The 57130-nt window shown below is 74.7% G+C and carries 52 protein-coding genes and 2 pseudogenes (1 of these 54 only partly in view); 14 read left to right on the top strand and 40 right to left on the bottom strand.

What is annotated here, in order from left to right:
- Window positions 1-19: 19 nt before the first annotated feature.
- The 9 genes from FKM96_RS14755 to FKM96_RS14715 all read right to left on the bottom strand — a co-directional run bounded on the left by FKM96_RS14755 (window position 20) and on the right by FKM96_RS14715 (window position 11045).
- Window positions 20-1012, bottom strand: coding sequence for a hypothetical protein (locus FKM96_RS14755; protein WP_147795878.1), 993 nt, complete (start codon window positions 1010-1012; stop codon window positions 20-22).
- A 181-nt stretch (window positions 1013-1193) separates the two neighbouring features.
- Window positions 1194-2486 carry a thymidine phosphorylase gene (locus FKM96_RS14750; protein ID WP_147795877.1) on the bottom strand — a complete coding sequence of 431 codons (1293 nt, stop codon included), beginning with the start codon at window positions 2484-2486 and terminating at the stop codon, window positions 1194-1196.
- The gene (locus FKM96_RS14745) at window positions 2483-2839 is read right to left on the bottom strand and encodes a cytidine deaminase (protein WP_233571700.1); all 357 of its coding nucleotides are present in this window, start codon (window positions 2837-2839) and stop codon (window positions 2483-2485) included. The genes FKM96_RS14750 and FKM96_RS14745 overlap by 4 nt, the downstream gene beginning before the upstream one ends.
- Before the next feature lie 171 nt (window positions 2840-3010).
- On the bottom strand, window positions 3011-4291 hold the full coding sequence (locus FKM96_RS14740) for an ABC transporter permease (RefSeq protein ID WP_147795875.1): 1281 nt from the start codon (window positions 4289-4291) through the stop codon (window positions 3011-3013).
- Window positions 4288-5571, bottom strand: a complete 1284-nt coding sequence (locus FKM96_RS14735) for an ABC transporter permease (protein ID WP_371300428.1) — start codon at window positions 5569-5571, stop codon at window positions 4288-4290. Before FKM96_RS14735 ends, FKM96_RS14740 begins: the two co-directional genes overlap by 4 nt.
- A complete protein-coding gene (locus FKM96_RS14730; RefSeq protein WP_147795874.1) occupies window positions 5568-7148 on the bottom strand; it encodes an ABC transporter ATP-binding protein in 1581 nt (526 codons plus the stop codon). Before FKM96_RS14730 ends, FKM96_RS14735 begins: the two co-directional genes overlap by 4 nt.
- 145 nt (window positions 7149-7293) lie before the next feature.
- Entirely contained in the window at window positions 7294-8388 is a 1095-nt protein-coding gene (locus FKM96_RS14725; RefSeq protein ID WP_147795873.1) for a BMP family protein, read from the bottom strand.
- 230 nt (window positions 8389-8618) lie between these two features.
- Window positions 8619-9821, bottom strand: coding sequence for an amidohydrolase (locus FKM96_RS14720; protein ID WP_246854995.1), 1203 nt, complete (start codon window positions 9819-9821; stop codon window positions 8619-8621).
- A 69-nt stretch (window positions 9822-9890) separates the two neighbouring features.
- Complete coding sequence (locus tag FKM96_RS14715; protein ID WP_147795871.1) at window positions 9891-11045, bottom strand: mannose-1-phosphate guanylyltransferase; 1155 nt, start codon at window positions 11043-11045, stop codon at window positions 9891-9893.
- 318 nt (window positions 11046-11363) lie between these two features.
- Between FKM96_RS14715 and sdhC the strand changes: the two genes are divergently transcribed.
- The 4 genes and pseudogenes from sdhC to FKM96_RS14695 all read left to right on the top strand — a co-directional run bounded on the left by sdhC (window position 11364) and on the right by FKM96_RS14695 (window position 14802).
- Window positions 11364-11699 (top strand): succinate dehydrogenase, cytochrome b556 subunit, encoded by a 336-nt coding sequence (gene sdhC / locus FKM96_RS14710; protein ID WP_246855392.1) that lies wholly within the window; start codon window positions 11364-11366, stop codon window positions 11697-11699.
- A complete protein-coding gene (locus FKM96_RS14705; protein WP_147795869.1) occupies window positions 11699-12148 on the top strand; it encodes a succinate dehydrogenase hydrophobic membrane anchor subunit in 450 nt (149 codons plus the stop codon). Before sdhC ends, FKM96_RS14705 begins: the two co-directional genes overlap by 1 nt.
- A gap of 46 nt (window positions 12149-12194) precedes the next feature.
- Window positions 12195-14033, top strand: coding sequence for a succinate dehydrogenase flavoprotein subunit (gene sdhA, locus FKM96_RS14700; RefSeq protein WP_147795868.1), 1839 nt, complete (start codon window positions 12195-12197; stop codon window positions 14031-14033).
- A pseudogene (locus tag FKM96_RS14695) lies at window positions 14033-14802 on the top strand (succinate dehydrogenase iron-sulfur subunit). The gene sdhA and the pseudogene FKM96_RS14695 overlap by 1 nt, the downstream one beginning before the upstream one ends.
- Before the next feature lie 167 nt (window positions 14803-14969).
- Here the strand turns inward: FKM96_RS14695 and FKM96_RS14690 are convergent.
- The 8 genes and pseudogenes from FKM96_RS14690 to sigE form a co-directional block, all read right to left on the bottom strand.
- Window positions 14970-15149 (bottom strand): hypothetical protein, encoded by a 180-nt coding sequence (locus tag FKM96_RS14690; protein ID WP_147795867.1) that lies wholly within the window; start codon window positions 15147-15149, stop codon window positions 14970-14972.
- 122 nt (window positions 15150-15271) lie between these two features.
- Window positions 15272-16345 (bottom strand): hypothetical protein, encoded by a 1074-nt coding sequence (locus FKM96_RS14685; protein ID WP_147795866.1) that lies wholly within the window; start codon window positions 16343-16345, stop codon window positions 15272-15274.
- A gap of 201 nt (window positions 16346-16546) precedes the next feature.
- Window positions 16547-17584 (bottom strand): YihY/virulence factor BrkB family protein, encoded by a 1038-nt coding sequence (locus tag FKM96_RS14680; protein ID WP_147795865.1) that lies wholly within the window; start codon window positions 17582-17584, stop codon window positions 16547-16549.
- A 94-nt stretch (window positions 17585-17678) separates the two neighbouring features.
- Window positions 17679-18218 (bottom strand): 2'-5' RNA ligase family protein, encoded by a 540-nt coding sequence (locus tag FKM96_RS14675; RefSeq protein ID WP_147795864.1) that lies wholly within the window; start codon window positions 18216-18218, stop codon window positions 17679-17681.
- On the bottom strand, window positions 18215-19237 hold the full coding sequence (gene trpS, locus FKM96_RS14670) for a tryptophan--tRNA ligase (protein ID WP_147795863.1): 1023 nt from the start codon (window positions 19235-19237) through the stop codon (window positions 18215-18217). Before trpS ends, FKM96_RS14675 begins: the two co-directional genes overlap by 4 nt.
- Window positions 19238-19753: 516 nt before the next feature.
- Window positions 19754-21397 (bottom strand): S1C family serine protease, encoded by a 1644-nt coding sequence (locus FKM96_RS14660; RefSeq protein WP_147795862.1) that lies wholly within the window; start codon window positions 21395-21397, stop codon window positions 19754-19756.
- Complete coding sequence (locus FKM96_RS14655; protein WP_147795861.1) at window positions 21394-22509, bottom strand: zf-HC2 domain-containing protein; 1116 nt, start codon at window positions 22507-22509, stop codon at window positions 21394-21396. Before FKM96_RS14655 ends, FKM96_RS14660 begins: the two co-directional genes overlap by 4 nt.
- Window positions 22506-23115 (bottom strand): annotated as a pseudogene (sigE, locus tag FKM96_RS14650) (RNA polymerase sigma factor SigE). Before sigE ends, FKM96_RS14655 begins: the two are co-directional and overlap by 4 nt.
- Window positions 23116-23426: 311 nt before the next feature.
- Between sigE and FKM96_RS14645 the strand changes: the two are divergent.
- Window positions 23427-24059, top strand: a complete 633-nt coding sequence (locus FKM96_RS14645) for an O-methyltransferase (protein WP_147795860.1) — start codon at window positions 23427-23429, stop codon at window positions 24057-24059.
- A gap of 71 nt (window positions 24060-24130) precedes the next feature.
- On the opposite strand, the gene FKM96_RS14640 is transcribed toward FKM96_RS14645, so the two are convergent.
- The 6 genes from FKM96_RS14640 to dapE form a co-directional block, all read right to left on the bottom strand.
- Entirely contained in the window at window positions 24131-25744 is a 1614-nt protein-coding gene (locus tag FKM96_RS14640) for a M17 family metallopeptidase (RefSeq protein WP_246854994.1), read from the bottom strand.
- 22 nt (window positions 25745-25766) lie between these two features.
- Entirely contained in the window at window positions 25767-25934 is a 168-nt protein-coding gene (locus tag FKM96_RS14635; RefSeq protein ID WP_082812748.1) for a DUF3117 domain-containing protein, read from the bottom strand.
- A 218-nt stretch (window positions 25935-26152) separates the two neighbouring features.
- A complete protein-coding gene (locus FKM96_RS14630; protein ID WP_147795859.1) occupies window positions 26153-27409 on the bottom strand; it encodes a hypothetical protein in 1257 nt (418 codons plus the stop codon).
- Window positions 27406-28350: a dihydropteroate synthase gene (gene folP / locus FKM96_RS14625; RefSeq protein ID WP_147795858.1), complete on the bottom strand. Its 945-nt coding sequence runs from the start codon at window positions 28348-28350 to the stop codon at window positions 27406-27408. The genes FKM96_RS14630 and folP overlap by 4 nt, the downstream gene beginning before the upstream one ends.
- Window positions 28340-29191: a TIGR00730 family Rossman fold protein gene (locus FKM96_RS14620; RefSeq protein WP_147795857.1), complete on the bottom strand. Its 852-nt coding sequence runs from the start codon at window positions 29189-29191 to the stop codon at window positions 28340-28342. The genes folP and FKM96_RS14620 overlap by 11 nt, the downstream gene beginning before the upstream one ends.
- Before the next feature lie 81 nt (window positions 29192-29272).
- Entirely contained in the window at window positions 29273-30376 is a 1104-nt protein-coding gene (gene dapE / locus FKM96_RS14615; RefSeq protein ID WP_147795856.1) for a succinyl-diaminopimelate desuccinylase, read from the bottom strand.
- A 59-nt stretch (window positions 30377-30435) separates the two neighbouring features.
- On the opposite strand from dapE, the gene dapD reads away from it, so the two are divergent.
- Together dapD and FKM96_RS14605 are read left to right on the top strand one after the other, a co-directional pair.
- Window positions 30436-31389, top strand: coding sequence for a 2,3,4,5-tetrahydropyridine-2,6-dicarboxylate N-succinyltransferase (gene dapD / locus FKM96_RS14610; protein ID WP_147795855.1), 954 nt, complete (start codon window positions 30436-30438; stop codon window positions 31387-31389).
- Window positions 31390-31393: 4 nt separating this feature from the next.
- Window positions 31394-32317: a hypothetical protein gene (locus FKM96_RS14605; protein WP_147795854.1), complete on the top strand. Its 924-nt coding sequence runs from the start codon at window positions 31394-31396 to the stop codon at window positions 32315-32317.
- Between the two features lie 114 nt (window positions 32318-32431).
- Here the strand turns inward: FKM96_RS14605 and FKM96_RS21975 are convergent, their stop codons facing one another.
- The 5 genes from FKM96_RS21975 to fdxA form a co-directional block, all read right to left on the bottom strand.
- Entirely contained in the window at window positions 32432-33412 is a 981-nt protein-coding gene (locus FKM96_RS21975) for a methyl-accepting chemotaxis protein (RefSeq protein WP_305764240.1), read from the bottom strand.
- Entirely contained in the window at window positions 33409-33951 is a 543-nt protein-coding gene (locus FKM96_RS14595; protein WP_246854993.1) for a PAS domain-containing protein, read from the bottom strand. The genes FKM96_RS21975 and FKM96_RS14595 overlap by 4 nt, the downstream gene beginning before the upstream one ends.
- A gap of 162 nt (window positions 33952-34113) precedes the next feature.
- Window positions 34114-35412, bottom strand: coding sequence for a citrate synthase (locus FKM96_RS14590; protein ID WP_147795852.1), 1299 nt, complete (start codon window positions 35410-35412; stop codon window positions 34114-34116).
- 238 nt (window positions 35413-35650) lie between these two features.
- Window positions 35651-36808 carry a succinyldiaminopimelate transaminase gene (dapC, locus tag FKM96_RS14585; RefSeq protein WP_147795851.1) on the bottom strand — a complete coding sequence of 386 codons (1158 nt, stop codon included), beginning with the start codon at window positions 36806-36808 and terminating at the stop codon, window positions 35651-35653.
- Between the two features lie 4 nt (window positions 36809-36812).
- The gene (gene fdxA, locus FKM96_RS14580; RefSeq protein ID WP_147795850.1) at window positions 36813-37139 is read right to left on the bottom strand and encodes a ferredoxin; all 327 of its coding nucleotides are present in this window, start codon (window positions 37137-37139) and stop codon (window positions 36813-36815) included.
- A 125-nt stretch (window positions 37140-37264) separates the two neighbouring features.
- Here fdxA and FKM96_RS14575 point away from each other — a divergent pair, with 125 nt between their 5' ends.
- Window positions 37265-37534, top strand: coding sequence for a hypothetical protein (locus FKM96_RS14575; protein ID WP_246854992.1), 270 nt, complete (start codon window positions 37265-37267; stop codon window positions 37532-37534).
- A 32-nt stretch (window positions 37535-37566) separates the two neighbouring features.
- Here the strand turns inward: FKM96_RS14575 and FKM96_RS14570 are convergent, their stop codons facing one another.
- The 6 genes from FKM96_RS14570 to FKM96_RS14545 form a co-directional block, all read right to left on the bottom strand.
- Window positions 37567-39354, bottom strand: a complete 1788-nt coding sequence (locus FKM96_RS14570) for a VanW family protein (RefSeq protein WP_147795849.1) — start codon at window positions 39352-39354, stop codon at window positions 37567-37569.
- Window positions 39355-39542: 188 nt separating this feature from the next.
- A complete protein-coding gene (locus FKM96_RS14565; RefSeq protein ID WP_246854991.1) occupies window positions 39543-40085 on the bottom strand; it encodes a flavin reductase family protein in 543 nt (180 codons plus the stop codon).
- A complete protein-coding gene (locus FKM96_RS14560) occupies window positions 40082-40468 on the bottom strand; it encodes a hypothetical protein (protein WP_147795848.1) in 387 nt (128 codons plus the stop codon). Before FKM96_RS14560 ends, FKM96_RS14565 begins: the two co-directional genes overlap by 4 nt.
- Before the next feature lie 24 nt (window positions 40469-40492).
- Window positions 40493-41569 (bottom strand): PIG-L family deacetylase, encoded by a 1077-nt coding sequence (locus tag FKM96_RS14555; RefSeq protein WP_147795847.1) that lies wholly within the window; start codon window positions 41567-41569, stop codon window positions 40493-40495.
- Window positions 41570-41580: 11 nt separating this feature from the next.
- Window positions 41581-43518, bottom strand: coding sequence for a translational GTPase TypA (typA, locus tag FKM96_RS14550; protein WP_147795846.1), 1938 nt, complete (start codon window positions 43516-43518; stop codon window positions 41581-41583).
- Between the two features lie 135 nt (window positions 43519-43653).
- Window positions 43654-45576 (bottom strand): ABC transporter ATP-binding protein, encoded by a 1923-nt coding sequence (locus FKM96_RS14545; protein ID WP_147795845.1) that lies wholly within the window; start codon window positions 45574-45576, stop codon window positions 43654-43656.
- Between the two features lie 93 nt (window positions 45577-45669).
- Here FKM96_RS14545 and FKM96_RS14540 point away from each other — a divergent pair, with 93 nt between their 5' ends.
- Window positions 45670-46284: a PH domain-containing protein gene (locus FKM96_RS14540; protein ID WP_147795844.1), complete on the top strand. Its 615-nt coding sequence runs from the start codon at window positions 45670-45672 to the stop codon at window positions 46282-46284.
- A 4-nt stretch (window positions 46285-46288) separates the two neighbouring features.
- On the opposite strand, the gene FKM96_RS14535 is transcribed toward FKM96_RS14540, so the two are convergent.
- From FKM96_RS14535 to FKM96_RS14515, 5 genes are all read right to left on the bottom strand, one after another.
- Window positions 46289-47359 (bottom strand): ABC transporter permease, encoded by a 1071-nt coding sequence (locus FKM96_RS14535; RefSeq protein ID WP_147795843.1) that lies wholly within the window; start codon window positions 47357-47359, stop codon window positions 46289-46291.
- Window positions 47356-48972: an ABC transporter permease gene (locus FKM96_RS14530; RefSeq protein WP_147795842.1), complete on the bottom strand. Its 1617-nt coding sequence runs from the start codon at window positions 48970-48972 to the stop codon at window positions 47356-47358. The genes FKM96_RS14535 and FKM96_RS14530 overlap by 4 nt, the downstream gene beginning before the upstream one ends.
- Before the next feature lie 206 nt (window positions 48973-49178).
- The gene (locus tag FKM96_RS14525; protein ID WP_147795841.1) at window positions 49179-51029 is read right to left on the bottom strand and encodes an ABC transporter family substrate-binding protein; all 1851 of its coding nucleotides are present in this window, start codon (window positions 51027-51029) and stop codon (window positions 49179-49181) included.
- Between the two features lie 486 nt (window positions 51030-51515).
- A complete protein-coding gene (locus FKM96_RS14520) occupies window positions 51516-51932 on the bottom strand; it encodes a VOC family protein (RefSeq protein ID WP_147795840.1) in 417 nt (138 codons plus the stop codon).
- Window positions 51933-52024: 92 nt separating this feature from the next.
- Window positions 52025-52546 (bottom strand): CGNR zinc finger domain-containing protein, encoded by a 522-nt coding sequence (locus FKM96_RS14515; RefSeq protein WP_147795839.1) that lies wholly within the window; start codon window positions 52544-52546, stop codon window positions 52025-52027.
- A gap of 118 nt (window positions 52547-52664) precedes the next feature.
- Between FKM96_RS14515 and FKM96_RS14510 the strand changes: the two genes are divergently transcribed.
- The 4 genes from FKM96_RS14510 to FKM96_RS14495 all read left to right on the top strand — a co-directional run bounded on the left by FKM96_RS14510 (window position 52665) and on the right by FKM96_RS14495 (window position 56012).
- On the top strand, window positions 52665-53333 hold the full coding sequence (locus tag FKM96_RS14510) for a hemerythrin domain-containing protein (RefSeq protein ID WP_147795838.1): 669 nt from the start codon (window positions 52665-52667) through the stop codon (window positions 53331-53333).
- Window positions 53334-53431: 98 nt separating this feature from the next.
- Window positions 53432-55027, top strand: coding sequence for an APC family permease (locus FKM96_RS14505; RefSeq protein WP_246854990.1), 1596 nt, complete (start codon window positions 53432-53434; stop codon window positions 55025-55027).
- A complete protein-coding gene (locus tag FKM96_RS14500; RefSeq protein WP_147795837.1) occupies window positions 55024-55467 on the top strand; it encodes a hypothetical protein in 444 nt (147 codons plus the stop codon). Before FKM96_RS14505 ends, FKM96_RS14500 begins: the two co-directional genes overlap by 4 nt.
- Before the next feature lie 101 nt (window positions 55468-55568).
- Window positions 55569-56012: an iron chaperone gene (locus FKM96_RS14495; protein WP_147795836.1), complete on the top strand. Its 444-nt coding sequence runs from the start codon at window positions 55569-55571 to the stop codon at window positions 56010-56012.
- A gap of 215 nt (window positions 56013-56227) precedes the next feature.
- Here FKM96_RS14495 and FKM96_RS14490 read toward each other — a convergent pair whose 3' ends face one another.
- Window positions 56228-56731, bottom strand: coding sequence for a MarR family winged helix-turn-helix transcriptional regulator (locus tag FKM96_RS14490; RefSeq protein ID WP_147795835.1), 504 nt, complete (start codon window positions 56729-56731; stop codon window positions 56228-56230).
- A 108-nt stretch (window positions 56732-56839) separates the two neighbouring features.
- On the opposite strand from FKM96_RS14490, the gene FKM96_RS14485 reads away from it, so the two are divergent.
- Window positions 56840-57130, top strand: the 5' end (the start) of a protein-coding gene (locus tag FKM96_RS14485; RefSeq protein WP_147795834.1) for an SDR family NAD(P)-dependent oxidoreductase. The gene runs 501 nt beyond the window's last position; 291 of the gene's 792 nt are visible here — the first part of the coding sequence; the start codon lies at window positions 56840-56842; its stop codon lies beyond the right edge, outside the window.

The following is a 57130-nucleotide window of genomic DNA, read 5'->3' as shown; positions in this document are numbered from 1 at the left end:
CGGACGAGCGGCCGCGGCGTCAGCGGGCCGGGGTCGGGAGGAGCGCCCAGGCCAGGTGGGTCCAGTGTCCGAGCGCCGGCACCGGGCCGGACGGGGAGCGCAGCGCCGCGCGTGGCAGCGGCAGCACCGCCCCGGCCCCCGGCTCGTAGACCCGGTAGCCGTCGCCCGAGCGCCCGACGGCCAGGACCACGTGCCGCGGGACCGCGGCCCCGAGGCCGCCCGACAGGTCGCCGCCCGAGTACAGCGGCACGGGGATCCCGCGGTCCAGCGCGTGGTCGACCCGCGCGAGCAGGTCGTCGACCTCCGCGGTCCGGGTGTCGTCGACCAGCACCGACCGATACCGCACACCCGGGAACCGGGCCAGGCGCGCGGCGCCCCACGGCGGTGTGCCGAGCGAGCGCGGCCACGGCAGGACGCCGAGGAGCCCCCGGGCCGTGCTGCGCCGGTGCAGCGCCGCCTGGAGCAGCCCCCAGCGCGCCGCCGCGGCCTCCTCCCCGGTGGCCGAGGCGTGCACGACCCGGCCGTCCGGGGTGCGGAACCAGGTCGGGGCGTCGGGGTGGTGCGGGTCGGCGGGCTCGGGCAGGTCCAGGCCGGCGAGCTCGGGCGGGCGCGACCCCTCGGGCAGCCGCCCGGTCACGAGCCAGAGCGCGAGCCGCGGGTCGCCGGCGGCCGCGAGCAGGGCGAGCACGGCCGCGCCGCACGTGGTGCCGTCGACCTGGCGGGCGGCGGCGGTGCCCCAGCGCACCGTGCGGCCGGCGGGCACGTCGAGCGGGGCGAGCACCTGCGCGCGCCGCCGGGCGTCCAGGCCGTCGAGGGCGTCCGCGGGCAGCGCGCCGCGGGCCGCGGCCGCGGCGAGCGCGACGCCGTCGACGCGGGACGCCGCCGGGCCGCCCGTCCGGTCGGCCGCGGCGCGGGCGTCCCCGCCGCCCGGAGCCGGCGGCACCAGCCGCCCACGCAGCCCCCGCAGCACCGTCGTCAGCTGCCCGCTGCGCCACCCCGATCGCGCGCCCACGCCCGCTCCCCTCTCCGGCCAAACGTCCATTCTCACCCGACCGACCCGTCCGCCCCTCGTCGAGTGGGCACTCGATGTCCCCACCGCGGGCCCGGAAGGGACATATGCTGCCCGCTCGGCGACCTGGACGGTACGGAGAGGCCCCGCAGCGCGCGTGCGCTGCGGGGCCTCGCCGCGCCGCTCAGGACGCCGCGATGCGGTCCAGGACCAGCGGGGTCGGCGCCACGGCCTCGGCCGCGACGTCGAAGCCGCCCTCCAGGGCCTCCTTCGCGCGCTCGAACCGCTCCGGGGTGTCCGTGTGCAGGGTCAGCAGCGGCTGCCCCGCGCGGACCGCGTCACCCGGCTTGGCGTGCAGCTCGACGCCCGCGCCGGCCTGCACCGGGTCCTCCTTGCGCGCACGGCCGGCGCCGAGGCGCCACGCGGCGATGCCCACCGCGTACGCGTCGAGCCGGGTCAGCACGCCGTCGGCGGGCGCCAGCACCTGCTCGGTGTGCCGCGCGACCGGGAGCGTCGCGTCGGCGTCGCCGCCCTGCGCCTCGATCATCCGGCGCCAGACGTCCATCGCGCGGCCGTCGGCCAGTGCAGCCCGCACGTCCTCGCCGGGGCGACCCGCGGCGGCCAGCATCTCCTCGGCCAGCGCCACCGTGAGCTCGACGACGTCGGACGGGCCGCCGCCCGCGAGCACCTCGAGCGACTCCCGGACCTCGAGCGCGTTGCCCGCGGTGAGGCCGAGCGGCGTCGACATGTCGGTGAGCAGCGCGACGGTGTTCACGCCGGCGTCGGTGCCCAGGTCGACCATGGTGCGCGCGAGCTCGCGGGCGCGGTCCAGGTCCTTCATGAAGGCCCCGGAGCCGACCTTGACGTCCAGCACCAGCGCGCCGGTGCCCTCGGCGATCTTCTTGCTCATGATCGACGACGCGATGAGCGGGATCGCCTCGACGGTGCCGGTGACGTCGCGCAGGGCGTAGAGCTTGCGGTCGGCGGGCGCGAGACCCGAGCCGGCCTGGCAGATCACGGCGCCGGGGCCGTCGAGCTGCGCCATCATCTCGTCGTTCGACAGCGCCGCACGCCAGCCCGGGATGGACTCGAGCTTGTCGAGGGTGCCGCCGGTGTGGCCGAGGCCGCGGCCGGACAGCTGCGGGACCGCGACGTCGAACACGGCCACCAGCGGGGCGAGCGGCAGGGTGATCTTGTCGCCGACGCCGCCGGTCGAGTGCTTGTCGGCGGTGGGTCGGCGCAGGCCGGAGAAGTCCATCCGCTCGCCGGAGGCGATCATCGCGGCGGTCCACCGCGAGATCTCCGCGCGGTCCATGCCGTTGAGCAGGATCGCCATGTTGAGGGCGGACATCTGCTCCTCGGCCACGACGCCGCGGGTGTACGCGTCGATGACCCAGTCGATCTGGGCGTCGGTCAGGCGGTGCCCGTCGCGCTTGGCGACGATGACGTCGACGGCGTCGAACTTCTCGGTGCTCACTGCGACTTCCTCTCGACCAGGTCGGACGGCCCGAACGCGTCGGGCAGCACCTCGGTCATCGGCTTGATCCCGCTCACCGTGTCGACGAGCAGGTCGGGACCCCCGTGCTCCCAGAGGAGCTGGCGGCAGCGGCCGCACGGCATGAGGGCGTTCCCGTGGGCGTCCACGCAGGCGAACGCCACGAGGCGCCCGCCGCCGGACACGTGCAGCCCGGACACGAGCGCGCACTCGGCGCACAGGGTCAGGCCGTAGGAGGCGTTCTCGACGTTGCAGCCGACGACCACGCGGCCGTCGTCCACCAGCGCCGCGACGCCGACGGGGAACTTCGAGTACGGGACGTACGCGCGGTGCATCACCTCGGTGGCGGCGGCACGCAGGGCGTCCCAGTCGATCTCCGGCACAGCCGGTCTCCTGTTCTCCCCGGGTGACCGGGGCGTCTCACGGCACCTGCTCGGACGCTCCCGAGTGTGCCCGTGAAGCACGACCGCCGCCGCCCTGCGCGGGCGACGGCGGTCGTGACGTGCTCACTTCACGTAGGCGATGCCCTCCGCGGCGGGCGCGCGCACCCGGCCGACCAGGCCGGCGACCGCGAAGATCGTCACCACGTACGGGGTCATCAGCATGATCTGGCTCGGGATCGGCGTGCCGATGATGCCGAGCACCACCTGCAGGTTGTCCGCGAAGCCGAACAGCAGGGCCGCGGCCAGCGCGCCCTTCGGGCTCCACCGGCCGAGGATCATCGCGGCGAGGGCGATGAAGCCCTTCCCGCCGGTCATCTCCTTGCCGAACGCCAGGCCGTTCGCGACCGTGAAGAACGCGCCGCCGAGGCCGGCGATGGCGCCGCCGAGCAGCGTGTTCCACACGCGGGTGCGGTTGACCTTGATGCCGACGGTGTCGGCGGCCTTCGGGTGCTCGCCGACGGCCCGCATGCGCAGGCCCCAGCGGCTGCGGAACACCAGGACCTGCAGCACGATCACCACGACGTACATGAGGTACACGAGGATCGTCTGCCGGAACAGCACCGGGCCGATGATCGGGATGTCCGACAGCCCCGGGATCGCGAGCGTCGGCAGGCGCGGCGGCGCGTTCAGCGTGTCGGCGTTCTCCTTGAGCACGGTGGAGAACAGGTAGCTCGTGATGCCCACGACCAGCACGTTGAGCACGACGCCGACGATGATCTGGTCGACCACGTACTTGATCGCGAACGCGACGAGCAGGGCGGAGACGAGGGCACCGGCGATGGGCGCGGCGATCAGGCCGACGTAGGCGCTGGACGTGATGGTCGCGACCACGGCGGCGAGGAACGCGCCGGCCAGCAGCTGCCCCTCGATCGCGATGTTGATGATGCCGGACCGCTCGCTGACCAGGCCGGCGAGGGCGCCGAACACCAGCGGAACCGCGAGGAACAGCGACCCCTGCAGCAGGCTCGTGAGGGGCAGCGGCTGCGCCTTGCCCGCCACGGCCCACGTGAGCAGGGCGAACACCAGCGCGACCGCGTAGACGGCGGGCAGCCAGACGCCGACCTTGCGGCGGGTCCGCGCGGCCTGGAACGACCAGGCCGCGAGCCCGAGGGCGATCAGGCAGAGCACGATCGCGGTGAGCTTGGACGGGACGGAGAACGCGATGTTCTCCCCCGGCGCGAACATGGTGAACGAGGTCTCCCGGCCCGAGGCGGGCAGGATGCCGAACAGGAGCAGCGCGACCGCGGCGACGGCGCCGTAGGCGATCGGCACCTTGTACGAGATCGGCGGCAGCGGCTTGCCCGCCGCGGCGCGCGCGGGGGCGGGGGCGGCGACGGCGCTCACGCGGCGGCCTCCTTGACGACGGGCGCGGCGAGCTCGGCCGGCTGGGCGCCGGGACCGCGGGGGGACGGGAGGCGGAACACCGCGCGCACCAGCGGGGGCGCCGCGATGAACAGCACGACGAGCGACTGGACGACGAGCACGATGTCGATCGGCGTGCCGGTGCGGGACTGCATCGCGAACCCGCCGGCGCGCAGGGCGCCGAACAGCAGGCCGGCGAAGAAGGTGCCGAGCGGCTTGGACCGGCCGAGCAGCGCGACCGTGATCGCGTCGAACCCGAAGCTGGCCGCGATGCCGGCGGTGAGGACCTTCTCGGTCCCGAGCACCTGCGCGGTGCCCGCCATGCCGGCGAGGCCGCCGGCCACGAGCATGACCAGCAGGTACATGCGGTTGACGTTGATGCCCGCGGTGCGGGCGGCGCTCGGGTTGGACCCGACCGCGCGGAACGCGAACCCGATCGTCGACCGGTTCATCAGCCACCAGACGAACACGGCGGCGAGGATCGCGACGACGAAGCCGAGGTGCAGCCGGAACTGCGGGCCGAGCAGCTGCGGGTACAGCGCGTTCTCGGCGATCGGGGGCGACACCGGGTTGTTGCTGTCGCCGCGCTTGAACGCCGACGTGGTCAGCAGGTAGCCCACCAGGTAGATCGCGATGTTGTTGAGCATGATCGTGACGATCACCTCGTTGGCCCCGGTCCGGGCCTTGAGGTAGCCGGCGATGCCGGCCCACAGGCCGCCGCCGATGACGCCGCCGATCACCGCGAGCAGCAGGTGCAGCACGGGGGGCAGGTCCCAGGCGAAGCCGATGTAGCCGGCGAAGATCGCGCCGAGGATGATCTGGCCCTGCGCACCGATGTTGAACATGCCGGCCCGGAAGCCGATGCCCAGGCCGAGGCCCGCGAGGATCAGCGGGACGGACCAGGTCATCGTCTCGGTGATCGGGCGGATCCCGCGGGCGAACGTCGCGGCGCCCGGGTCGAAGACGGCGCCCTGGAACAGCGCCACGTAGGCGCCCCAGACGGCGTCCCAGGCCGCCGAGAAGAAGTCCGCCGGCCGCGCGAAGAAGTACCCCGCGGCGTCCTGCACGGCGCTGTCGGCGGCCGCGATCAGCACGCCGGAGATGACGAGCGCGAGCACCAGGGCGGCGACCGTCACCAGCCAGCTGCTCTCCAGCATCTCCCGCAGCGCGCCCTGGGCGCGGGACTCGAGGCCGTCGTCGCGGCGCGCCGGCGCGGTGGACCCGGCCGGCGGCTGCTCGGGGGCGGGGGTCGCCTGGCTCACTTGCTCTCCTCCTCGGAGGCCTCGATGTCGGCCTCGCCGAGCACGGTGTGGTGGGTCGCGGCCTGCTGCACGGCCTCGGCCTGCGGGACGCCGGCCATCATCAGGCCGAGCACGTCGCGGTCGGTGCCGCCGGGCACGATGCCGACGATCCGGCCGCGGTACATGACCACGATCCGGTCCGCCAGGGCGAGCACCTCGTCGAGCTCCGTCGAGACGATGAGCACCGGGGTGCCGGTGTCCCGCTCCTGCACGATCCGCTTGTGCACGAACTCGATGGACCCGACGTCGAGGCCCCGGGTGGGCTGGGACGCGATGAACAGCCGCAGCGGGCGGGACATCTCGCGGGCCAGGACGACCTTCTGCTGGTTGCCGCCGGACAGCGTGCCGGCGTGCGCCTCGGTGGACGGCGTGCGGACGTCGAACTCGACGGTCCGGCGCTCGGCGTTCTCCTGGACCCGCTTGGGGTCCAGGGAGATGCCGCGGGCGAACGGCGCGCGGTCGTACAGGTCGAGGATGAGGTTCTCGGCGACCGAGAAGTCGGCGACGACGCCGTCCTCGGTCCGGTCCTCGGGGACGAACCCGACCCCGGCGTCGAGCACCTGCTTGACCGTGCGGCCGACCAGCTCGGTGCCGTCGAGGACGACGGACCCGGCGACCGGCTGCTCCAGGCCGAGGATGACCTCGGTGAGCTCGGTCTGGCCGTTGCCCTGCACGCCGGCGACCGCCACGATCTCGCCCCGGGCCACGTCGAACGACACGTCGTCGACCTGGCGCACGCCGGCCTCGTCGAGCACGGAGAGGTTCCGCACCTGCAGGGCGACCTCGCCTGCCTGCGCGGGCGCGCGGTCGACGCCGAGCGAGACGGACCGGCCGACCATGAGCGAGGCGAGCTCGGTCTCCGCGGCGTCGGGCCGTGCGCTGCCGACGACCTTGCCGCGGCGGATGACCGTGATCCGGTCCGCGACGGCGCGGACCTCACGGAGCTTGTGCGTGATGAAGACGATGGACGTGCCCGCCGCCTTGAGCTGCCGCATGATCGCGATGAGCTCGTCGGTCTCCTGCGGCGTCAGCACCGCGGTGGGCTCGTCGAGGATCAGGACCTTCGCGTCCCGGGACAGCGCCTTGATGATCTCGACGCGCTGCTGCGCGCCGACCGGGAGGTCCTCGACCAGGGCGTCGGGGTCGACGTCGAACCCGAACCGGTCGGAGATCTCCTTGACGCGGCGGCGCGCCGCGGTCAGGTCGAGCATGCCGCCGCCCTTGACGGGCTCGTACCCGAGGACGACGTTCTCCGCGACGGTGAACACCGGGACCAGCATGAAGTGCTGGTGCACCATGCCGATGCCCGCGGCCATCGCGTCGCCCGGGCCGGCGAACTCCACGGCCCGCCCGTCCACGAGGATCTGGCCCTCGTCCGGGTCGTAGAACCCGTACAGCACGTTCATCAGGGTGCTCTTGCCGGCACCGTTCTCGCCCAGCAGCGCGTGGATCTCGCCGGGCTCGACCACCAGGTCGATGTGGTCGTTCGCCACCAGGGCGCCGAAACGCTTGGTGATCCCCCGCAGCTCGAGCTTCACGTGGGACTGCTCCTTCGGTCGATCGTGTCGCTGCGCACACTAGGCCAAACCGGACGGCCGGAGACAGCCGCAAGGTCCCGGGTGCGCGGGTGAACGCAGCGGTGGCCCGGGCAGGCGTCCTGCCCGGGCCACCACGGCGCTGGTGTCAGTTCTGGCTCGGGGACTCCACGACCAGGTCACCGGAGATGATCTGGGCCTTCAGGTCCTCGACGGCCGTCTTGACCTCGGCCGGCACCTTCGCGTCGAAGTCGTGGAACGGCGCGATGCCGATGCCCTCGTTCTCCAGGGTGCCCACGTACGGGTCGGAGGAGAAGCTGCCCTCGGAGGCCTCCTTGACCGTGTCGAACACGGCCTGGCCGATCTCCTTCATGACCGAGGTCAGGATGATCGAGGAGTAGTCGGGCGAGGTCTCGAACCAGTCGGCGTCGACGCCGACGATCGCGACGTCCCCGGCCTCCTGCGCGGCGGCGGCGGCACCGAGGCCGACCGGGCCGGCGACGGGCATGATGACGTCCGCGCCCTGGTCGATGAAGCCCTTGGCCAGGTTCTGGCCGTTGGTCTGGTTCTCGAAGTCACCGGTGAAGGACCCGGTCTGGGCCTCCTTGTCCCAGCCGAGGACCTTGACGTCGGCGCCGTTGTCCTCGTTGTACTTCGCGACGCCGTCGGCGAAGCCGTCCATGAAGATCGAGACCGACGGGAGCTGGATGCCGCCGAAGGTGGCGACGGTGCCGGTGGTGGAGGTGCCCGCGGCGACGTAGCCGGCGAGGTACGCGGCCTCCTGCGTGTTGAACAGCAGCGGCTTGGCGTTGTCCAGCGTCACCGGGTTGAAGTCGGCGTCGGTGAACGCGGAGTCGATGAGCGCGAACTCGATGTCCGGGTTGGCCTCGGCGGCCTCCTGGATCGGGTCCTCGAGCAGGAAGCCGACGCCGATGATCAGGTTGCAGTCCTGCTGCACCAGCGAGTCGATGTTCGGCGTGAAGTCGGTCTCGGCGGTCGACTCGACCTTGACCTCCTCGATGCCCAGCTCGGACTTCGCGCGGTCGAGGCCCTCGGCGCCCGACTGGTTGAAGGACTTGTCCTCGAAGCCGCCCGAGTCGGAGACCATGCAGGCCTTGAAGTCGGAGCCGCCGGTGTCGCCGCCGCCGGCGGTGCTGTCGGACTCCTCCGGCGCGCTGCCGCAGGCGGCGAGGGCGAGCGCGACAGCCCCGGTGAGGGCGGCCGCACGGATGATCTTCTTCACGCGATGCTCCTGCTTCTCGTCGTCGACCGGTCCGCTGAGGCCCGCCCTGTCACCGCGAGCGACGCTGCGCGCGGGACGGTCGGGGTCGTCCGGTGTTCGTCGTGAACACTAGCCACGCGCAGGTGACGACTGTGTTACGGAGCACTCTCCCGGGCCCTTCGTTACTGACTTGGAACATTCGTCCGCGCCCCGGATCACCCGACCGGCCCAGCGGGCCCCGCCGAGCGGCGTCAGCCCCCGGGCGTCGCGCCGACGCGCAGCGCCGCCCGGGCGAGCAGCGCGGCGCCCGCGGCGATCGCGCGCTCGTCGACGACCAGGTCGCCCTGGTGGATGTCGTAGGTCCGGCCGCCCGGCGTCCGGGTGCCCAGCCGGGCCATCGCGCCGGGTACGCGGGTGAGGTACCAGGCGAAGTCCTCGCCGCCGAGCGACTGCTCGGTCAGCTGCACGGACTCCTCGCCGAGGACGTCGCGCGCCGCGGCCTCGAGCACCGCGACCGCGCGCTCGTCGTTCTCCACCGGCGGGACGCCGCGCTGGTGCCGTACCTCGACCTCGACGCCGTACGGCGCGACGACCTGCTCGACCGCGTCGTGCAGGACCTGGGACGCCTTCTCCCACGCGCGGACGTCGAGGCAGCGCAGCGTGCCGCGCACCGACCCCGAGGCCGGGATCGCGTTGTGCGCCGACCCCGCCTGGACGGCGCCCCAGGTGAGGTTGACCCCCGAGCGCGGGTCGAGCCGCCGCCCGAGGACCGCGGGCACCTGGGTGATGACCTGGCCGAGCGCGTACACGAGGTCGGCGGTGAGGTGCGGGCGCGAGGTGTGCCCGCCCGGCCCGGTGAGCACGACGGTGATCTCGTCGGACGCCGAGGTGATCGGGCCGATCCGGCTGCCGATCCGGCCGACGTCGACCTTGGGGTCGCAGTGCAGCGCGAAGATCCGCCCGATGCCGTCCATCGCGCCCGCCTGCAGCACGTCGAGCGCGCCGCCGGGCTGCACCTCCTCGGCGGGCTGGAACACCAGCCGCACGCCGGTCGGCAGCTCGCCCGCCTCGTGCAGCTCGGCGAGCACGAGCCCGGCGCCGAGCAGCGCCGTGGTGTGCACGTCGTGGCCGCAGGCGTGCGCGACGCCGTGCACCGTGGACGCGTACGGCAGCCCCGTGGTCTCCTGCACCGGCAGCGCGTCGATGTCCGCGCGGAGCGCGATCCGGCGGCGGCCGGTCTCCACGGGGCTCGGGCCGATGTCGCACGTGAGGCCGGTCCCGGGGAGCAGCCGCGGCGACAGGCCGGCGAGCCGCAGCCGCTCCGCGATCACGCGGGTGGTGCGCTGCTCGGTGCGGCCGAGCTCCGGGTGGGCGTGGATGTCGCGCCGGATCTCCACCAGCTCGGGCTGCAGGGTGGCGACGAGCTGGCTGACCCGGGTGGCGTCGACGATCACCCTGCCGACCCTAGCCGTCCGCGCAGGTGGCGGCAGGTCCGCGTCCGCGCCCGGCGACCCCGCGAGCCGTCAGAGCAGGTCGTCGCGACCCCGGCCGCGCCAGCCATCGACGGCCTGCTTCACGGCCTGCGCGTGCGCCCGCGTGGTGACCAGCACCGCGTCGGCGGTGTCGACCACGACGGCGTCCGGGACGCCCAGCACCGTGACGGCCCGGCCGGCCCCCGGCACGACGACGGCGCCTGCGGCGTCCAGCCGCTGCACGAGCGCGTCGTCGCCCAGCGTGCGCCCGCCGTCGACGCCGACGGCCGGCAGCAGCGCCGCCAGCGAGTCGAAGTCGCCCACGTCGTCCCACGTGAAGGAGCCCGGCACCACGGCGACGCCGCCCGCGGCCGCGACCGGCTCGGCGATGGCGTGGTCGATGGCGATCTTGGTCAGCCCGGGCCAGGTCTCGGCGAGCACGGTCTCCCGGCGCTCCGGGTCCGCCCAGGCGGCGGCGATCTCCCGCAGGCCCGCCGCCAGCGGGGGCAGCTGCCGGGCGAGGTGGTCGAGCAGCACGCCCGCCTGCACGAGGAACATGCCGGCGTTCCACCAGTAGTCCCCGGTCGCGAGGTACTCGGCCGCGGTCTCGGCGTCGGGCTTCTCGGTGAACCCGGCGACGTGCCGCGCGCTGGGGGCGCCCTCGGCCCCGAGCGCGTCGGCGGCGCGGATGTAGCCGAACGCGGTCGACGGCTCGGTGGCCTCGATCCCGATGGTGACGACGTAGCCCGCGCGGGCGGCGGCGACCCCCTCGGTCACGGCGGACCAGAAGCCGTCGAGGTCGTCGATCACGTGGTCGGCGGCGAACGAGCCGAGCACGACGTCGGGGCCGTGCCGCTCGGCGAGGATCGCGGCGGCGAGGCCGATGGCCGCCATCGAGTCGCGCGGCGAGGGCTCGGCGACGACCTGGCCCGGGCCCAGCTCCGGCAGCTGCGCCGCCACGGCCTCCGCGTGCCGCACGCCGGTCACGACCAGGACGCCGTCGCGGCCGGTGAGCGGCAGCAGACGGTCGACGGTGCCCTGCAGCAGGGTGCGGCCCGTGCCGGTCAGGTCGTGCAGGAACTTCGGGGAGCCCTGGCGGGACAGCGGCCACAGCCGGGTGCCGGCTCCCCCGGCGGGGACGACGGCGTGGAAGCCGTCGATCGGGCGGGGCGGCACGGGCGACGCGGGCGTGGCGGGGCTCGACATGCCGCGCAGCGTATCGGGAGGAACCGGACCGCGGTCGTCCCGGCGTCACCCGTGCGGGTGGCCCGGTCGCGACGCGGGCCGGACCAGGGACCCAGGTCCCGAGCACCGTGTGCGCTTGGTCACATCGGGCCCGATCCGGGCCCCCACGGCAGGGTGACCCAGCGCACGATCACTACAGTGATCGGACCGGACACAGCAGTCCCGCCCGAACTCGCCAGGAGGCCACCCGTGCCCACTGCGCCTGCCGAAGCCCGCGACGACGCCGCCCCCACGGCCAAGCGGATCCCCGGCGGCACCCTCTACCGCGGCCGCGAAGGCATGTGGTCCTGGGTCGCCCACCGGATCACCGGCGTGCTCATCTTCTTCTTCCTGCTCGTGCACGTGCTCGACACGTCGCTCGTGCGGGTCTCCCCCGAGGCGTACAACGCCGTCATCGGGACCTACAAGAACCCGATCATGGGGCTCGGCGAGGCCGGCCTCGTCGCCGCCATCGTGTTCCACGCCTTCAACGGCATCCGGATCATCCTGGTCGACTTCTGGTCGAAGGGCGCGAAGTACCAGCGCGTGATGCTCTGGGTCGTGCTCGGCCTGTTCGTCGTGACGATGGCGGGCTTCCTGCCGCGGCACCTGATGCACGTCTTCGGAGGCGAGTGATGACCACGATCGCCGCCCCCCGCACCCGGGGCGCCGGGCCCGGCCGCCGGACCTCGCGCGGCAACTGGGAGCTGTACGGCTGGGTGTTCATGCGCGCGTCCGGCGTCGTGCTGCTCGTGCTGATCTTCGGCCACCTGTTCGTGAACCTGGTCGCCGGCGAGGGCATCTCCGCCATCGACTTCGGGTTCGTCGCCGGCAAGTGGGCGTCCCCGTTCTGGCAGATCTGGGACCTGCTGATGCTCTGGCTCGCGATGATCCACGGCACCAACGGCGTCCGGACGATCATCAACGACTACGCCGAGCGCGACGGCACCCGCCTGGTGCTCAAGCTCGCGCTCTACACGGCGTTCACCGTGGTGGTCGTGCTCGGCACGCTGGTGATCTTCACCTTCGACCCGTGCCCCGCGAACAGCCCGGCGGACCTGCTGCCGTCGTTCTGCACCGCCTGACGCCCTCATCTCGCACCCCCGCATTCGCTTGGAGGCATCGACCCCGATGCAGACCCACCAGTTCGACGTCGTGATCGTCGGCGCCGGCGGCGCCGGGATGCGCGCCGCCCTCGAGTCGTCCGCCCGCACCCGCACGGCGGTCATCTCGAAGCTGTACCCGACCCGCTCGCACACCGGCGCGGCCCAGGGCGGCATGTGCGCCGCGCTCGGCAACGTCGAGGACGACAACCCCGAGTGGCACACCTTCGACACCGTGAAGGGCGGCGACTACCTGGTCGACCAGGACGCCGCGACGATCATGGCCAACGAGGCCATCGACGCGGTGCTCGACCTGGAGCGCATGGGCCTGCCGTTCAACCGCACGCCCGAGGGCCGGATCGACCAGCGCCGGTTCGGCGGCCACACCCGCAACCACGGCGAGGCCGCCGTGCGCCGGGCCTGCTACGCCGCGGACCGCACCGGGCACATGATCCTGCAGACGCTGTACCAGCAGTGCGTGAAGAACGAGGTCGCGTTCTTCAACGAGTTCTACGTGCTGGACCTGATCCTCACGCACGACCTCACCGGCCGGGAGGTGCCCGACGGCGAGGACGTCGCGGTCTCGGGCGTCGTCGCCTACGAGCTGTCGACCGGCGAGATCCACGTGTTCCGCGCCAAGTCCGTGGTCCTCGCGACCGGCGGCGCCGGCAAGATCTACAAGACGACGTCGAACGCGCACACCCTCACCGGCGACGGCATGGCCCTGGCCTACCGCCGCGGGCTGCCGCTGGAGGACATGGAGTTCTTCCAGTTCCACCCGACCGGCCTGGCCGGCCTCGGCATCCTGCTCTCCGAGGCCGCGCGCGGCGAGGGCGGCATCCTCCGCAACGCCGACGGCGAGCGCTTCATGGAGCGGTACGCCCCCACCATCAAGGACCTCGCGCCGCGCGACATCGTCGCCCGGTCGATGGCCAACGAGGTGCGCGAGGGCCGCGGCGCCGGGCCGAACAAGGACTACGTCCTGCTCGACCTGACGCACCTGGACCCCGCGCACATCGACGCGAAGCTCCCGGACATCACCGAGTTCGCCCGGACCTACCTCGGCATCGAGCCCTACACGGAGCCCGTCCCGGTGTACCCGACGGCGCACTACGCGATGGGCGGCGTGCCGACGAACGTCGAGGGCGAGGTCCTGCGGGACACCACCCACGTGGTCCGCGGGCTGTACGCCGCCGGCGAGGTCGCGTGCGTCTCGGTGCACGGGTCGAACCGGCTCGGCACCAACTCGCTGCTCGACATCAACGTGTTCGGCAAGCGCGCCGGCATCTCGGCCGCCGAGTACGCCGCCGGGGCGTCGTGGGTGGACCTGCCCGCCGACCCGGCCGCGGCCGTCGTCGAGGAGCTCGAGGACATGCGGAACCGCCCCCAGGGCGAGCGCGTCTCCGACGTCCGCCGCGAGCTGCAGCAGACGATGGACACCAACGCGCAGGTCTTCCGCACCGCCGAGTCGCTGCGCCAGGCGTTCCAGGACATCCAGGTGCTCCAGGAGCGCTACACGCGGGTGTCCGTCCAGGACAAGGGCCGGATGTTCAACACCGACCTCATCGAGGCGATCGAGCTGGGCTTCCTGCTCGACATCGCCGAGACCGTCGTCGTCGGGGCGCTCAACCGGCGCGAGTCCCGCGGCGGGCACTTCCGCGAGGACTACCCGAAGCGCGACGACGCCGGGTTCATGGAGCACACCATGGCCTACCGCCGGCAGCCCGGCGTGCCGGTCGACTCCCCCGCGCTCTCCGCGCCGAAGGGCGAGGAGGTCCCGCCGCCGGGGCCCGGCCGCCCGGTCGTGCTCCTGGGCACCAAGCCCGTCGTGACCACCGTGTACCAGCCGATGGAGCGGAAGTACTGATGACTGCTGTCGCAGAGCGCTCGGCCGCCGCCGAGCCCAAGGCCGGCGAGATCCCGTCGTTCGAGGTCACCCTCAAGATCCGCCGCTACACCCCCAGAGACGCACGGCGACGAGGCGTACTGGGAGGAGCACACGGTCACCGCCCACGGCACCGACCGCCTGCTCGACGCGCTGCACAAGATCAAGTGGGAGTCCGACGGCTCGCTCACGTTCCGGCGGTCCTGCGCCCACGGCGTGTGCGGCTCGGACGCCATGCGGATCAACGGCCGCAACCGGCTGGCGTGCAAGGCCCTGCTCAAGGACCTCAACCCGGACAAGCCGATCACCGTCGAGCCGATCAAGGGCCTGCCGGTGATCAAGGACCTCGTGGTCGACATGGAGCCGTTCTTCGCCTCCTACCGCGAGATCATGCCGTTCCTCATCACCACCGGCACCGAACCGTCCCGCGAGCGGCTCCAGTCCCCCGAGCAGCGCGCCCGGTTCGACGACACCACCAAGTGCATCCTGTGCGCCGCGTGCACGAGCTCGTGCCCGGTGTTCTGGACCGACGGCCAGTACTTCGGCCCCGCGGCGATCGTCAACGCGCACCGGTTCATCTTCGACAGCCGCGACGAGGGCGGGCGCGCAGCGCCTCGAGATCCTCAACGACAAGGAGGGCGTCTGGCGCTGCCGGACCACCTTCAACTGCACCGAGGCCTGCCCCCGCGGCATCGAGGTCACCAAGGCGATCCAGGAGGTCAAGCGCGCGATGATCACCCGCGCGTTCTGACCCTCCGGCACGGCGACGGCCCGGTCCCCCGCGCGGGGGGCCGGGCCGTCCCCGTCCCCGGGGCCGCGACCGCGCCGGTGTGTCCGCGTGCTCGTCCCCCGCGCCCGGGCGTGGCCCCGGGGGTGGGACGGTGGAAGGTTGTGACGGACACGCCCACGGCGTGTCCGTCACAACCTTCCACCGTCGCGGCGGGCGCCGAGCCGTGCGGCGAGCGAGACCCCCGACAGCAGCAGGACGACGTAGCCGATGACCAGGGCCACGACGCCGACGGCGCCCCCGAGCACCGCACCCCGGCCACCGCCGACGACGTAGCCGACGCCGGCGCCGCCACCGACGACCACCAGCACGGCCGCGGCGGTGACGGCGATCTCGACGAGCCCGTCGAGCAGGCCGCGCGCGCGAGGGCTCGCCCGACCCCGTCCGGTCGTCTCCCGGCGCGGGCGTCACCCGTGTCTGTCACGTGCCGAGGCTATGCGCGAGCGGGCCGGCGCACGACCTCCTCGTCCTGCGCGGCGGGAGCTGTGCGCCAGAGCGCGGACCGTCGCCGTGCCAGGGCACGCTCCCGCGCGGCCCGGGCACGCCCCTGCCAGCGTGCGCGTGCGGTCGGGGTGGCGAGGTCGACCGAGGTCGCGCGCAGAACCTCGAGGCCCAGCGCCTGCAGCCGCTCCTGCCGCCGGGCGTCCGCGCTGCGGCGCTCGGCCGCGCTGTGCACCGCGCCGTCGTACTCAGCGACGACGCCGCTGGACTCGTCGAGGAGGTCGACCCGGGCGACGAACCGGCCGTCCGCGTCGAGGACGACCGGGTTGCAGCGCGGCACCGGCAGGTCCGCCGCGAGCCAGATGAGCCGCATCCGGGACTCCTGCGGCGACTCGACGCCGTCGGCCGACGCGGCGAGCGCACGCCGTGCCTCCGCGCTCCCCCGCCACCGCGACCGCTCGCGGATCAGCTCGGCCAGATCGACGGGCCGCACCAGCCCCAGCGCGCGCAGCCGGTCCAGCCCCACGACGGCGTCGGAGTACCGGCCGAACCGGGCCAGGTCGAACGCCGACCGCAGCGGGCTCGTGACCCAGAGCCCCGACATCCGCACGCGCTCCTCGGGCAGCACGCGGCTGCGGACCAGTCGACGCCCCGGTCCCGCGCGGAGCCGGACCTCCGGGGGCGCCAGGAGCAGCACCGGAAGCAGCTCGCCGGCCCGCCCGTGGACACGCCGGCCGTCCAGGACCGGGGGCTCCTGGCGGTCGCGTCGCGGGGCGGCTCCGCGACGGACCGCCGGCATCGGTCGCGCGCCGCCGGCGGCGAGGCAGGCGCGCTCGTGCAGCCGCGCCGCCGCCCAGCCGCCCAGGGTCACGTCCGGATGCACTGCCGCCATCGCGACCGCCGTGCGCACGTCGGGGTCGAGCGGGTCGGCGCCGCGCACCACCCGGACCCCGCGGGCCGCGGGCACGTAGCCGGCCCGCAGCGCGGGCAGCACCTCCGCCTGCCGGGCCTCGCGCCAGGAGAGCACCGCGGGGAGGCCGCTGTCGGGCGCGATGTCGGGCTGCACGGCCCCACCATCCCGCGCATGGGTACGTGCGCGCTCGACTCGCCCTGCCCCATGGGGACCGACCCCGGCGTGTCGGGGTCGAACCCGGCACGCGCGCGAGGCCGCCAGGCCGCCAGGCCGCCAGCTGGACAGTGGATGGTTGTGACGGACACGCCGACGGCGTGTCCGTCACAACCATCCACCGTCGACGGGAGGTGAGGGTCAGGGCGCCGCGGGCTCCGGGGCCTCGGGGGGCTGCTCGGGCGCCGGGGGGTCCGCCGTCCACGCCGCGGCCAGGAGGACGATGCGGGCGATCAGGTTGATCCAGATCAGCAGGGTCACGATCACCGCGAACGACGCCAGGATCGCGTTCCGGTCGGCGGAGCCCGCGACGACCGAGGTGCCCAGCACCCGCACGACCCCGAGCCCGACCGCGGCCACGAGCATCCCCTGCCGGAGGTCCGGCCACGCGGGGTGCTGCGCCGCCAGGACCCGCACGATCAGCACGAACGTCCCGGCGTCGACGACGAACGCCACGAGAATGCCCGCCCCGCGCAGCACGAGGGAGCCGACCGTCGAGCCATCGAGGCCCAGCGCGCTGAGCGCCCAGTCGGCGGCGGTCGTGGTCGCGATGCTGAGCAGCGCGGAGACGAGGATGGCCAGGCCGATGCCGGCGAACCCGCCCAGCTCGCGCAGCTTGCCGGTGACGGCGTTGCCGCCGGCGCCCTCGGCGGCGAACATCGCGCGGACCGCCGTGCGCAGCGCTGCCATCGCCGAGATCGCGCTCACCAGCAGCACCACGAACGCGATCAGTCCCGCGATGCCCACGCCGGTGCTCAGCTGGAGCGAGTCCGGGTCGATCACGCCCGTCTCGTCGTCGCTGCTGGTCATCACCAGCCCCGGCAGGTTGGCGTCGATCGTGTCGAGGACGGTCTGCCGCAGCGCCTCGTTGTTGCCGAGCACGGCCATGAACACCGAGTAGCCGATGGTGAGCCCGGCGAACACGGAGAAGATCGTGGCGTAGGCGATGCCGCCGGTCAGGACGCCGCCGCCGGCCTCGCCGAACCGGGCGTTCGCCCGCGCGGCCCGGGTGCCCTGCCACCACGCGAGGACGGCCCTCCCGCGGGCGACCAGCCCGGCGAACCCGCCCGGGTAGACCCGCGCGCCGACGTCCTGCCGGTTGCCGGCGGCGACGTCCTCCGCGCTCGCGGCGGCGGCGTGCGCCCGCCCGGCGCCCTGCGGTTCGGCCGGGACTCCCATGCCGACGACCCTAGGGACCGCGAGGCGGCTCGGCATCCCGAGCGCGGGCGTCGCCGCCGGTCAGGGCGCCGCGGACGGCGTCGACCCGCCGGTGTCAGCCTCCGAGCGGGAACGCCCCGATCGTCCGCCACATCCCGTCGTCCCCGTGCTCGTACACGTGGATCTCGGCGACGTCGAACCGCGCCTCGAAGTCGGCCATGTCCGCGAACGCGCGGTCCAGGGCGTCGTCCGGCACCTCGTGCGCGATGGTGACGTGCGGGTGGTAGTGGAACCGGAGCTCCTGGTCGAGCACGCCCGACCGGACGGCGACCTCGAGCAGCTCGCACGACGCGATCCCCTCGACCACCTGGACGAACACCACCGGCGAGACCGGCCGGAAGGTCGCGGTCCCCCGCAGGTGCACGGTGAACGGCGCGTGCGCCGCCGCGACCGCCCGCAGGTGCTCCTCCGCCTCGGGCAGCGCGGCCGTCGGCAGGACGGTCGGGCCGAGCAGGGTGATGTGCGGCCGGATCAGGTCGGCGGCGGGGTCGCCGACGCGGGCGCGGGCCGCCTGGAGCTCGGCGGCGTACGGCTCCGGGACGGAGACCGCGACGCCGATCCGGAGCTCGTCGGCGAACGGCCCGGTGGGGTTCATGCCGTCCGGCGGCGCGGCAGCAGGCCGAAGCGGTCGGCGACCCGGTCGAGCGTGCCCCGCGCGATGGCCCGGGCCCGCTCGGCGCCGTCCTCGAGCACCGCGTCCAGCGAGGCCGGGTCGGCCAGGTAGCCGTTCACGCGCTCCTGGAACGGGGCGAGGAACTCGACGACGACGTCCGCCAGGTCGACCTTGAGGTGGCCGTAGCCCTTGCCCTCGTAGTCGGCGACGATCGACTCGACCTCGCGGCCCGTGAGCGCGGAGTAGATCGTCAGCAGGTTGGCGATGCCGGGCTGGTTCTCCCGGTCGAACCGGATCTCCGATCCCGCGTCGGTGACGGCCGACCGGATCCGCTTGGCGACGGTCTTGGGCGGGTCGAGCAGCTCGATGATGCCGTTCGGGCTCGACGCCGACTTGCTCATCTTGGCCGTCGGGTCCTGCAGGTCGTAGATCTTGGCGGTGGCCTTGACGATGTGCGCGTCCGGCACGACCGCGGTGCCGTCGCCGAACCGCTTGTTCAGCCGCTCGGCCAGGTCGCGGGTCAGCTCGAGGTGCTGGCGCTGGTCCTCGCCGACGGGCACGAGCGCCGTGTCGTACAGCAGGATGTCCGCCGCCATGAGGATCGGGTAGGTGAACAGCCCGACCGTGGTGCCCTCGGCGCCGTGCTTGGCCGACTTGTCCTTGAACTGCGTCATCCGGCCGGCCTCGCCGAAGCCCGTCTGGCAGGACAGCAGCCACGCCAGCTCGGCGTGCTCCGCGACGTGCGACTGGACGAACAGGATGGAGCGCTCCGGGTCCACGCCCGCGGCGAGGTACTGGGCCGCGGTGCGCCGGGTGCGCTCGCGCAGCGCCACCGGGTCGGGCGCCACCGTCAGCGCGTGCAGGTCCACGACGCAGTACAGGGCGTCGTAGGACTCCTGCAGCGCGACCCACTGGGTCAGCGCGCCGAGGTAGTTGCCGAGGTGGAGGGAGTCGGAGGTGGGCTGCATCCCGGAGAAGATGCGAGGGGAGCCGGAGGCCATGGGTCCATTCTGACGGTCGGGGGCGGGTGGCCCGTGCAGGAGGGGGCGGGGGCGGGTGCGCCGGGTCAGGTGGCCTCGTCGTCGAACGGGGCCGGCGCGCCGGGCGGCAGCGGGGTCGTCGACGGGGCGGCGCGGGCGGCGTGCGCGGCCGCGCCGGCACCGGCGGCCGCCGCGGCGGTCCGGGCGCCGGCGGGGGCCGGCTCGGGGTCCAGCAGGGCGTCGCGGACGATCCGGCGGGGGGTCGTAGCGCCGCGGGTCGAGCGCGGCCCAGTCGATGTCCTTGACCTCGTCGCCGAGCTCGCTGTCGACGCGCTCGCGCGCGTCCGCGAGGAAGTGCCGGGCCTGCTTGGTCAGCCGCGCCAGCTGCTCGGCGTACTTCGGCAGCCGCGTCGGGCCGATGACGATGACGGCCACGACCAGGATCACGAGGAGCTCGCCGCCGTTGATCCCGAACACGTCGCCCAGGCTACCGTCCGGCGGGCGCGCCACCTAGCGGTGCCGGTCCACCCGTCCGGGTCAGCCCTGCGCGGACTCGTCGAGCACGACGCGCACGTCCCGCTCCGCGCCGTCGGCGGCGCGCACCCGCAGGGACACGGCGTCGCCGGGCGTGCGGGTGCGGGCGCGGATCGCCACCACTAGCTCGTCGGACGCCGTGACCGGCCGCCCGTCGATCGCGAGGATGACGTCGCCGGCGCGGATGCCCGCACGGTCCGCCGGGCCGCCCGGGGTCACCGGCTGCTGCGCGCCCTGCGGCTCGGTCGCGACCTGGACGCCCTCGCCGGTGTAGGACCCGTCGAGCAGCACGCCGATCACCGGGTAAGTGGCGACGCCGGTCTCGATCAGCTGCTCAGCGGTGCGCCGCGCCTGGTTCGACGGGATGGCGAACCCGAGCCCGATGCTGCCGCCGCTCGTCGCGGAGGTGCCCGGCGGCTGGGCGATCGCCGAGTTGATCCCGACGACCTCCCCCGCCGCGTTCACCAGCGGCCCGCCGGAGTTGCCGGGGTTGATCGCGGCGTCCGTCTGGATCGCGTTGATGAACGCGGTCTCCTCGGTGCCGTCCCCGGCGGCCACCGGGCGGTTGAGCGCGCTGACGATGCCGGTGGTCACGGTGCCCGCGAGGCCGAGCGGCGCGCCGATCGCGACGACGGGGTCGCCGACCTGCACCGCGTCGGAGTCGCCGAGCACCAGCGGGGTCAGGCCCTCGGCCTCGACCTTGACGACCGCGAGGTCGTAGTCGGCCGTGCTGCCGACGATCGTGCCCGGCAGCTGAGAGCCGTCGGCGAGCAGCACCACGATCGACGACCCGGCGCCGGACGCGCCCGCCACGACGTGGTGGTTCGTGAGGATGTAGCCGTCCTGGCGCAGCACCAGGCCGGAGCCGGTCGAACCGCCGGACGCGGACGACACCTCGATCGAGACGACCGACGGCAGCACCGTCGCGGCGATGCCGGCGACGCTGTCCGGAGCACGGTCGCCCGCGCCCGTGCCGACGGCGGCGGGCAGGCCCGCGTCGGCCAGGTGCGCGTCGTCGCGCTCGATGCGGGCGCCGACGACCCCGCCGAGCAGCCCGGCGCCGAACGCGGCGACCACGAGGCCGGCCACGACACCGAGCGGGACGCGCCGGCGCCGCCGACCGCGCCGGGGCGCCGGGACGCCGAGCTCGGGCATCGGGGGCGGCAGGACGCCCGGGGGCAGCACGGCGGGTGCCGGGGCCGCCGCCGGGTCGGCCGGCAGCGGGGACGGCGGGACGGCGGTGGCCGCGGGGCCGCCGGGGCCCGCGGGTGCGCCCGGGCCCGCGGGTGCGCCCCACGGCGACGGAGCACCCCACGCGGAGGGAGCGGCGGGCGCGGGGTACGGCCGCGGCGCGGCGTACGGCTGCGGAGGCCCGGCCGGCGCTGCGCCGGACGGCCGCGGCGCGGCGTACGGGTCCGCGGCGGGCGCCGGCGTCGCGGACGGCCACGGTCCCGCGGCGGTCCCGGACGGCGCGCCCCAGGCGGGCGGCGGCGCCCAGCCCCGCGGGGCGGACGGCGGCGGCGCGAACGGGTCGACCGGCGCGGGCCCGGGGCGCTCGTCGGCGGGCCCGGGGCGCTCGCCCGTCCCGCGCTGCCCGGCGGTCCCGTCCCCCGCCCCGTCCCCGGCGCGCTCGTCGGGTCCGGTCACGGCAGGTGCACCGCGGCGGCGAACGTGTCCCACCCGCGGGTCAGGCGGGCGCTGAGCCCCGCGTCGAACTGGCCCTCGGGGAACTGCGCGACCACGGCGGCGGCGCCCGGCCCGGTGCGGGACGACACGACCTCGACCACGGTGTCCCCCGACTGCCAGGCGGCGTGCCAGGGCTCGGCGGACAGCAGGTAGACGGTGCGGCCCTCGACGTCGACGGGCTCGGCGGCGGTGAGCGCGGACACGTCGAGCCGGCCGTGCTGCTCGGTGACCACGACGTCCCCGGTCGGCCCGGACAGGTCGACCTCGAGGGTGCTGCCCTCGTCGCGCAGGTGCACGGCGGTCACGGCCCAGCCGTCGGGGACCTGCTCGGGGCAGGTCCAGCCCTCGGCCCGCATCCAGTCCAGGTAGTCCTGCGTCGAGGCGCCCGCGGCGGGGCCGGACGTGGAACCGCCCCCGGCGCCGGCGACGACCGGGACGGCGACGGTGCTCGCGTCGCCGAGCAGCTGCAGGGCCTCGGCGGACTCCGTGACCGGGGCGACCGTCGGGCGGTCGCCCAGGAGGAACAGCCCGACGGCGACGACGCCGAGGCCGGTGATCGAGCCCACGGCGGCGCGCAGGCCGCGACGGGTCGCGGCGGCGGTGGCACCCGGCGCGCTCCCGACGACGGGGCGGTCGCCGAGCAGGCGCCGCGAGCCCAGGACGGAGCCGCCCAGGACGGAGCGCGAGCCGAGGACGCCCTCGCCGAACGGGCCCCGGCCGAGCAGCCCCCCGATGCCGGAGCCGGCCGAGGGGGCGGCTCCGGTGAACGCCGCGGCGCCGCGCACGGCCGACGGCGGGACGAACGGGTCCATGGGGCGCGCCGCGGCGCGGGCCCCGGCGTCCACGCCCGTGGGCACGGGTGCGCCGCCCAGCGCGAGCAGCCGGGCCGTCAGGTCGCCGGCGGGGCGGACGTCGTCGCAGTCGGAGAGCACCCGCCGGGCGGCCCGCGCCGCCGCGAGGTCGGCCGCGCACCGCGGGCACCCGGCGACGTGCGCCAGCGCCCGCTCGGCGGCGGCGGGGCCGAGCTGGCCGTCGACGAGGGCGCTGACCCGGTCGCCGAGGTGCCCGTTCACCGGGCACCCGCCGGGGCCGTCACCTCGGACGAGCGGTCGCCCGCCGGGTCCTGGGCCGCGGCGGCGCGCACGGAGGCCGGCGCGCGGTGCTCGAGCGCCACGCGCAGCCGCGCCCGCGCCCGGTGGATGCGCGAGCGCACGGTGCCGAGCTTGATGCCCAGCGTCACCGCGATCTCCTCGTACGACAGCCCCTCGATGTCGCACAGCACGACGGCGGCGCGGTACTCGGGGGGCAGCTCGTCGAGGGCCCGCTGGATGTCGACGTCCAGGTTGTCGTGCTCGAAGGCGCGCTCGGGCCCGGCGTCGGTGGCCGGGTAGCGGTCGCCGTCCTCGCCCATCGCGTCCATGCGGATGCGCTGGCGGCGGCGGGCCCCCGTCGAGGAACAGGTTGGTCGTGATCCGGTGCAGCCAGCCCTCGAACGTGCCGGGGGTGTACGTGGACAGCGACCGGAAGACGCGGACGAACACCTCCTGCGTGAGGTCCTCGGCGTCGTGCCGGTTGCCGGTCAGCCGGTAGGCGAGGCGGTACACGCGCGCGGAGTGCTCCCGGACGATCGCCTCCCAGGTCGGGGGCTGCCAGTCCGGATCGGGCAACGAGGTCGCCATCCACGTCCTTCTGCGTCGGGGGCCGCGGGTGCGGCGCGAGGTCCCAGGGACCCAGTGTCCCAGGACGCGGGGGCCGGGTGCGAACCCGGTCCACCCCTGTCCCCGCACAACGCGCACACGTCCCGCCCGGTTCCCGCGCGAGCGGGTGACGTCGCGGGCCGCCGTCGCCCACCCGCCAGCCGCCCGGGGCGCCGCGCCGCCGCGGCCCGCACCGCGCACTAGGCTGGCCAGCGCCCGCGCACGTCCGCGCACCGGCCGCCGCGCGAGCCGCGGACGACTCCCCCGCACGACCCGGAGACCAGGAGGACACCATCGCCACCGACAAGGCCGCGAGCTGGGTCTACGCCGAGGGCTTCGTCCCCGAGGACGACACCCTGCTGCGCGCGCGGGACCGCGCCGGCGAGCTCGGCTGCACGCCGGTGCAGCCCGGCACCGGCGCCGCGCTCACCGTGCTCGCCGCGGCCTCGCGGGCACGAGCGGTGGTCGAGGTCGGCACGGGCGCCGGCGTCAGCGGGCTGCACCTCCTGCGCGGGATGCCCTCGGACGGCGTGCTCACCACCATCGACGTCGAGGTGGAGCACCAGCGCGCGGCCAAGCAGGCGTTCGCCGAGGAGGGCGTCCGCGCGGCGCGCACGCGCACGATCTCGGGCCGCGCGCTCGACGTGCTGCCGCGGCTCACCGACGGCGCGTACGACCTGGTGTTCGTGGACGCCGACATCGAGAGCTACCCCGCCTACGTCGAGCGCGCCGTGCGGCTGCTCCGGCCCGGCGGCGTCCTCGCGGTCGACGACGCGCTGTGGCACGACCGGGTCGCCGACCCCGCGCGCCGGGACGAGGCGACGACGCTGGTGCGCGAGACCGGGCGGCTGGTCCGCGAGGACGACCGGCTCATGCCGGCGATGCTCCCGGTGGGCGACGGCCTGCTCGTGGCCGTCCGCCGCTGACGCCACCGGCCCCCGGACGACGACGGCCGCCGACCCACGGGGTCGGCGGCCGTCCGCGTCTCGTGCCGGGGTCAGCGCAGCGCCGCGAGCCAGCGCAGCAGCAGCCGCGCGCCGAACCCGGTCGCGCCCTCGGTGACCTCGTGCTTATCGGCCGTCGACCGCGCCGGCCCCGCGATGTCGAGGTGCGCCCAGGTCCGGGCGCCCACGAACTCGCGCAGGAACAGCGCCGCCGTGATCGAGCCGCCGCCGTACTTCGCGTCCTGCGGGACGTGCCGCAGGTCGGCGACGGTGGAGCGCACGGCGTCGGCGTAGTCCTCGACAAGCGGCATCGGCCAGACCGGCTCGCCCGACTCGGCCCCGGCGGCCTCGAGCGCGGCGGTCAGGCGCGCGTCGGTCGCGTACAGGGCGCCGTGCTGCTTGCCGAGGCCCAGGCTCGCCGCGCCGGTGAGCGTCGCGACGTCCACGAGCACGTCCGGGTCGAGCGTCGCGTCGGCCCAGGCCAGCGCGTCGCCGAGCACCAGGCGGCCCTCGGCGTCGGTGTTCGCGATCTCGACCGTGCGCCCGCCCCACATCCGCAGGACGTCGCCCGGCCGGTACGAGGCGGCCCCGAAGTGGTTCTCCGCGAGCGGGAGCACCGCGGTGACCCGGTGCGGCAGCTCGGCGGCGGCCGCGCCGAGCACGGTCGCCAGCGCCACCGCGGCGCCGGCCATGTCGGTCTTCATCGGCACCATCGCCTCGCGCGGCTTGATGGACAGGCCGCCCGTGTCGTAGGTGATGCCCTTGCCGACCACGACGACGTGCTGCGCGCGGCGCGCGGGGCCGCCCGCCGGCCCGGCCGGGTCGTAGGTGACGGTGACCAGCCGCGGGGTCGACGCCGAGCCGCGGCCCACGGCGAGGATGCCGCCGAAGCCCTGGGCCTCGAGCTCGCGCGGGCCGAGGACCTCGACCCGCAGGCCGGCGGCGCGCGCCAGCTCGGACGCCCGGTCGGCCACCCAGGCCGGGTCCTTGGTGCTCGACGGCGTGTTGGCGAGGTCGCGCACGAGCCAGGTGGCCGTCGCGCCGCGCACGGCCTCGTCGAGCGCGGCCTGCACGCGGACGCCCTCGCGGCCGACGACGACGAGCTCCTCCGCCGGCGCCTCCTTCGGGGACGCGGGCGCGCCGATCCGCTGCACGCGGTAGGCGGCGAGCAGGTAGCCCTCCGCGAACGCGCGCACGGCCGGGGGGCCGTCGGCGCCGGGCTCGGTGGCGACGGTGGTCAGCACCCGGCGCAGGCCGCGGGTGGCGCGGGCCAGCGCGGCCCCGGCACGCCGGAGCTCGTCCGGGGTGCCGTCGCCGACGCCGACCAGCACCAGCCGTCGGGGCAGGCCCGCCCAGGGCAGGTCGCCCGTGGCGCTGCCGACGGGGCGCGGGAGCAGCAGCGTCCACGCCTCGCCGGCGGTGCCGGTCAGGCCGGCCCGCTCCGCGAGCTCGGCCAGGTCGATGCCGTACCGCGCCGCCGCGTCGGCGGTTCCACGGCGCGGCTGGAGGTCGGTGTCGTCCGGCGCCGCCGGGGCGACCGGGACGGCCACCGCGTCGACGCCGGCCTCGAGCAGCAGCCCCGAGGTCGCCAGCGAGCCGGCCGCGAGGCCGACCGCCGGGACCGCGCGGCCGATGCGCACGGCGGGAGGGGTCAGGGAGCGAGCCACGTCGGAAGGAGGTCCCGCGCGGTCAGGAGACGACGGAGGTCAGGGCCTCGCCCAGCTCCTGCGCCTCGGTCGCGTTGAGCTCGACGACGAGTCGGCCACCGCCCTCGAGCGGGACCCGCATGACGATGCCGCGGCCCTCCTTGGTCACCTCGAGCGGACCGTCACCAGTCCTCGGCTTCATCGCGGCCATGCGGGGCTCTCCTTCGCGTCGTCAGCTGGGCGTCCGGGCGCCCGGTCCCTCCGCGTCCGCGGGGGGCGGGACGGGCAGGAGCGGGCCTCCGGCTCCCGGATGTCCAGGCCTCAGTCTAGTTCACCGGGGCGACAAGGCGGGGCCGTCGACGCGCGGCGGGTGCGCCAACCCCCTCGTCAGGCCCCTGCGGCGGACGCCGTGCGGCCGTCCGCACGCCGTCACGGCGGCCAGCCGGCCGGCGGCACGAACCGCCAGATGTGCCACACCCAGACCACCTGGAGCACGAGCATGAGCACCGCCACCGCGCCGGTCCACGCCCACCGCGCCGCCCGCGGGCGGGTGACGAGCCCCGCGGTCGCGGCGCCGAGCGGGAACGCCAGCAGCAGGAACCGCGCCAGGCTGCTGCCCGGCTCCACGGCGGCGGCGAGGTAGAGCAGGTACGCCGCCGACCAGGCGTGCAGCTCGCGACCCAGCCGCCACGCCGAGGGCGTGACCAGGCACGCGACCACGAACACCCCGGCGGCGAGCACCACCAGCGGCCACGCGTCGCCGAACCAGAACGCCGGCACGTAGGACCAGCCCGCGAACGGCGCGGTGGTGGCCGCGCCGCGCCAGGCCTCCTGGGTCTGCAGGTAGGCGTCGGGCACGCCCGTGACCCAGCCGCAGATCGCGAGCCACGCGAAGCCGGACACCACCGCGGCGAGCCCGACCGCGCCGATCCCGGCCAGGTCCCGGCCCCGCGGGCGCTCGCCGGCGGCCCGCCACTCCCGCCAGCGCACCAGCGCGTGCACGGCGACGACCACCGCCATCGGCAGCGCGACCGCGCGGGTGAACCCGAGCGCGAGCACCGCGGCGCACGCCCAGCCGTACCGCCGGGTGACGACCGCCAGCAGCGACGCGGCGACCAGCAGCAGCGCGAGCGACTCCGTGTACCCGACCTGCAGCACGACGGACGTGGGGAACACGCTGACCAGCAGCACCGTCGCGAGCGGCAGCCCCGGTCGCGCGGCCACGGCGCGGGGCGCCCCGCGGACGACCACGCGGTGCACGACCAGCACGGCGCCGGCACCGGCCAGCAGCGACACGGTGGGCGCGACCACGGCCCAGGAGCCGCCGGTGACCGTCATCAGCGCGCGCACCAGGAACGGGTAGAGCGGGAAGAACGCCCACGCGTTCTGCTGGACCAGGCCGTCGGCCCCGACGGGCAGCTGCGCCGGGTAGCCGCCCTCCGCGATCGTCCGGTACCAGGTCGCGTCCCACATGAGGCCCGTGTAGTCGGCGTACCCCGGGGACGCGCCGGTCCAGCCGCTGGCCACCTGCCGGGTGGCGACGACCAGCAGGACGACGGCCGAGAAGGCGCGGGCCGCCGCGTACACCGCGAGCGCCTGCACCCACCACGGCCAGGTGCGGGGGTCGAGGGCGCGGCGCGCCGGGGCGGCGTCCTGGGCGGCGGCGCTCCCCGGCCCCGCCGTCACGCCAGGCCCCGCACGGCGCGCGCGGGGGGCGCGTCGCCCCGCAGCGCCGCCACCATGTCGACCGTCCGCCGGGTCGCCCGGACGTCGTGCGCGCGGAACACCCGGGCGCCGAGCCACGCGGCCACCGACGTCGCCGCCAGCGTGCCCTCGAGCCGGTCCTCGGGCGGGAGGTCCAGGGTCTCCCCCACGAAGTCCTTGCGGGACAGGGCGACGAGCACCGGGTGCCCGAGCGCGGTGAGCGCGGCGGTGCGCCGGACCAGGTGCAGCGAGTGCCAGGTGCTCTTGCCGAAGTCGTGCGTCGGGTCCACCAGCACGCTCGCGGGGTGCACCCCGAGGTCGACCGCGCGCGCGGCCGCGGCGCGCAGCGTCGCGAGCACGTCCAGCAGCACCCCGTCCCGCGGGTCCGTGCCCGCGGGGGCGTCGTCGGGCAGCGGGTAGGACACCCGCAGCGGGTCGGTGCGCGGCGGCAGCCCGCCGGTGTGCGAGCAGACCACGCCCAGCCCCCGCTCGGCGGCGACCTCGACCAGCGCCGGGTCGTGCCCGGCCCAGGTGTCGTTGAGCAGGTCGGCGCCCGCGTCCGCGGCGGCGCGCGCGACCTCGGCCCGCCACGTGTCGACGCTGACCAGCAGGTCCGGGTGCCGGCGGCGGACGCGCTCGACGAGCGGGACGACCCGCGCGATCTCCTCGGCGACGTCGACGGCCGGCCCCCGGCCCGCGCGCACGCCGCCCAGGTCGACCAGGTCGGCGCCCTCCTCCTCGGCGCGGGCGACCGCCGCGTCGGCGCCGGCGTCGTCGTACCGGGCGGCGGCGTAGAACGAGTCGGGGGTGCGGTTCACCACCGCCATGACGACCGGGCGGCCGGGGCCGAACCAGCGGTCGCGCAGCAGCAGCGGCGCGCCCGGCGCCGGTACGCCCGCGGACCCGGCGGGCTCAGCGCCCACCCGCGGCGTCCTCCGCCTCGTCCGCCACCTCCGCCTCGGCCTCCTCCTGCGCGCGCTCGGCCGCGGCGGCCGCGGCGCGCTCGGCGGCGCGCAGCTCGGCCCCGCGGTCGCGCACGATCCGCACCGCCTCCTGCGGGTCGTCCACGAGCCGGATCAGCTCCAGGTCGGCCTCGCGGATCATGCCGCGCTCCAGCACCGGGCCGCGCAGCCAGTCGAGCAGCCCCTGCCAGTAGTCGGTGCCGACCAGGACGATCGGGAACTCGGTGACCTTGTGCGTCTGCACCAGGGTCAGCGCCTCGAACAGCTCGTCGAACGTGCCGAAGCCGCCCGGCAGCACGATGAAGCCCTCGGCGTACTTCACGAACATGGTCTTGCGGGCGAAGAAGTACCGGAAGTTGACCCCGAGGTCGACCCACGGGTTCATCCCCTGCTCGAACGGCAGCTCGATGCCCAGCCCGACCGACAGACCGCCGGCCTGGGACGCGCCCTTGTTCGCGGCCGACATGATCCCGGGGCCGCCGCCGGTGATGACCGCGTAGCCGGCCTCGGCCAGCAGCCGGCCGACCTCCTCGCCGAGCGCGAAGTCCGGGTGCTCGGGCAGCGTGCGCGCGGAGCCGAACACGCTGACCGCCGGGCCGAGCTCGGCGAGCGCGCCGAAGCCCTCGACGAACTCGCTCTGGATCCGCATCACGCGCCACGGGTCGCCGTGCAGCCAGTCGGCGCCGTCGCCGCCGGACAGCAGGCGCTGGTCGGACGTGGTGGTGGGGATCTGCCCGCGCCGCAGCAGCACGGGGCCCTTGCGGTAGCCCGAACCCGGCACGGGAACGCCGTCGTCGCTCATGGCCCCGACTCTACGGTCCGCGGCCGTGCACGCACCGGCACCCCCGGCGGCGCCCGGGTGAACCCCGCGTGACGGGTCGGGTCAGGCCGTCAGCCAGGCCCGGAGCGCGTCGTGGCACAGGTCGAGCTGCGCGACCGGCAGCCGCTCGTCGTCCTTGTGCGCGAGCAGCGGGTCGCCGGGGCCGAAGTTCACGGCGGGCACGCCGAGCGCCGAGAACCGCGCGACGTCCGTCCAGCCGTACTTGGGCGCGGGTGCCCCGCCGGTGACGCCGAGCACCGCGGCGGCGAACTCCGCCGCGGCGGGGTCGTCCAGCCCCGGGCGGGCGCCGGCGGCCGAGTCGGTGACGACGACCTCGTAGCCATCGAACAGGTCGCGCACGTGCGCCTCCGCCTCGTCGACGGAGCGGGACGGGGCGAACCGGTAGTTCACCGTGACGACGCAGCGGTCCGGGACGACGTTGGTCGCGACGCCGCCGCTGATCAGCACGGCGTTGAGCCCCTCGCGGTACACCAGGCCGTCGACCTCGACGGACGCGGGCTCGTACGCCGCGAGCGCCGCGAGGACCGGGGCGGCCCCGTGGATCGCGTTGACGCCGGTCCAGGCCCGCGCCGAGTGCGCCGCCACGCCCGGCACCCGGACCTCGGCGCGCAGCGTGCCGTTGCAGCCGCCCTCCAGGCCCGCGTCCGTCGGCTCGCACAGCACGGCGAAGTCGGCCGCCAGCCAGTCCGGGTGCTCGCGCGCGATCCGGCCCAGGCCGTTGAGCGAGGCCTCGACCTCCTCGTGGTCGTAGAACACCCAGGTGACGTCGCGGGTCGGCTCGGTCAGCGCGGCCGCGAGCGCCAGCTGGACGGCGACGCCGCCCTTCATGTCGACCGTGCCGCGGCCCCAGAGCACCGCGTCGGCGCCCGCGCCCTCGAGCCGGGTCGGCAGGTTGGCGGGGTCCGTGGTGACGGGCACCGTGTCGATGTGCCCGGCGACCACGACCCGGGAGGGCCGGCCGAGGTGCGTGCGCGCGACCACCGCGTCGCCGTCCCGCAGCACCTCGAGGTGCGGGTACCCGCGCAGCGCCGCCTCGACCGCGTCGGCCAGCGCCGCCTCGTCGCCGCTCACGGAGGCGAGGTCGCAGACCGCCGCGGTGAGCGTCGTGAGGTCGGCGGTCAGGTCCAGCGGGGTGGTCGTCGTCACGCCCGCGACCCTACCCGCGGACGACCACCCCCTCGCCGACGGCCCCTAGGCTGGACGCCATGACCGACCGCACCGCCTGGGCATGGGGCCTGGCCACCGTCACCGACTCCGGAACCGTGCTGGACGCCTGGTACCCGCAGCCCGCGCTGGGCGACGTGCCCGCCGCCGCGGAGTGCCCCGAGGAGCTCGCGGCCCTGGTCGCCGCGGACGCGGCCCGCGCGGTCCGCACCGAGACCGTGCTGACCGTGGTCGACCTGGACGCCGAGCCGGTCGACACGGCCGACGCGTACCTGCGGCTGCACCTGCTGTCCCACCGGCTCGCGGCGCCCAACACGCTCAACCTGGACGGCGTCTTCGCCGCGCTGCCGAACGTCGTGTGGACCGACCACGGCCCGTGCGCGGTCGACGGCTTCGAGCTGACCCGCGCCCGGCTGCGCGCCGCGACCGGCCGCCCCGTGACGGTGTTCGGCGTCGACAAGTTCCCGCGCATGGTCGACTACGTCCTCCCCCAGGGCGTGCGGATCGCGGACGCCGACCGGGTCCGGCTCGGCGCGCACCTCGCGTCCGGCACCACGGTCATGCACGAGGGCTTCGTGAACTTCAACGCGGGCACGCTCGGCACGTCGATGGTCGAGGGCCGCATCTCCCAGGGCGTCGTCGTCGGCGAGGGCAGCGACATCGGCGGCGGCGCGTCCATCATGGGGACGCTCTCGGGCGGCGGCCGCGAGCGGGTGTCGATCGGCGAGCGCTCCCTGCTCGGCGCGAACGCCGGCCTCGGCGTCTCGCTCGGCGACGACTGCGTCGTCGAGGCGGGCCTGTACCTGACCGCCGGCACCAAGGTGACCCTCGTCGGCCAGGCCGGCGAGGACGGCGCCCCGCGCGTCGTCAAGGCCCGCGAGCTCTCCGGCTCCGACGGCGTGCTGTTCCGGCGCAACTCGCTCACGGGCGGCGTCGAGGCGGTCGCGCGCACCGGCACGGGCATCACGCTCAACGCCGCGCTGCACGCGAACTGACGCCGTGTCCCGCCGCCGCAGCAGCACGGCCTCGCGGCTCGGCTGCGCGGCGCTGGCCGCGGTCGCGCTGCTGGCCGGGGCGGTCGGCGCGGTCGTGTGGGCGCTCGGCGGTGCGTCGCCCGCACCCGCGTCGCGGCGGTGCACCGCGACCGTCGACGGCACGGCGTGGGGGCTGTCCGCGGACCAGGCCGACAACGCCGCCCTGATCGCCGCGACCGCCGCGCAGCGCGGGCTGCCCGCGCGCGCCGCGACCATCGGGCTCGCGACCGCGCTCCAGGAGTCCCGGCTGATCAACATCGACTACGGCGACCGGGACTCGATCGGCCTGTTCCAGCAGCGCCCGTCGCAGGGCTGGGGCACGGTCGAGCAGATCATGGACCCGGTGTACTCGACCGGGAAGTTCTACGACGGGCTGGTCGGCGTGCCCGGGTACACCGAGCTGCCCGTGACCGAGGCCGCCCAGGCGGTGCAGCGCTCCGGGTTCCCGGACGCCTACGCCCAGCACGAGGGCCGGTCCCGCGCGTGGGCCTCCGCGCTGACCGGCTGGACGCCCGCGGCGCTCGACTGCGACCTCGGTCCCGCGGCCGGGCCGGGCGCCGTCGACGCCGTGGCGGCGCGCGTGCAGCGGGACTACGGCGGCGCGGTGTCGACGGCCGTCGACGGCGCGGCCGACGGGTCGGCGGGGCCGGTCGTGCTGCTCGACGTCGCCGGGCTGACCGCCGCGACCGGCGGCGACCCGGCCCGCGCGTCCTGGGCGGTCGCCCAGTGGGCGGTGGCCGTGGCGGAGCCGCTGGCCGTCGACGCGGTCGAGGTCGGCGACGCCCGGTGGGACCGCGGCGGCGAGGGCTGGACCGCGGGCGGCGCGGCGGCCGACGCGGCCGCGGTCCCGGAGGGCACGGTCGCCCTGACCCTGGCCCCGACCCCCTGACCCTCGGCCGTCCACGCGCTCTCGCTCCCCTCTCGCCGACCTGTCCGCCGAGATAGGACCCTGGACGGTCCTATCTCGGGGCGGGACCGGGGCGGGGGCGGGGGCGGGAGTAGGTCAGCGCAGGGACGCGAAAGCGGTGATCTCCTCGCGGAGGCGCTCCGCGAGCTCCGCCAGGCCCTCCCCCTCGGCGCCCGGGGCCGAGCCGCCGCCCGCGGCCGCCGCGACCGCGTCGACCTGGCCGGACATGCCCGCGACGATCTCGTCGATCCGGCCGATCGCCCGCCCGGCCTGCTCGGCCACGGCCTGCGCCTCGGCCACCTGCCGCGCGATGTCGTCGGACCGCCCCGCGGAGTCGTCGGCGAGCGCCCGGACCTCCTGGGCGACGACGGCGAACCCGCGCCCGGCCTCCCCCGCCCGCGCGGCCTCGATGGTCGCGTTGAGCGCGAGCAGCCGGGTCCGGCTGGCGATCGCCTTGACCAGCCCGGCGGCCTCATCGATCTGCCCGGAGGTGTTGGCGAGCTCGCGGACGGTCGCGCGGGAGTCCCGGGCGGCCGCCGTGGCCTGCTCGGCGGCCGCCGCCAGCGCCGCGGCCGAGGTCGCGAGGCGCTGCGCGCTCCCGGCGACCCGCTCCGCGACCGCGACCATCCGCTCGGCGAGGTCGGCACGCTCGGCCTGGTCCCGGGCGGTGCGGGTCGCGGCGCTCTCCAGCCCGGAGCGCGCCCCGTCGATCCGCGCGGCGCCCTCCCGGAACGCCCCCGGCATGCCCCGGCGCAGGAACCGGCGGTGGAACCTGCCCTCGCCCGCGGCGGTCAGGGACGCCTGGGACTCGCGGACGTAGGCGTCGACGAGGTCCGCGAGCCGGTTGAGCGACGCGCGGGCCCGCTGCACGTCGGGGTCGTCCCCGAGCGCGGGGAGCCGCCCCTCGAGGTCGCCCGCCGCGATCCGCTCGCAGAACGCGGCGATCGCCGCCAGCGCGGCCGCGGTGCCGTCGTCGGGCGCGGCCCCCGTCCCGGCGCCCCGGGACGACCGGGACCACCGCCGGCCCCGGGTCGCGGTCGCCGGCGGCACCTCCGGCAGCGTCCTCGTCGCGCTCACGCGGCACCCCCGTCGGCGTCGTCGCGGCCGGCCAGCGACCACACCCACTCGTCGTACGTCACCCCGGCGTCCGCCAGAGCCGCGTCCAGCGCGGCGGCGCCGGCGGCGAGCGCGGCGGGCGTCCCCGTCTCGGCGTCCTCCGCGGCCCGGATCCGGGCGTACAGGTCACCGACGGTGCGCTGCGTGGTCGGCGGCACCCACCGGCGGTTGGAGTGGTACCCGACCACCCGCCCGCCGGGACCGCGCGAGGCGGTGACGTGCGCCAGCACCCAGTAGTGCCCGCCGTCCGCCGCCAGGTTCAGCACGTACGCGAACAGCTCCTGCCCCGTGGGGATGACGTCCCACATGAGCCGGAACACCGCGCGCGGCATCGCCGGGTGCCGGATGAGGTTGTGCGGGGCGCCGACGATCTCGTCCTCGGCGTACCCGCTCACGCGCACGAACACGTCGTTCGCGTAGGTGACGACCCCCTTGGGGTCGGTCTTGGAGACGATGATCTCCTCGGGCCCGAAGGCCCGCTCGACACCGGTCGGCCGCACCCCGCGTCGCCCCCGCACGGGTCCTGACCGCCGGCCGCTGCCGCGACGGTGCGCGGCCTCAGTGGGCGACATGCCCCCCGGATCGGTCCGGCTCGTCGGGTTCTGACCGGTTCGTCCGGCTCGATCCGGGGGAAGCGCTCGCCCGTCCGGGTGGTGCTCCCGTCAGCGCTCCTCGACCGGGACGAAGGTCCGCTCCGGGGAGCCCGAGTAGACCTGGCGCGGCCGGCCGATCTTGGTCTGCGGGTCGGTCATCATCTCCCGCCACTGCGCGATCCAGCCGGGCATCCGGCCGAGCGCGAACAGCGGTGTGAACATCCGCTCGTCGAAGCCCATGGCCTTGTAGATCAGGCCCGTGTAGAAGTCGACGTTCGGGTAGAGCTTGCGCGAGATGAAGTAGTCGTCGGACAGCGCGATCTCCTCGAGGGTGCGCGCGATGTCCAGCAGCTCGTTGTCCTTGCCCAGCGCGGCGAGGACGGCGTCGGCGCTCTCCTTCACGATGGCGGCGCGCGGGTCGTAGTTCTTGTAGACCCGGTGCCCGAAGCCCATGAGCCGGACGCCCTGCTCCTTGTTCTTCACCCGGCGCATGAACTCGGTGGCGTCGCCGCCGTTCGCCTGGATCTCGGCGAGCATCTTGAGCACGGCCTCGTTGGCGCCGCCGTGCAGCGGGCCGGACAGGGCGTTGATGCCCGCCGCGACCGAGGCGTACAGGTTCGCGTGGCTCGACCCGACGATGCGGACCGTCGAGGTCGAGCAGTTCTGCTCGTGGTCGGCGTGCAGGATGAGCAGCTTGTCGAGCGCGCGCACCACGGTGGGGTCGACGTCGTACTGCTGGTACGGGACGGCGAACGTCATCCGCAGGAAGTCCTCGATGTACCCGCGCGAGTAGTCCGGGTACAGCAGCGGCTCGCCGCGGGACGTGCGGTGCAGGTACGAGGTGATCGTCCGGGTCTTCGCGAGGATGAGCACGGTCGCGAGCTCGACGGTCGCCGGGTCGAACGGGTCGAGCGACTCCGGGTAGAAGGTCGGGAGCGCGTTGATCGCGGACGACATCACCGCCATCGGGTGCGCGCCGGACGGGAACGTGCCCATGAACGTCCGGAAGTTCTCGTGCACGAACGTGTGCCGGTTGATCCGCTCGACGAACGCCTCGAGCTGGTCCGTCGTCGGCAGCTCGCCGTTGATGAGCAGGTAGGCGACCTCGAGGAACGACGACCGCTCCGCGAGCTGGTCGATCGGGTAGCCGCGGTAGCGCAGGATGCCCGCGTCGCCGTCGATGTAGGTGATCTGCGACTCGCAGGACGCGGTGTTCATGAAGCCGGGGTCGACGGTGACGAGGCCGGTCTCGCGCAGCAGCGACGACACGACGACGCCGTCGTTGCCCTCGGTCGCGCGCACCACCGGCAGGTCGTGCGGGGTGCCGTCGACGACCAGCTGGACAGGCTCGGTGGTGACGTCGGACATGGCGCTCCTCCTCGGGCGGTGTGCGGGGCTTCGGACCTCGGTCCGGTCCGCGAGGTCGTGCAGGTCAGGTCGCCGGCGGCCGCTGCGGTGCGGGCGCGCGCCACGGGGGTGGCTCGGCCTGCGACGAGGCTACGTGCCGTCCGCGGGCGGAACCATCCCGGGAGCAGCGCGAGGCGCTGTGACGAGGGTCACACGGCCGGTCGCAGGTCGCGCCGCGTCCGCACCGGACCCTGCGGCGTCAGCGCGCGTCGACCGCCGCCAGCCGCGCGACCGCCGCCGCGATCCGCTCGTCCGTCCCGGTCAGCGCCACGCGCACGTGCCGCGGGGCGCCGTAGAACGAGCCGGGCGCGACCAGGATGCCGCGCTCCGCCAGCCGGCCGACGGTGGCCCAGCAGTCGTCGTCGCCCGAGGCCGGCCGCGCCCACAGGTACAGGCCCGCCGCGGACCGGTCGACGACGAGGCCCGCGCCCACGAGGGCGCCGAGCAGCGCCGAGCGCCGGGCGCGGTACCGCTCGCGCTGCTCGGCCACGTGCGCGTCGTCGCCGAGCGCGACGGTCATCGCCGCCTGCACCGGGGCCGGGACGATCATGCCGACGTGCTTGCGGGTGGCGAGGAGGTCGGCGACCAGCGCCGGGTCCCCCGCGGCGAACGCCGCGCGGTAGCCCGCCAGGTTCGACTGCTTGGACAGCGAGTACAGCGCCAGCAGACCCGACACGTCGCCGCCGGTGACCCGCGGGTCCAGCACGCTCGGCACGCCGGCGGTCGCCCAGGGCTCGTCCCAGGCCAGCTCGGCGTAGCACTCGTCCGACGCCACGACGACGGGTCGGCCGGTGCGCGCGGCCGCGTCGCGGGCGGCCTCGACCACCGCGCGCAGCTCGTCCACGCCCAGCACCCGGCCGTCCGGGTTGCCCGGCGAGTTCAGCCAGACCAGACGCACCCGGTCGCCGTCCGGCCCTGCGAGCAGCGCCGCCGGGTCGTCGGTCGCGACCGGCTCCGCGCCGGCCAGGCGCGCGCCCACGTCGTACGTCGGGTAGGCCGCGGCGGGGTGCGCGACCAGGTCGCCCGCGCCCAGGCGCAGCAGCGCGGGCAGCAGGGCGACGAGCTCCTTGGAGCCGACGGTCGGCAGCACGCCCGCCGGGTCCAGCCCCGGGACGCCGCGTCGGCGGGCGTACCAGGCGACGACGGCGTCGCGCAGCGCCGGGGTGCCCCAGGTCTGCGGGTAGCCCGGCGCGTCGGACGCGTCGGCCAGCGCGCGCCGCACCACCTCGGGCGTCGGGTCCACCGGCGTGCCCACGGACAGGTCGACGATCCCGTCCGGGTGCGCGCGCGCCCGGTCGCCGTACGCCGTCAGGGTGTCCCAGGGGAAGTCCGGCAGCGCGCCGGTGTGCAGGCCCACGCGCCTACTCGCCGTGCACCTGGAGCGGCAGCGTCGCGATGACGGGGTGGTCCTTCTCGATCACGCCCATCTTGGCCGCGCCGCCGGGCGAGCCGAGGTCGTCGAAGAACTCGACGTTCGCCTTGTAGTACTCGCTCCACTGCTCGGGGACGTCGTCCTCGTAGTAGATGGCCTCGACGGGGCAGACCGGCTCGCAGGCGCCGCAGTCCACGCACTCGTCGGGGTGGATGTACAGCGAGCGCTTGCCCTCGTAGATGCAGTCGACCGGGCACTCCTCGATGCACGCCTTGTCCTTGACGTCCACGCAGGGCTGGGCGATCACATACGTCACGGTGTCCTCCACACGCCCCGGCCTCGGCGGTCGGGCGCGGTCCGGGTCGGCTCGGGCTGGCTGCTCCTAGTATCGCTCACCTGCGCACGACCGGCGCAGCAGGGCACGAGGAGACGGGACCACACGTGAGCGGCGACGACGCGAACCGCCCGGGGGGCACCCCGGCCGACGCCCTTTGGCGCGCCTGGCGGACCGGCCAGCGGGTGGTCGTCCGGCGCCGGCTGCCCGCCGGGGAGCCGCAGCCCTACACCGACGTGCTCGGCGACCTGCTGGCGGTGGACGACGACGGCGTCACCGTCCGGACGCGTCGCGCGGGGGACGTCCGGGTGCCGGGCGCCGAGATCGCGCTGGGCAAGGTCGTGCCGCCCGCCCCGGAGCGGCGCCCGCGGCGCTGACCGGCGCGACCCGCCCCCGCGGGCGGCGCGGCTCAGCCCGCCGGTGCCGCCGTGGCCGGGTCCGCCCCGCACACCACCTTGTTCTGCGCCTTGTACGTCCACGTCGACGGCTCGACCGCCACGACCTCGCCGTTGAGCTTGATCGTCCGGGTGTTCGTGATCCGGAAGCCCGGGTTGCCCGCGGACTGCGGCGAGCACGTCGCCGACTGCGAGTACACCGTGGTCGGCTGCACGACGTTCGTCTTGGGCCCGGCCTCGGTGGTCACCTCGAAGTACGGGGTGCTCCAGATCTTCACCCACGTCTTGCCGTCCGCGACGTACGCCTGGACGAGCGCGCCGTAGGGCGTCGTGTTCTTCCACCGCATGTCGAGCGTGCCGGTGAACAGCGTCGCCTCGCGGCCGGCGGGGTACCGGGTGAACCACTCGGAGTGCGGCTTGTGCTCCACGTCCTCCATGCCGGCGAAGTACGCCGCGTTGTACGTGGTCGTGGACAGCTGGGAGAGCCCGCCGCCCCACGCGTCGGTGTGCTCGCCGCTGACGATCGCGCCGGCGGTGGTGAACCCGTGGGCGGCGTCGATCGGGCCGAGCGCGTCGGTGAGGCTGAACGTCTCCCCCGGCCGGACCAGCGTGCCGGAGATCGCGGCCGCGCCGGCGGCGATGTTCTGGGTGCGCCGGGGCTCGGAGGTCAGCGGGGTGGAGAACTCCGAGACGACCGTGGTCACGCCGAGGGCCTGCAGCGCCTCGGTGGTCTGCGCCGGGTCGGACTCGACGAGCTCGACCGGCGCGTTCCGCTGGTCGGCCTGGGTCGCCGCCGCCACGGCCGTCGCGAGCGCCGCCGGGTCCAGCGTGGTGCCGGGGGTGCCCGGCACGATCACCGGGGCGCCGTCCTGGAACTCGAACCGCGCGTCGGAGGCGGTGGTGAGCAGGTCCGTCGAGCGGGCGAGCACGGCAGCGGACAGGGCGGCGCCGTCCATCTGGAGCACCAGCTCGTCGCCCTGGGGCACCATCGACGCCGTCGCCGCGAGCACGTCGACCGGCAGCTCGACGGTCTGGCCCGCGACCTGGACGGCGACGGGGGCCGCCACGACCCGCGACGCCACCTCCTGCAGGGCCGCGTCGGTCGCCTCCTGGGTGATCGTGGGGCCGACCACCTCGGTGGCGAGCTCGAGCGGGCGGGCCGCGGTCAGCCAGGTGTCGACCAGCGTGCTGCGCACGGCGTCGTCGTCCAGGGCCCAGCCGTCCTCGGCGGCGACCGCGTGCGCCTCGCCGTCCGCGAACGCGATCGAGCCGTCGACGGGCGCGAGGGTGAGCGAGCCGGACAGCTGCTCGACCGCGGCGTCCAGCGCCCCCTCGTCGACGACCGTCACCGGCGCCTCGGCGCCGCCGCCCACGACGTGCCGCCACAGCCGCTGGGGTCGCAGGTCCGCGCCGGTGAGCCGGTCCACGGTCGCCGCGGCGTCGAACGTCAGGCCCGCGGTGGCCGGGTCGACCGTGCCGGACATGTCCTGCGCGCTCACCGGCACCGGCTGGGTCGCGAGGTCGCCGAGCTCGTCGGTCAGGGCCCGCTCGGCCCGCGCCGCGGTCATGCCGCCGATCTCGACGCCCGCGACGGTGGTGCCCCGCGGGACGCGGTCGGCCAGGGCGAAGGACGCGCCGACGTAGGCGCCCGCGAGCACCACGACGATCCCGCCGACGACCAGCGTCGGGCGCAGCCAGCGCCGCGGACGCTCGGGCTCGAACTCGTCGAGCGGGGACCACGACTCGGCGGGACCCTCGCCGTCCACGACGGGCTCGGTGCCCTCCGCGCTGCCCTTCGCCATCCAGCTCCCCCTCGCGAGTGCGCGGCGCCGGGATCAGGGCACCGCGACCGCCGATTCTACGGCCGCCGGCTGTCCCCGACCCGTGCCACCGTCCCGGTTTGGGCGCATTCCCAGGTCACGACTTCGCAACGGCGCCCGACCGGCGGGCGCCGGACCGCCAGCGGTGGCGCGCCGGGCGGGGGCGCCGGTCAGCGCAGCCCGCGCACCCGGCGGCGCAGGTGCACCAGCGAGCCCGCCGAGGGGTCGCCCTCGCGCGACTCGAGCACGTCCGCCAGCACCACGTCGTGGTCCCCCGCCGGCACGATCTGCGCGGTCCGGCACTCGAACCACGCGGCCGCGCCCTGCACCCAGGCGGCGCCCGACCGCGGCGCCGCGACGTGCGGCACCCGCGCCAGCTGTCCGACGGCGGGGCGGCCGGGCGAGGCGAGCCAGTCGGCGACCGGCCCCTGGTCGTCCGCCAGCACGCTGACCGCCCACGTGTCGACCTCGTCGAGCGCGTCGCGCAGCCGCGCGTCCTGGTGCACGCAGAGCAGCAGCATCGGCGGCTCGAGCGAGACCGACGTCAGCGCCGAGGCCGTCATCGCGTGGTCGGTGCCCTTCCAGCGCACGGACACCACCACCACGCCCGCGGGCAGCCGACCCATCGCGGCGCGGAAGGCGTCCGTGGCCGCGGCGTCGGCGGCCGTGGCCCCGCCGGACCCGTCGCCGTAGAGCGGGTCGACCTCGGTCACGGGGTGCTCGGCCCGCGGCGCAGCGGCACGTCCGCGAACCAGCGGCGCGGCGCCAGGGCCACCGCCAGCGCGACCACGAGCGCCCCGAGCGCCCACGTCCAGCCGAGCACGGCGTCCCCTCCCGGCACCAGCACGTCCCCGCCCGGCCCGAACCCGGACAGCACCTGCACGCTGCCGAACAGCCCGACCAGCAGCCCGACCGACGCCACCCAGCCGCCCCAGGCCCGCACCGTCACCGACGCGGCGAGCACGAGCAGCAGGCAGACGACGACGCCCCAGGGCCGCACCGAGCGGTGCATGACGGTGCCGACGGCGCCCACGAGGACGCCGAGCAGCAGGGCGCCGAGGGCGCGGAGGACCATCCGGGTCGTCAGGGGCTGCACGCGCGCCAGGCTACCCCGCGCGGCTCAGGGCAGCGGGAGCGGGCCGGCGGGGGCGCGGCCCGGGGCCCAGGCGTACGACTCCCGCGGCAGGACCGGGGCGAGCACGAGGTTCGACAGGGCGTAGCAGGCCACGGCGTCCGGGTGGTCGAGCGGCGTGACCGCCTGGACCTGGGTGGCGTGCGCGCGCAGCGCCGCGAGCAGGCGGTCCCGGACAGGCAGCACCTCCACGACCAGGTCCGCGGGCGCGTCGGTCGCGACCGACGGCAGCGGGCCCGCCGGGTCGGGCAGCTCGAGCGGGCCCTCGCGGGTCGCCCGGCGGTCGTCCGCGGCGGCGGCCAGCACGGCCCGGGCGGTCGGGTCGGCGGCGAGGGCGGCGTACCCCGCGCGCAGGGCGTCGGCGGGGGCCACGGCCCACGCGACGGCGGGCGCCCAGCCGCCCGCGCCGGCGGCCAGCTCCACCGCCCGCATCGTGAGCGCGTGCGCCCGCACGTGGTCCGGGTGCCCGTACCCGCCGCCCGGCTCGTAGGTCACGACCAGGTCCGGCCGCCGCTCGCGCAGCAGCCCGGCCAGCCGCCCCGCGGCGACGTCGAGCGGCACGCCCACGAGCGCGCGGGCGGGCACCTCCCCCGCGGCCCCGGCACGCCCGGTCCCGACCCAGCTCATCCCCGAGTCCTCGTACCGCGCTCCCGGCACCCCCTGCGCCGAGCGGGCAGACGATGTCCCCTCGACGGGCGCGGAGGGGACATCGTCTGCCCGCTCGGCGAGGTCGGCGGGGTGGGCGGGGTCCGCGGGGTGGGCGGGCTCCGCCGGGAGCGGGAGGGCGTCGAGGAAGTGCTGGGTCGCGCCCAGGGACGCGACCGCCGCGGCCAGCTCGCGCTCGCGGTGCCGTGCCAGCGCCTCGCCGTCGCCCTCCAGGGCCGCCGACCGCGCGCCGATCACCTCGCCGCGCTCGCCTCGGGTGCAGGTCACCACGGTCGCGGAGAGCCCGGCCGCGGCCCAGGTCGCGAGCAGCGCCCCGGTCGACAGCGTCTCGTCGTCCGGGTGCGCGTGCACCGCGAGCACGCCACCCGTGCGGGTCGGCGTGCTCGCGGCGTCGGTCATGCGCGCAGGCGTCAGGCGCGCTTGGTGCGGGCCACGGCCCGGGCGCGCTCCGTCTGGTCCAGGATCACCTTGCGGATGCGGACGACCTCGGGGGTCACCTCGACGCACTCGTCCTCGCGGGCGAACTCCAGCGACTCCTCGAGGGTCAGGTGCCGCGGCGGCACCAGGTTCTCGAAGTTGTCGGCCGTGGAGGAGCGCATGTTGGTGAGCTTCTTCTCCTTGGTGATGTTGACGTCCATGTCCTCGGCGCGGGAGTTCTCGCCGACGATCATGCCCTCGTAGACCTCCTGCGTCGGGTCGACGAAGAACGACCCGCGCTCCTGCAGGTTGATCATCGCGAACGGCGTCACGGCGCCGGCGCGGTCGGCGACCAGCGAGCCGGCGACCCGGGTCTCGATCGGGCCCGCCCACGGCTCGTAGCCCTCGGCGATCGACGAGGCGATGCCGGTGCCGCGGGTGTCGGTGAGGAACCGGGTGCGGAAGCCGATGAGGCCGCGCGACGGGACCAGGAACTCCATGCGGACCCAGCCGGTGCCGTGGTTCGACATCGTCTCCATGCGGCCCTTGCGCTGCGCGAGCAGCTGCGTGACGGCGCCCAGGTACTCCTCGGGCACGTCGATCGTCATGCGCTCGACCGGCTCGTGCACCTTGCCGTCGATCTTCTTGGTGACGACCTGGGGCTTGCCGACGGTGAGCTCGAAGCCCTCGCGGCGCATCTGCTCGACCAGGATCGCCAGGGCGAGCTCGCCGCGGCCCTGGACCTCCCAGGCGTCGGGGCGGTCGGTCGGGACGACGCGGAGCGACACGTTGCCGATGAGCTCCGAGTCGAGGCGGTCCTTGACCTGGCGGGCGGTGACCTTGTGGCCCTTGCCGCCCTTGCCGGCCAGCGGCGAGGTGTTGATGCCGATGGTCATCGAGATCGCCGGGTCGTCGACCGTGATGAGCGGCAGCGGCCGCGGGTCGTCGGGGTCGGTCAGGGTCTCGCCGATGGTGATGTCGGCGATGCCCGCGACCGCGACGATGTCGCCAGGGCCGGCCTTCTCGGTCGGGACGCGGTCGAGCGCCTTGGTCTCGAGCAGCTCGGTGATGCGGACGTTCTGCATCGTGCCGTCGTGCCGCGCCCAGGCCACGGTCTGGCCCTTGGTGAGCTCGCCGTTGAAGATGCGGAGCAGCGCGAGCCGGCCGAGGAACGGCGAGGCGTCGAGGTTGGTGACGTGCGCCTGCAGCGGCGCGCCCTCGGTGTAGGTCGGCGCCGGGATCTTCTCGAGGATCGTCTGGAACAGCGGCTCCAGGTTCTCCGAGTCCGGCAGGCCGCCGTCGGCGGGCTGGGCGAGCGAGGCGCGGCCGGCCTTGGCGGCGGCGTACACGACCGGGACGTCGAGGATCGCGTCGAGGTCCAGGTCCTCGACCTCGTCGTGCAGGTCGGACGCCAGGCCCAGCAGCAGGTCGGTCGCCTCGGCGACGACCTCGGTGATGCGGGAGTCCGGGCGGTCGACCTTGTTGACGACCAGGATGACCGGGAGCTTCGCGGCCAGCGCCTTGCGCAGCACGAACCGGGTCTGGGGCAGCGGGCCCTCGGACGCGTCGACGAGCAGCACGACGCCGTCGACCATCGACAGGCCGCGCTCGACCTCGCCGCCGAAGTCGGCGTGGCCCGGGGTGTCGATCACGTTGATCGTGATGCCACCGGGCTCGCCCGCCGCGGCCGCCGCGGGGCCGGCGTACCGGACCGCGGTGTTCTTCGCGAGGATGGTGATGCCCTTCTCGCGCTCGAGGTCGCCCGAGTCCATCGCGCGCTCGTCCACGTGGGCGTGCGCACCGAAGGCGCCGGACTGGTGGAGCATCGCGTCGACCAGCGTGGTCTTGCCGTGGTCGACGTGCGCGACGATCGCGACGTTGCGCAGGTCGCCGCGCACGCGCGTGCCCGTGGGCGAGGTGGGCACAGTCATGTCAGGACTCGTTTCCGCGAGGAAGTGGGGAGATGAGGGGCGCGACGACGTCGAGCGCCGATCGATTGTACGCGCACGCGCGCCCCGGCACGAGGAGGGGTCGTGCCGGGGCGCGCGTGGTGCTGCTGCGAGGGCTCAGACGCCCGAGCCGCCGCGGGGGCGGATGTTGCCGTCGTAGCGGCCCGCGTTGGTGATCTGCTCGTCCTCGAACGCCTGCACGCGCTCCCCGTCGGCCACCGCGGCCTGCGCGGCCGAGGTGCCGGCCGGGGCGGCCGCGGCCAGCAGCCGGTCCCGCTCCTCGCGGCGGAGCTTCTGCTCCGCCGGGTTCGGCACGGGGACGGCGGCGAGCAGGCGCCGGGTGTAGTCCTGCTGCGGCGAGCGGAGGATCTGCTCGCGCGGGCCGACCTCGACCAGGTCGCCCTTGCTCATCACGGCGATCCGGTTGGACAGGATCTCGACGACCGCGAGGTCGTGGCTGATGAACAGGCAGGCGAACCCGTACTCGCGCTGCAGCTCCTGGAACAGCTCCAGCACGCGCGCCTGCACCGACACGTCGAGCGCGGAGGTCGGCTCGTCGGCGATGAGCAGCTTGGGCGACAGGGCCAGGGCGCGGGCGATGCCGACGCGCTGGCGCTGGCCGCCGGACAGCTCGTGCGGGTAGCGGTTCCGCATGGCGCGGGGCAGGTGCACCCGGTCCAGCAGCGACTCGACCCGGCGGTCCAGGTCGGCGCCCGAGGCGATCTTGTGCAGCTTGAGCGGCTCGCCGATGGACTCGCCGATCGGCAGGCGCGGGTTCAGCGAGGAGCCCGGGTCCTGGAACACGATCGAGACGTCCTGGCGGACGGCGCGCAGGTCCTTCGGCTTGATGCCGGCCAGCTCGACGCCGTTGACCGAGAGCGAGCCGCCGGCCACCGGGAGCAGGCCGACCGCGGCGCGGCCGACGGTGGTCTTGCCGGAGCCGGACTCGCCGACCAGGCCGACGACCTCGCCCTTGCCGATGGTCAGGTCGATGCCGTTGATGGCGCGGAACGCGGGGACGCGACCGCGGCCCGGGTACTCGATGACCAGACCCTTGGCCTCGAGCGCGAAGCCCGGGGCGGCGGCCGGCGCGGCGGTGCCGAACGGGTCGACGCCCGCGCGCTCGGTGACCTGCACGGTGCCCTCGGCCTCGGCCACCGGGTGCTCGCCGTGCAGGCCCTGGGCGGCGTACGTCTCGGAGCCGAGGTGCGGGACCGCGTCGAGCAGCTGGCGGGTGTACTCGTGCTGCGGGCGGTTGAACACCTCGTCCGCCGAGCCCGACTCCACGACGCGGCCGTTCTTCATCACCATGACGCGGTCGGACAGGTCCGCGACCACGCCCATGTCGTGGGTGATGAGGATGATGCCGGCGTCGACGCGGTGCCGCAGGTCGCGCATGAGCTTGAGGATCTCGGCCTGGACGGTGACGTCGAGGGCCGTGGTCGGCTCGTCCGCGATGAGCAGCTTGGGCTCGCAGGCGAGCGCCTGGGCGATCATCGCGCGCTGCCGCTGGCCGCCGGAGAGCTGGTGCGGGTACTTGTCGACCGACTCCTCCGGGTTCGGCAGATCGACGAGGCGCAGCAGCTCGATCGCGCGCTCGCGCGCCTGCTTCGGCGTCATGTCGAAGTGCACGCGCAGGGTCTCGATGATCTGGAACCCGACGGTGTACACCGGGTTCAGCGCCGTCATCGGCTCCTGGAAGATGACGGCGACCTCGTTGCCGCGCACCCGGCTGAGCTGCTTGTGGTTCAGCCCGAGCAGCTCCCGGCCCGCCAGCTTCGCCGAGCCGGACGAGCGGCCGTTCGGGGGCAGCAGGCCGATCAGCGACATCGACGACTGGGTCTTGCCGGAGCCGGACTTGCCGACGATCGCGAGGACCTCGCCCGGGCGGACGTCGTAGCTGACGTCCTGGGCGGCCGGGAACCACTCGCCGTCGACGAAGAACTCGACCGTGAGGTCGCGGACCTCGAGGATCGGCGCCTTGGCGCCGGGGGCCGGGGTGCCCGGGCCGCCGGGGGCGGTGGCGAAGTCAGTGGACACGGTTCACGAGATCCTTCCGTGGGACGACCCGATGTGGGCGGGCCGCGCGACGTCGAGAGGGGCGGTCGTCCGCTGGTCTGGGACGATGGCCGCATGGTCTCGGCGGACGTGGTGGAGTACAGGCCGGCCTTCGGCCGGGTTCTGGCGGTGGTCGTGGCGGTCCTGGGCCTCGGTGGCCTCGTGACCGGGCTGGTGGCCGACGCGGGGGCCACGTGGCCCTACGTGGCACCGGTGGTGCTGGTGGTGCTCTGGGTCTGGGCGGCCTACTGGCGCCCGGCCGTGCTGGTCAGCCCCGCGGGCGTCGAGCTCCGGAACGTCACCCGGACGATCGAGCTGCCCTGGCCGACGATCCAGCGGGTCGACACCCGCTACGCGCTCACGCTGCACACCGCCTACGGCGACTACGCCGCGTGGGCGGCGCCGGCGCCGAGCCGGGCCCGGGTGGCCACCGCCGGCAAGGACGACGTGGCGAACCTCCCCGGCTCGACCTACGGCCCCGGCGGCACCGTGCGCCCCGGCGACCTCGCGTCGAGCGCCTCCGGCCAGGCGGCCCTCATCGTGCGGGCCCGCTGGGAGGAGCTGCGCGACGCGGGCGTCCTGGACGACCCCCGCCTCGAGCGCGCGACCCCGCGGGTCCGCTGGCACGCCGGCACGCTGGCCGCGATCGCCGTGCTGATCGCGGCCAGCGTGCTGACCGTGGCGCTCTGACACGTCAGGCCCTGGCCGCGGCCCGCGCCTGGGACTTGGCCTTGCGCGCGTCCGCACGGGCCAGGGCCCGCCTGGTCGGGATGCGCCGCTGCCGCGGGTCGAAGGCGTCCCGCAGGCCGTCACCGATGAAGTTCACGCAGAGCGCGATCGTCACGATGAACAGGCCTGGCCACCAGAACAGCCAGGGCCGCGTGGCGAACGCGGTCTGGTACTCGTTGATGAGCTGCCCCAGGGAGACCTCGGGGCTGTTGATGCCGAAGCCCAGGTACGACAGCGCGGTCTCGAGCAGGATCGCCGAGGCCATGAGCAGCGTCGCGTTGACGATGATCACGCCGACGGCGTTCGGCAGGATGTGCTTGAACATGATCCGGCCGTTCGAGGCGCCGGCCACGCGGGCCGCGTCCACGAACTCCCGCTCGCGCAGGGTGAGGAACTGGCCGCGCACGAGCCGCGCCATGTTCGTCCACGACACCAGCGACAGGGCGATGGCCAGCGACCACGGGTTCGCGCCGCCGACCAGCACGCCGAGGATGGCGCCGATCATGATGACCGGGATCGTGATGATCATGTCGGTGAACCGCATGAGCAGGTCGTCCAGGCGGCCGCGGAAGAACCCGGCCGCGGCGCCGACCAGCACGCCGATCGTGGTCGACAGCAGGCCGATGACGACCATGACCGTCAACGACTGCTGCGTGCCGCGCATGACCAGGGCGAAGCCGTCGTGGCCGATGTTGTCCTGGCCGAACGGGTGGTCGCCGAACTGGAACGAGCCGTTCTCGAAGCCCATCGTCGGGGCGCCGCCGGCGTTCACGATGTCGCTGGTCTCGCGGTAGCCGTACTTCCACCAGCCGGGGATCGGGCCCCAGCCGATGGACGTGGTCACCAGGATCACGACGCCGAGCAGGACGATCGCGGAGATCATCGCACCGCGGTGCCGGAGGAACCGCCGCAGGACGATGCGGCCCTGCGAGAGGCCCTCGACCTCCTTGAGCTCGATCGCGTTCTCGGTGTTCTCGACCGCGGCCTTCGGGTCGGTGATGCCCTCGTTCGGCTCGAGGGGAGGAGTGATGCTCATGAGTTCACCCGGATCCGGGGGTCGAGCGCCGCGTACACGAAGTCGACGACGATGTTGGCGAGGACGAGGAGCGTGCCGGTCACGAGGAAGTACCCCATGATCGGGTCCGCGTCCTTGGCGCCGAGGGACTTGATGAACAGCGCGCCCATGCCGCTCCACGAGAAGATGCGCTCGGTGATGATCGCGCCGCCGAACAGGGCCGCGATGTCGAGCGGCACGACGGTCGCGAGCGGGATCAGCGCGTTGCGGAAGGCGTGCCGCGTGGTGACGACCCGCTCCGACAGGCCCTTGGCCCGCGCGGTGCGGATGTAGTCCTGGTTCATCACCTCGAGCAGGCTCGCCCGGGAGTACCGGGTGTAGCTCGCGAACGAGATGAGGATCAGGGCGATCGTCGGCAGGATCAGGTGCGTGAACTTGTCGAGCGACTCCACCCAGAAGTCGCCGGACAGGCCCGGCGTCTGCGACCCGATGGTCGCGATCGGCCGGCCGTTGATCTGAGAGGCGTTCGAGTACGGGTACCAGACCGCCATGACGCGGTCGACGAACAGCAGCACGCCGACGCCGACCGCGGTGACCGCGGCGGCACGCATCGAGACGACGCGGTCGTAGCCGCCGAACAGGTAGCCGACCACGAGGCCCACCGCGAGGGCGGCGACGGCGAGCAGCGCCATCAGGCCCCAGCTCGCGTTCACGAACGCGTACTGCAGCGGGTAGTAGAGCGCGGCGCCGATCGCGGCGGTGGTGAGGGACGCGTACAGCGCGCGGCGGTTCTGCAGGCCGGCGGTCAGCGCCACGATGCCGAACGCGATGCCCACGCCGAGGGCGAGGACGCCCACCAGGCCGAGGCTCGGGTTCAGCAGCCACCCGGTGTTCGAGATGAACAGCAGCGCGGCGGCCGTCGCGACGACCGCGGCGCCGAACGAGACCCAGCGGGTGCGCGTCGTGCCGCCGATGATCGACGACCACAGCACGCCGGAGATCACCGACAGCAGGGCGATCCACAGCGGCGGGACGTGCGGGTCCGCCAGGAAGTCGTTGAAGCCGATGGCGCCCCAGAGCTTGAGCAGCACGGCGACCCAGAAGGACGGCAGCGAGTACAGGACGAACGACATGAACGTCACGCTGTAGTCGAAGCGCGTGTACTGGCGCAGGGCCGACACGATGCCGACGAGGACGCCGAGGCCGATCGCGAGGAACGTCGACGCGGCGACGAGCTGGACGGTGCTCGGGATCGCGGAGCTCAGCAGGGCGGAGACCGGCTGCCCCGTGACCCAGCTGGAGCCGAGGTCACCGGTGAGCAGCGAGCCCAGCCACTTGAAGTACCGGATCACCGGCGGGGTGTTCAGGTCCAGCGCCTGGATCCGTGCCGCGATCAGCGCCTCCTTGTTGGGGGCGGTGCTGGTCCGCAGCTCCTCGAGGGGGTCGAGGGAGTACGCGAGGAGCATGTAGACGATGAACGTCGCTCCGAGCAGCACGATCGCGGACGACACGAGGCGTCGCCCGAGGAACGTCAGGGTGGGCGCCGCGTTCCTGAACCAGGAACGGCGGGCCGTGACCGGTGCGTCGGGCGCGGAGCGCGCGCCGGAGGCACGGGTCGTCACAGAGGTGGCCATGGGGTCCTTGCCTCACGGGAAGGGGGGTACTCGCAAAGCGCAAGTGTAGGCACTCCCGGTAGGGGTGCTGCGCCTCGGGCCGGGGTCGGCCGTGAGTGCCGCTACGGCTGTGGTACTAGGGGGCACGGCAACGGGGGTACCGCGGTGGCCGCGGTACCCCCGTGCCGGCGTCGCTCCCGGGGGAGCGTCAGTGCTGCGTCAGTGCGTCACTCGGTCTCGGTCGCGCTCGGCGCGTCGAGGGAGTCGGACGCGCTGATCTCCCAGTCCCAGTAGTTCCAGAAGATGGTCGGCGAGAGCGTGATGGTCGAGACGCCCTGCAGGACGTCGCGGTGCGCGACCACGCCGGGGAACTGGAAGATGTTGACGCCGAAGGCGTCCGCGTTCAGCTGCTTCTCGATGTCGATCGTCAGCTGGGTCTCGACGTCCGCGTCGGTGTTCGTGGACATCTGGCCGTACAGCTCGTCGATGGCCGGGTTCGAGTAGCCACCGAAGTTGTTGACGCCGTCGGTGATGTAGTTCGCCTCGGAGTTCAGGGCGAACGTGTTGGTCGACTGCCAGCCGAAGAGCGAGGCGTCGTAGGTGCCGCCACCGAGCAGCGAGGACCAGTTGTCGTCACCGTTGTCGATGACGTTGAAGCCGGCCTGCGACGCGGACTGCGCGATGAGCTGGTACTCGTTCGCACGGCGCACGTTCGACTTGCCGTAGAGGAAGCGCACGTCCACCGGGGTGGTCACGCCGGCCTCGGCGAGCAGGGCCTTGGCGCCCTCGATGTCGACGTCCGCCCAGAGCGAGGAGTCGTTGTTCGCGACGACCTCGTCGTAGTTCGGGGAGCCCGGGACCACGGTGAAGGAGTCGCGCGTGGTGGCGCCCTCCTCGAGCGGCTGGATGAGCTTCTCGATGATCTCCTGGCGCGGGATCGTCTTGAGGAACGCCTGGCGGACCTTGAGCGCCTTGTCGGCGTCGCCGCCGTAGGCAGCGGGGTCGAACGGGCCGCCGTTGTTGAACGTCAGGTCGACGTGCTCGTAGGTGCCCTCCTGCTCGGAGGAGTAGGAGACGCCGTCGATGCCCTCGAGGGTGGCCAGCACGTCCACGGAGGACTGCGGGGCGATCAGGTCGACCTCACCGTTCTGGAGCGCGGTGACCGCGGCCAGCGGGTCCTCGGTGTAGCGGATCGTGATCGAGTCCACCTTGGGCTCCGGGCCCCAGGTGTAGTCGGGGTTCTTCGTCAGCGTGACGTACTGGTTCTCGACGTAGTCCGAGATGATGTACGCGCCGTACGACAGGTAGAGACGCTCGTCGTCCGGCAGCGACGTGAAGTTGAACCCGTTGTTCCAGGTCTCCGAGATCGGGGCCAGCGCCGCCGCGTCGTTGTTCTTGAACGCGTCGATGAGGGCGTTCTTCGCCTCGGTCGGGTCGTCGATGCCGAGCGCGATCTCCGCCACGGCGTGGGCCGCGATCGGGGACGGCTGGCTCATCGAGACCTCCCAGTCCGAGCGCGGCTCGGTGTAGTGGAAGGTGACCGACTTGTTGTCGTCGCTGATCTCCGGGAACTCGGTGATCAGGTTCATCGCCGGGGAGGACGAGTCGAAGAAGACCGAGCCCTCGGGCGCGGTGACCGAGCCGTCGTCGCCGGACTCCACGTCGTCACCGGAGGCGGTGTCGAACATGTCGTTCTGCGCGCCCCACCAGAGGATCATGTCGGCCGCGTCGACGGGCTCGCCGTCGGACCACGTGACGCCGTCGTTGATCGTGTACTTGACGACCAGCGGGTCCTCGGACTCGACCTCGTACGTCCCGAAGTCCTCGTTCTTCGCGAGGTTCAGGTCGCCGTCGTAGTAGTTGAAGAACGAGGTCATCAGGTAGATGACGTTCGCGTTCGCGGTCGCGTTGCCGTTCGACGTGAGGTTGTTCGTCGAGAACATCGGCTGGTTCCAGCTGACGTTGACCGACGTCGTCTCGTCGATCTCGCTCTGCGGAGCGGGGCTCGAGCACGCCGTGAGCACGAGGGCCCCCGCCGCCACCGCAGCCGCCGCGGCGCTGATTCGCCTGATCTTCAATGTTCCTCCTGTGAAGGTGGCGCCCGCCCGTCCTCGCGCCGCGTGGGCCGACCTCCGGGGTCGTCCCGAGCGCGGCAGACGTGCGGTCCCGCCGTGGATGGGGCAACGCTAGTGACCCCAGTCAGGACAAATCGGACACATCCCCCCGCAGCGGGCGATCGTTACCGGATCGATACTGAGCAGTAGTGTCCAGCATTCAAGACGGAACATGCCGGTAACCTCGCGGAAACATGCCCGTCGGAGCGCCCGTCCTCGACGAGCGCCCTCCGCAGGGGCCTCCGGCTCAGCGCGGAACCGCGGCCCTGTGCTATGGGGGCGGCCTGCCGACCGCCGGTCCCCCGCGCGACGACCTCGTCGTCCCCGCGCGCGGTGTGACGAGGATCGCACGACCCGCCGGTTCCGGCACCCCGACGCCGCGGGCGCGACGGGGCCGCCCGGCCCGGGCGGGCGGGGCGGCCCGTCGGTGCGGCCCGGCGACCGCTGACCTCAGACCGCGGCGGCGACGCGCACCGCCTCGACGTTGAGGATGTTCCCGTCCGGGTCGGCGAACCACACCGACCGCATCGGCCCGTCGGTCAGCACGCCGTCGGACCACGAGCCGGACGGCAGCTCGAACGTCTGGAACTCGATCCCGCCGGAGCGCAGCGCCGCGACCTCCTGGTCGAAGGCCTCGTCGGCGACCTGGAACGTGACGGCCGTCGCCTGGTTGGTGCCGGCGTAGGACGACGGGTACACGAGCATCCCGCCGGACTTCGTGCCGTAGACGACGCCGGTCATCTCGTCGGCGTCGCTGAACCCCGGCAGCTCCTGCTTCCGGAAGCCCAGGGTCTGCTCGTAGAACTGGCGCGCACGGCCCAGGTCCCGCACGGCGAGGCAGGGCATCGCGGGGTGGTCGGACAGCATCGTCGCCTCCAGCGCGGGTCGGCCGACGGTCGACCGACCGGCGCCGCGAGCGTACGGCGACCGGGTCGCAGCGGGATCGCAGCGCGGGGCCGTCAGCCCCGCACGCGGCGGCGGTAGGCGCGCGCCTTCATCACGTCGCCGCACTCGTCCATCGAGCACCAGCGGCCCGACCGGTTGCGGGACGCGTCGTGGTAGACCCACTGGCAGTCCGGGTTGGCGCAGGCCTTGAGCCGGGCCCACTCCCCCGTCGCGACCGACCGGTGCAGCGCGGCGAGCACCCCGCCGACCAGCACCGCGTCCGGGTCGGACCGGGGCGCGGGTTCCAGGGCGAGCCCGCCGCCGGACGCCGGGTCGCCGGGCGCCACCACGAGCGGGTACCGCGCCGCGAGCGCGCCCAGCGCCGTCGCGTCGCCCCCGCCGAGGTAGCCGCGCAGGACGTCGCGGGCCTCGACCAGCGCCCGCGGCCCGGCACCGCGCAGCCGGTCGACGCCGTGGAACCGGTCGTCGGTGTTGAGCAGCGCGCGCAGCCCCTCGGTCGCGGCGGGCGCGACGCCGGGCGCGGTCCCGCGCACGACCCAGGCGTCGAGCGGGTCGGACCCCTTGACGGCGGACATGGCCCTGAGGATAGTCGTCACCACCGTTCGGCGATAGCCGGTGACGCCCGCAGGGGCGGCGTCACCGGCGCCGGGCGCCACCTCCGCGGACCAGCCACCGAGCGAGAGCGAGCCGACGATGACCGCGACCACCGACCGTCCCGGGTGCGACACCTCCGACCTGCTGCACATCCACCAGCTGTTCCGCCGCGCGTTCGGCGACGCGCCGGGCCTGGTCCGGGGCGTCCCGGACGGCGACGTCGCCCGGATGCGCGTCGTCGCCGCGCACGTGCGGGAGGTGGCGACGGGTCTGCACCACCACCACGAGGGCGAGGACCTCCTGCTGTGGGACCGCCTCGAGCAGCGCTCCCCCGGGTGCGCGCTGCACGTCGGCCTGATGCGTGCGCAGCACGCGGACGTCGCCGGGCTGCTGCGCGACCTCGACGCCGCGCTGCCCGCCTGGGAGACGGGCGCGCCGGTCGTCGCGCGCGACGACGTCGCCCGCGTGCTGGAGGAGCTGCGGGCCCTGCTCGTGCTGCACCTCGGTCAGGAGGAGGACCGCATCCTCCCGACGGCGTCGAGCGTGCTGAGCCAGCGGGAGTGGGACCAGCTGCACGAGCACGGCATGGCCTCGGTCCCGCGCAGCAGGATGCTCCTCCAGCTCGGCTGGATCCTGGACGCCGTGCCGGAGCCCGAGCGGGCGGGCTGGCTCCGCACCAACCTGCCCGCGCCCGCCCGGCTGCTGTGGCGCACGGTCGGGCGGCGGCGGTTCGCGGCGCACCGCGCGCGGGTCTACGGCGTGCGGTGACGCGTCCCCGGGGTAACCCCAGCCGGGTGAGGACGACCGCTCCGGCGTCTCCCTAGCGTGAGTCCCGTCGCCGGAGACGGCGCGGAGAGGGGGGCACCATGTCCGCGGAGACCGCACCCACCACCGGCGAGCCCACGCCGCGGCACCGGGCGGCGCCGGCACCCGACGCCGGCGGCGTCGCCGTCGACGGCACCCCCACCACGAACGGCACCCCGGCCGGCGACGGGCGCGCGGGTGACGCCCCCGAGCCGCCGCCCGCCGACGCGGTGCCGGCCCGCACCCCGGTGCCGGCGGCCCAGTGGATCTCCTGGGTCGCGCTCGCGATGATGACCACCAGCTCGGTGGCCAGCCTGCGCGCGGCGCCGACGATGGCGATCTACGGGCTCGCGGCCGTGTTCCTCTACGTCGTGCCGGCCATCGTGTTCCTGCTGCCGACCTCGCTGGTGTCCGCCGAGCTCGCGTCCGGGTGGAAGGGCGGCGTCTACAAGTGGGTCTCCGAGGGCATCTCGAAGCCGGCCGGCTTCCTCGCCGTCTGGTGCCAGTTCGCGATGACGATCTTCTACTACCCGACGCTGCTCGGGTTCGTGGCCAGCACGCTCGCGTACGTCATCAACCCCGACCTCGCGACGAGCGGCGTGTGGACCGCAGCGGTCATCGTGGTCGTCTACTGGAGCGGGGTGTGGGTGTCGTCCCGCGGCACCAAGGCGATCGCGGGGCTCGCGTCCGGCGGCCTGATCATCGGCACGCTGATCCCCGGGGTGCTGCTCGTGACCCTGGGCGTCGTGTTCCTCGGGCAGGGCAACCCGTCGGCCGCGCCGATGGACGCCGAGCACCTGCTGCCCGCCTGGGCCGGCCTGTCGAGCCTCGTGCTGATCGTGAACAACTTCCTGTCCTACTCGGGCATGGAGATGAACGCGGTGCACGTGTCCTCGCTGCGGAACCCCGGGCGCGAGTTCCCGCGGTCGATGTTCCTGGCGATGGGGATGGTCCTGCTCATCTTCATCCTGCCCGCGCTGGCCATCTCCTGGTTCGTCCCCGCGGAGGAGCTGTCGCTCACCGCCGGGATCATGCAGGCCTTCGACGCGGTGTTCGCCCAGTTCGGCTGGCAGTGGCTCACGCCGGTCATCGGGGTCATGCTCGTCACGGCGTCGGTCGCCGGGATGCTCACCTGGCTCGCCGGGCCGTCGAAGGGCCTGCTGCTGATCTCCCGTCAGGAGGGCTACCTCCCGCCGTTCCTGCAGCGGCTGAACAAGAACGGCGTGCAGCAGAACATCCTGGTCACCCAGGGCGCCGTCACCACGCTCATCGCCCTCGGCTACGCGCTGATCCCCTCGGTGTCGAGCGCGTACTGGGTGTTCTCGGTGATCACCACGCAGGTCTACCTGATCATGTACCTGCTGATGTTCGTGGCCGCGGTGCGGCTGCGGCGGCTGCACGCGGGCCACCCGCGGGGGTACCGGGCCCCGATCATCCGCACGCTGTGCGGCGTCGGGTTCGTCGCCTCGGCCGCGGCGCTGCTCGTCGGCTTCGTCCCGCCGTCCCAGCTCGGCACCGGCAGCCCGTGGGTCTACGTCCTGGTCGTCGGCGGCGGCGCCCTCGGCCTCGGCCTGCTCGTGCCGTTCCTGTTCTACCGGCTCCGCAAGCCGTCGTGGCGGCTCGCGGAGGCGCAGCAGCCGGAGGTGAGCGCGTCATGACCGTGCCCGTCGAGACCTCGACCCGCCGCGAGCGCGGCTGGGTGTACGGAGTGAGCATCGCGGTCCTCGCGGTGCTGGTGCTGGTCGCCCTGCTGTCGTTCCGCTCCGCCCGGCAGGAGGCCGAGGCGCAGGACAAGGCCCAGGAGCTGGTCGACGCCATGGCCGCCGCGGGCGCCGAGCACCTGCCGTCCGCCGACCGCGTCGCGGCCGTCCTCGGCACCGACGGCGGGGTCGCGTGCAGCGACCCGGCGTCCGCGCTGGGCCAGGCCGCGATCTTCGCCGGCCTCTCCAACGGCGCGACCGGACCCGGCTACCGGCCGACCATCGCGGAGAGCCGGGCCGTGCAGGCCGAGCTGCTGATCGTGGGGGTCTACTGCCCGGAGCACCTGGAGGACGTGCAGGCGATCGTCGACGACCTGGACCTCGCCGAGTCCGACTGAGCCGCCGCGCGGACCCGTCAGGATCGGAGAAGCACCGCGCCGACCCCGGCTCCTACGGTGGGCTCACGCACCGCACCCCCACCGACCAGGAGGCACCGAGCATGGCCGACAGCCACGGCTCCACCGCAAACTTCACCGCCGAGGAGCGCGCCGCGATGCAGGAGCGCGCCGCCGAGGTCCGCACCGCCCGCAAGCGCGGCAAGGCCGGCGGCGACCCGGAGGCCGAGCTGCTCGCGAAGATCGCCGAGCTCCCCGACGACGACCGGGCGATGGCGGAGCGGATCCACGCGATCGTGCGCGAGGTCGCCCCCGGGCTCACGCCGCGCACCTGGTACGGGATGCCCGCCTACGGCGCGACCAAGGCCGTGCTGATCTTCCAGCCCGCGTCGAAGTTCAAGGCCCGGTACGCGACGCTCGGGTTCAACGACGACGCACGGCTGGACGACGGCGGGATGTGGCCGACCGCGTACGCGCTGACGCGGGTGGGGGACGCCGAGGAGGCGGCGATCCGGGAGCTCGTGCGGCGGGCCGCCGGGGAGGGGTGAGGATGGGCGTGCCACGCCGCCACCCCCGGTCGTCGCAGCCGGCCGACGGGAGGCCGCAGGCAGCGGCCGGTCGCCACCGGAGCGGGTCTGGGAGCCGCACCGAGGAGCCCAGGTCGGGGCTCAGGGCTGTCTGCCGCTGCCCCTGACGGGCCGGCTACGCGACCTTTTGCAGACCCTCTACGCCACCTTCTGCAGGCACCCGACGCGCCCGCCGGTCACTGCTCCCCCGGCACGGGCGGCCGCCAGCCACCGTCCTCCCGCACCCCCCGCGCGATCCGCCGGCTGATCTCCCGCAGCTGCCGCGCCTGCGCCGCCGTGAGCCGGTCGAGCACCAGCCGGTGCACCGTCGCGACGTGGCCGGGCGTCGCCGCCGCGACCGCCGCCCGCCCGGCGTCGGTCAGCAGCGCGAGCGTGTAGCGCCCGTCCGCGGGGTCCGGCGCCCGGCGCAGCCACCCGCGCCCCTCCAGCCGGGCCGCCGCGCGGGACAGCCGGGACAGGGTGCTGTTCGCGTAGTCCGCGAGCACGCTCATCCGCAGCGTCCCGTCGTCCGCCCGGCTCAGCGCGTAGAGCACCCCGTACTCGAAGTGGGTGATCCCGGCGTCCCGCTGGAGCTGCGCGTCGAGCGCGGGCGGGAGCCACTCGAGGACGGTGGCCAGCGACGACCAGGTCGCGAGGTCGTCGCCCTCGAGCTCGGCGGGGGGCTGCGCGGCGTCGGTCACACGGGCAGCCTAGCGCGGCCTGACTTGCCCAGGAAAGTCCTCTCCGCCTAGTTTGACTTTCCTGAGCAAGTGATCGCCGCGCGGTGCGGCGGCACGGGGAGGACCACCATGGATCTGCAGCTGACCGGGACCCGCGCGTTCGTCAGCGGGTCGACGCAGGGCATCGGCCTCGCGATCGCCGAGGCCCTGCTCCGCGAGGGGGCGGAGGTCGTCGTCAACGGGCGGGACGAGGGCCGGGTGCACGACGCGGTCGCCCGGCTGCGCGCCACCGTCCCGGGGGCCGCGGTGTCCGGGATCGCCGCCGACCTCGCGGACGCCGACCAGGTGGAGCGGCTGCTCGACCGGCTCGGCGACGTCGACGTGCTCGTGAACAACGCCGGCGTGTTCGACGTCGTGCCG

It is taken from the genome of Cellulomonas sp. Y8 (assembly GCF_008033115.1).
In the GTDB taxonomy this organism is placed as follows: Bacteria; Actinomycetota; Actinomycetes; order Actinomycetales; family Cellulomonadaceae; genus Cellulomonas.
Note: the sequence above shows the minus strand (reverse complement) of the source record. Positions and strands in the feature narration are given on the sequence as shown.

Excerpts from the sequence above, each read along its gene's own strand:
- typA (WP_147795846.1), bottom strand. The coding sequence starts at position 43,518 with ATGACTGTGCCCACCTCGCCCACGGGCACGCGCGTGCGCGGCGACCTG.
- FKM96_RS14500 (WP_147795837.1), top strand. The coding sequence starts at position 55,024 with ATGACCGTGCCCGTCGAGACCTCGACCCGCCGCGAGCGCGGCTGGGTG.
- dapD (WP_147795855.1), top strand. The coding sequence starts at position 30,436 with ATGACCGACCGCACCGCCTGGGCATGGGGCCTGGCCACCGTCACCGAC.
- FKM96_RS14680 (WP_147795865.1), bottom strand. The coding sequence starts at position 17,584 with ATGGGAGTCCCGGCCGAACCGCAGGGCGCCGGGCGGGCGCACGCCGCC.
- FKM96_RS14620 (WP_147795857.1), bottom strand. The coding sequence starts at position 29,191 with ATGAGCGACGACGGCGTTCCCGTGCCGGGTTCGGGCTACCGCAAGGGC.
- trpS (WP_147795863.1), bottom strand. The coding sequence starts at position 19,237 with ATGGCCTCCGGCTCCCCTCGCATCTTCTCCGGGATGCAGCCCACCTCC.
- sdhC (WP_246855392.1), top strand. The coding sequence starts at position 11,364 with ATGTGGTCCTGGGTCGCCCACCGGATCACCGGCGTGCTCATCTTCTTC.
- FKM96_RS14530 (WP_147795842.1), bottom strand. The coding sequence starts at position 48,972 with ATGGCCACCTCTGTGACGACCCGTGCCTCCGGCGCGCGCTCCGCGCCC.
- sdhA (WP_147795868.1), top strand. The coding sequence starts at position 12,195 with ATGCAGACCCACCAGTTCGACGTCGTGATCGTCGGCGCCGGCGGCGCC.
- FKM96_RS14515 (WP_147795839.1), bottom strand. The coding sequence starts at position 52,546 with ATGTCCGCCGTCAAGGGGTCCGACCCGCTCGACGCCTGGGTCGTGCGC.
- FKM96_RS14505 (WP_246854990.1), top strand. The coding sequence starts at position 53,432 with ATGTCCGCGGAGACCGCACCCACCACCGGCGAGCCCACGCCGCGGCAC.
- FKM96_RS14535 (WP_147795843.1), bottom strand. The coding sequence starts at position 47,359 with ATGAGCATCACTCCTCCCCTCGAGCCGAACGAGGGCATCACCGACCCG.
- FKM96_RS14715 (WP_147795871.1), bottom strand. The coding sequence starts at position 11,045 with ATGTCGAGCCCCGCCACGCCCGCGTCGCCCGTGCCGCCCCGCCCGATC.
- FKM96_RS14705 (WP_147795869.1), top strand. The coding sequence starts at position 11,699 with ATGACCACGATCGCCGCCCCCCGCACCCGGGGCGCCGGGCCCGGCCGC.
- FKM96_RS14540 (WP_147795844.1), top strand. The coding sequence starts at position 45,670 with ATGGTCTCGGCGGACGTGGTGGAGTACAGGCCGGCCTTCGGCCGGGTT.
- FKM96_RS14520 (WP_147795840.1), bottom strand. The coding sequence starts at position 51,932 with ATGCTGTCCGACCACCCCGCGATGCCCTGCCTCGCCGTGCGGGACCTG.
- FKM96_RS14510 (WP_147795838.1), top strand. The coding sequence starts at position 52,665 with ATGACCGCGACCACCGACCGTCCCGGGTGCGACACCTCCGACCTGCTG.
- FKM96_RS14590 (WP_147795852.1), bottom strand. The coding sequence starts at position 35,412 with ATGTCCGACGTCACCACCGAGCCTGTCCAGCTGGTCGTCGACGGCACC.
- FKM96_RS14495 (WP_147795836.1), top strand. The coding sequence starts at position 55,569 with ATGGCCGACAGCCACGGCTCCACCGCAAACTTCACCGCCGAGGAGCGC.
- FKM96_RS14555 (WP_147795847.1), bottom strand. The coding sequence starts at position 41,569 with ATGACCGACGCCGCGAGCACGCCGACCCGCACGGGTGGCGTGCTCGCG.
- FKM96_RS14675 (WP_147795864.1), bottom strand. The coding sequence starts at position 18,218 with ATGAACCCCACCGGGCCGTTCGCCGACGAGCTCCGGATCGGCGTCGCG.
- FKM96_RS14635 (WP_082812748.1), bottom strand. The coding sequence starts at position 25,934 with ATGGCCGCGATGAAGCCGAGGACTGGTGACGGTCCGCTCGAGGTGACC.
- FKM96_RS14745 (WP_233571700.1), bottom strand. The coding sequence starts at position 2,839 with ATGCACCGCGCGTACGTCCCGTACTCGAAGTTCCCCGTCGGCGTCGCG.
- FKM96_RS14570 (WP_147795849.1), bottom strand. The coding sequence starts at position 39,354 with ATGGCGAAGGGCAGCGCGGAGGGCACCGAGCCCGTCGTGGACGGCGAG.